The following is a 55,977-nucleotide window of genomic DNA, read 5'->3' on the forward strand; positions in this document are numbered from 1 at the left end:
GATCAATGTGATGCTGAGTCATGATGGCTCTCCAGACTATCTGTTCAAGGTGGCTTCACCAAGTGCGATAACCTGGACATGACAGTAACGAGACAGGCACCGAGAGTCAGGCCCTTCTTGGGTCACATGCATCGACGAGGTGAGCCCTCGCCGTCAGGTGCTCCCGGATCACCGACAGGTCCGTGGAAAGACACACTACCCGGGTCGATCAGAATGAGGGTCAGGAGACCCGAGAACCCTTACGGCACCAGGTCCTTTCAGTATAGGTCGATCGCTATGTGAGTCAGGTCAACCCAGGAACACCTGGCATCTCTCAGTATTACTATCACTATGGTGGATCAACCCTTGTCTGTGTTTTCGTGCCCACAGAGCTTGTTCCAGAGCGTCCAGCACCAGTGCTGTTTTCATCGACGTCGCTACACGCCAACCTACGATACAACGTGCATAAATATTGACAACGAACGCAACGTAAACGAAGCCAGACCAGGTAGCGAGTAGAGTAAGAAGCAGGGCGTAGTCGTACTATTTCCTTGCTTCTCCTCTCCGAACCGTACGTGCACCTTTCAGCGCATACGGCTCTCCATTCAAGCGTGGCTAAAAGCCATGTTCAGCCCACAGACGCGGATGAATCGGTTCGTGTTCCTCAACCTTTCCGTACTCAGCCTAGAGATGCATCTTGGCGTAACGGCTTCGCCTCACATCTCGTTTCCCACGGGTTACGTCACCCTGCCAGTGCACAGCAGGTCACCGCCGCTTCGGCTCAAGCTCTCTCACAGCAGAGAGCCGCCCTTCGCTGAGAACATCCTGTCTGACACGAAGGTATTCCAGTCATGCTTGTGCCCTTTCAACTGCTTCCCGCAGCCGTCAGGGTCGAGGCACACCATAGGTAAAACCGGCCACCCAAAGCTGATTAGGACGCATGGCCGTAAAGTTACGTTTCACTAAATCAGGTGCTCGTTTCTGGCCTGGATCACTAATGGTCGTGAAGGGGCGTTGGCCTCGCACCACGCCGCGAATTCCCAGGCGGCGCATGAACCGTTCTACGGTGCAACGGGCAACATTAACGCCTTCACGACGGAGTTGCCGCCAGACCTTACGGGCACCGTAAACGCAGAAGTTTTCTTCCCATACTCGCTGGATCTCAGTCGTAAGAAACGCATCCTGCCGATATCGATCTGCCCGCCGTTCGGGATTGGCCTCCAGTGCATTGTGGTGGTAATACGTCGATGGGGCAATTGGCAGCTGGCTACAAATCGACTCGACCCCGAACTGAGCACGATGTTCGTCGATAAATGACACCATCAGTTGGGTTTGCGGTCGAGCTCCGCCTGGGCGAAAAAAGCAGCCGCCTTACGGAGAATTTCATTGGCACGCTTCAATTCGGTGTTTTCACGCTCTAGCTGCTTGAGTCGTTCATGTTCAGCCAGGTTAACCGAGCTGTTTTCCTGCGTGAGTTCTGTGCGTTTGCACCAGTCTCTCAAGGTCTCTGGTGTACAACCGAACTTGCTGGCAATGGAACAGATCGCCGCCCACTTGGACGGGTATTCGCCTTGCTGTTCAATGACTAACCGAACAGCCCGCTCTCGGACTTCCGGGGAATATCGTTTTGGTGAGTTCATAACTCCATCCTCTCAAGATATGGAGTCTCCGGTAAAGACGGGGCGGTTCAATCTAGCACAGGCAATGCATTTCCTTTCTTTACTAGGGGCTATTGAAATTTCTGGACAGGAATTTTTTCAAAATAAAACCAAACCCGCAGAGTAGAGGTTACCAAGCCCCCACCTAACGAGCCTGTAATGCCTCGATTAATGCTCAACAATGAGCGCTGTTCGGAGCAGAAAATTATCCTGCTTAAATAAAGCATTTATCTAAAGCCCGATCGATCCACGAATGACAATAGAAGGAGCTCTTTACCGAATGCTCTTCGGCTGGTCATGGCGTGATTTACCCGAAGTCTTTGGCCACTGGCACACGATCTATAGATGCTTCAATATCTGGTGTTCAGCTTGCAAATTGACGGCTATCTTCAACGCCATGGTGAACGTCCCGATGTCGAATGGTTCTTTATTGATGACATCTATACCAAGGAGCATCAGTACAGCGCAGGCGCTGCTAGTGACGTTACTGAGGCATTGGCAAAAGCCGCGCGGGTAATCCCAGCAAGATTTATTTGGCAGTTGTTGCTTACGGACTCCCAGTTGCCTTCAGGCTCAAGGGAGATTAGTTGTATGACAATAGGGAGCTCCGGCGCGGTTTGCCGAGTTACCTGCCAGCTAGGCGCTAGTGGCTGATAAAGGCTATGGCGGTGGCACTATTCGCCAGCAGGTCTATGTACACAATATGCACCCTGTGCTTTCTCGAAAGCGGGCCGCAAGAAAAGGAAGTTCCAGCTTAGATATAGGGTTATATCGCTATTGGGACTTGGTCGAGAATGAGTTTGCACGAATGAAGCATTCCCAGGCTATCGCGACACGCTACGATAAACTCAAGCGAAATTGCGAGAGCATGCCAGTGGCTTCTTTAGTTGCCGATGTGAAACGACAATAGCTTTAGTGCGCAACAAACTATTCCCTCAATAACTGAGCTGAAAAATAGGTTGGAAGATGTATCCATCAGTGAGATGCTACTCTAGTTTGCCAGCGTCCAGTATCTCCATCCGTGACGGCTAGTGCCTTCGCAGCTGTGCGGGTAGCTTCTGGAAGATTAGTGTTCTGGCTGAGCTCGATTAAGAACTCACGAGCCTGAATGATTGAGCGTGTGCGTTCACATTGCATGGTCATGAAATTTACCCTTTTTGCTCTGTTAAAGCCGCCACAAAAGAAGCTGACGGCTCCGATGAAAACGCTTGGGGCGCATTAGTGCGATGCAGCAGTAGAGAGTTGAGGCTGCCAAAAGAGGTTTTGACCAATCCTACCAAATCCTTTGCTAGATTGATGGCGAAAAGCCCGCTGCTGGTTATCGGCCATCGCGCTTTGTCCATCCGCGTCGCGGATATAGCGGGCCAGAGTCATTGCTGCAGGCTGTCCGTAGCGCGACCCTGGCGAAGCACACGTCCACAAATGGCGAAGTGTCATCGCAATGTCGGGTTCATGAGCATCCAGGTATGCAAGCCCATAGGCACAAGCTTCTAGCGTAAACACATCATGACTACAGAGCTTCCACGCAGCGTTTGGCTTGCCTTTGGAGTCGTAGGTGTATGTCTTGCCAATATCGTGCAACAGCCCTCCCACGAAACATGCTTCCTGCATGAGGCGAGGCATAGTTGGCTCGTTAAGACGCAGCATCGCTACCGAGTGATTGGCAACTTCCAATGAATGTTGCAGCAAACCGCCTGGGTAAGCGTGGTGATAGTTACGGCTACCTGGCGCATTCAGAAATGCTTCAAGTCGCTCTTTACGCTCCAGTACCCGTGACAAAAAAGTACGTAAGTGATGGGACGTTAGCGATTGTGCGGTGCCAATAAGTCCGTCAAATGTCTCCGGTACGGGGCAGTACACACGTGGCAGGGACTGTAGCGTATCCAGTGAAGCCACTTCCTCACGGTGCGCCTTGCGAAATTCATCAAGAACGAATTGGCCTGATAAGCACTTCACACCAGAGGCGGTGACAAAGTCCAGGTGGCCAATGCGCTCGGGTACCGATGTTTTCTCCAAGTTGAGCATCGCAATATGATCTCCCGCACAATCGCTCAAGCGCAGCTTCAAGAAAGGCGTTTTTGCGTCGTCAAAGACCACCACGCGACCCGTAAGCCGGTAAGTCCCCGTGAAGATGCGAGACAGATGTGTCGATGCTTTTTTAAGCCGTTTCATGATGACGCTCCTTCTGTGACTTGGCCGGGGTGGTATTGCCGAGTAAACGCTCAAAGGCTGAGCCATCCATGCGCGTGGCATTAGGGACGTAACGCGAATAGACCTTGAACAGCATTTCGGTGGAGCTGTGGCCCAGCATCCGAGCAACCCACTCTGGGTTTTCGCCCGAGGCCAGAAAAAGTGTCGCAGCGGTGTGGCGCGTTTGATACGGACGCCTTTTAGTTAGCCCAAGAGACATTAACAAGGGATACCACACACGCTTCGTTACGTTATTGTGATCGAGAGGCTGCCCTAGTTGATTGCAGAACACGTATTGGCTCTTTTGCCCGGTCGCGGCGTACTGGGTCTTGAGTGCGTCAAACACCTGCCCGAACATGGGGATTTCCCGTTGCGAGCCATCAGTTTTGGTGTATTCCGTCTCGCCATTAATCAACGTTTCGCGCACTAAAATTTCTCGTTTGGCGAAATCAACGTTTTTCCACTTCAATCCATCCACTTCGCCGGTACGCATGCCGGTAAAAAAACGCACGGTGTAGTAGTTACGATAGTCTGGGCGGACATTATCGATAATGCGTTGGACTTCATGCAGAGAAAACGGCTCGATGTGGGTTTTCTGCAGTTTCAGCGGCTTGATATTCTTGTACGGCGTCTCGAAATCGAAACGCTCGGCCGCCTCATCGAGCACCATACGCAGGATGGTCATATGGCTATTAATTGTCTTGGGCGCAACAACTCCCGTCGCCCCGCGCCCCCTGCGTTTGGCGAGCTTGGCGCGGAATGCAAGGATATCCGCCTTGGTGATATCTCCGGTGGGCTTTTTTCCAAATGCTGGCTTAAGCGAGCTATCAAGGATTGAGCTCACATTGCGTACATGGGAAGCTCGCCACTGGATTTTGCTTTCCTCAAACCACTGTTCCGCAAAAACGTTGAAGAGCGGTGTACCTAAATTGCTAGCATTCTCATGTTCAGAAGAATTAGTGGGCTGGTGAACTTTTAATTTTTGCAAATTGCTGCTGTTTGGGAAGAACTCGGCATAATTGAATTCGCCGAGCAGCATTTTCGCTTCCATGCGCTGTAAAAGGAGCTCCAGTTGCTTACGATTTTTTGCATTATCGTCAAGCAGGGTTTGTTCCCGAAAACGCTGGCCATCATGTCGGAAGTCGATAAAAAGCTTTTTGCTCTCTTTACGGGCTCTAACTTTACCCATGACATACTCCTCCGTTAGCCATAGGAATGGCAATTGCTTGCTGACGAGGAGTCGCTTGAAGCATTTCTTCTTGGATAGCTTCCCAAATATAAAGGATCTTCCTGCGGCCAAAGGGGCGGATGTAATGAGTGCCTTCGATGAGCACGCTGTCTTTGAGTTGCTGGCGGATGGTTCGCGCATCATATTTGATCCGCGATGCGAGTTCTTCCGTTGTCAAAAAAGTGCAGTCCATGAGACTATCTCCTCATGCTGGTGATCATTTGATAATACTTTTAATCGTTAGATTATTAATATATACAATCAAATGATTATTTCAACACCTTTTTGATAATTTTTATAATCATATTGGGTAAAGAGATGATTCGGTATCACTTAAAAGAGCTGGTTGCAGAGAAGGAGTTTGCAGAACGGCGCAGAATTACGATCGGCGAGATAGCGAAAGAAACAGGTATCAATCGAATGACGTTATCGAAAATTATCAATCATCCAGGCCACAGCACAGTGACTGATAATCTCGACAAGCTATGTTACTACTTCGATTGTGAAATCGAGCAGCTGGTCACTCATATCAAGGAAGAAATAAGTGCCCCGACCGACACCTGAACGCGTTGAATAAGATAGGTAGAAAAAATGGCGCAGGTAGCCTGAAGGTCACATTAGTGCTGGAAGATTAAGAAGAGATATAAAGTTTAGGCACAGCGTGGGCACAATTTGGGCACAGAGCGTTTTGAAACGGCAGGCATAAAAAAAGGCAGATCAGTAAGTAACTGATCTGCCTTTTAAAATATTGGTAGCGGGGACCGGATTTGAACCGATGACCTTCGGGTTATGAGCCCGACGAGCTACCAGACTGCTCCACCCCGCATCAACGTGTGGCGTATTCTACAGATATTTTACGGTAAGTCAATAGTGGTATTAACACGTTCGGCTTATAGCAGTGGCGAGCATCCTGCTGCAACATGAAGGGACTGCAGCTATGCTTCAGGTAGCCATAACAAAAAGCTTACGTTGGTGCATTGCAAAAGCGAATTATGCACTAGGGTAATACAAGCGCAGATGCGCTTTTTCACAATGGCTTGCGACGCAATGTGCGTGCTGTTAGATCCAAGCCATTTGTCATATCAGGGAGGTAGTCAATGGCCAATCAAGCCCCCGTCGCCTGGGTAACTGGTGGAACTGGTGGTATCGGTACGGCAATTTGTCGTTCGTTGGCAGAGGCGGGTTATCTGGTCGTCGCGGGTTACCGCAACCCCGATAAGGCCAAAACCTGGCTGGAATCGCAGCATGCTGACGGTTATAACAATATTGAGCTGTCCGGTGTCGACCTTGCTGACCACAATGCCTGCCTGGAAGGTGCCCGCGAAATCCATGACAAATACGGATCCATCAGTGTGCTAGTGAACTGTGCGGGTATTACCCGTGACGGCACCATGAAGAAAATGTCTTACGAGCAGTGGTATGAAGTGCTCGATACCAATCTAAATAGTGTTTTTAACACCTGCCGCAGTGTCATTGAGATGATGCTTGAGAATGGTTACGGCCGGATTATTAATATTTCCTCTATCAATGGTCGTAAAGGCCAGTTTGGCCAAGTGAACTACGCGGCAGCTAAGGCTGGTATGCACGGCTTAACCATGTCGCTTGCGCAGGAAACAGCGACCAAGGGGATTACTGTCAATACCGTATCGCCCGGCTATATTGCTACCGATATGATCATGAATATTCCAGAAAAAGTGCGCGAAGCCATTCGGGAAACAATCCCAGTCAAGCGCTATGGCACGCCAGAAGAGATTGGCCGCTTGGTCACTTTCTTAGCCGATAAGGAGTCTGGATTTATTACCGGTGCTAACATCGATATCAACGGTGGTCAGTTTATGGGTTAGTGGTTCGCCATAGGCTGATAGGCGCAAGCTCCCTTACCAGGGAGAAACGAAAAACGGGAGGCTATCAGCCTCCCGTTGTTATTGAACAATACGCCTAACCATCGCTAAGGCAGTGGAACCCGAGTCAGCCGGCCCAGTAGGTTATCCATTTCTTCCACTTCAGCACCCCACAGCGCGGCAGGTAGCGGCCCCAGCGCCAGCAGTGCGGCTAATATGTCAGTGACTTCCTGATCACGGCTGCGCTCTTGGTTGAAGCCTTCATTTAAGCGCTCTACCTGAATGGCGAGTCGCAGTGGCTCATCGCTTTGCCTGACGCTACCGACGGCCAGCATCGAGAGGTGCACCCTTAATCTTGCAAGGGACTCAGCCAGCTGGGCATGATCATTGTCAGAGAGCGGCACCGCTATGCGGTGACGCTGCTGGTTGCGAGTGTTATGTGCCTCGCTAAAGCAGGCGGGTAGAGCGGCGCTGAGTACTGCTTGCGCATCGACATCGTTTTGGATGCCCTCTCTCAGGTAGTGCTGGTCAGCGGCCAAGTGAGCATTCACTAACGGCATGATAGCGTGCCACTGCTGAACGGTATTGGCGACGGCGAGTCGATTCAAGCGTTCGCGACGCGCCCGCACAATGCCACTCATGCGCCGCTGCATGCCTTCACTACGGCGATTGCGTGGCAGCGGTTCGAGCTGGTTAGCCTGGTTTAGAAAGTTATCCAGTGTGGCTGCTTCGCTGGCCTCAATAGGCTGCCAGCTATCCATTTGGTCGATCAGTGTTTGCATCTCGTCAAGCTGCTGCTGTTGACGTGCCGCTTGCTCACTCTTATGCGCATCGCGCTGGGCAAAAAGCTGATCACACTCATGACGAAAGGTTTTCCATAGGGTCTGTTCTTCGCCTTTGGGTGCACGGCCTAGCGAACGCCACTGATGCTGTAGCTGTTTGGTTAAGTGGATGCGCTGTGCTAACGGTTGGTTGTCATCGCTGCGTAGAGCGGTCACCTGGCCAATCAGCTCGCGTTTTTGTGAGGCGATTGTCTCGGCACGTTGATCAATCAACGTCTGTAGCTGATGGCGAATAGTGCCGAAGCGGCGCCCAACGGCTTCAGAGCGGTCACGGGGCACTGGGCTATAGTGGCGCCATTGTAGGCGTGCTTTGTCGCGAATTTGCCGAAGTACATCCGGATCGGCATCTTCGGCAGGCTGAGCCAAGAGGCTTTCAAGCTGGTTGCATAGCGCTTCACGGGCTTGAAGGTTAGCCTCGCGTTCTTCGCTCAGTTGATCCCGCCAGGGTGAGAGGCGTTCATGAATGCGATCTGATGCGCTGCGAAAACGAGCTGACTGCTCACGGTTGGCCGCCGCATCACCCAGGGATTTCCACTCTTTGACCAATTGAAGGTGGTGACGGTCAAGCGCTTCTTCAGCCATGTGGAGGTCGTTGGCCAGCGCTTCAATGCTGGCACAAAGCTGCTCGCGCTTAGGCCCGGCGACAAACCCTCGCCAATCGCGTAGTTCTGCTAGTCGTGCTGCTAAATGTTTCAAGCGTGTTTTAAGCGGTTGAGCAGCGGCGCTTTCCAGCCCCTCAATGCGCGGTTTAAGGCGCTGGTGAAGGCGGCTGGCGCTTTTGAAAGCTCCGCGCTCTAGGAACTGTTCGAAGGTGTCGAGTTCGCCGCTATAGGCAGCAAGGGTTGCCTGGTCTTCGGTAGGCTGCGAGGGCGTCGCGCTTTCAGCATTAAGGCTCGCTTGGGCGCGGCCGAGCAGCGCGGGCGGCGTTAAAGCCTCGGGCCATTGGCACTCGCTAATCTGTACGGCCAGGGTGGCTTGATCCCCATTCGCCAGCGCTGTTTCCATCGTAGTACTGACCGTGCACCATCGCTGCCAAGCCTCTAAGCACTGGTCATAATGCTGAATCGCCAACGTGTAGCGTTGACGCATGGTGTCGCTGGGCGGGTGCATGTCGGAAAGGGTTTGCCAGCGCTGGCCGAGTAGATGGCGTTGGGCGCGCAGGCTGTCGATATCCTGTACGGTCATCGCTGAGGCGTGGCGCAGCCCGTCAAGCGTCTCTTCTAGGCCTTCAAGCAACTGTTCTCGGGTATTCTCAGCTTCGTCTTGCCGCTCTATGCTCTGTTGGCGAGCCTGCTCTCGGGTTTCATGATCGCGCAGTGTTTTGCGGCAATTGAGCAGCGCTTGGTGGAAACGCTGCTCCTGCTCAATGCTGGGCGGTTGAGTGAGTTGTTCCCACTGCCGCTCAAGATGCCGGAAGCGCCCGCCGTAAAGCGGTTCCCAAGGCGCACTGGCATGTTGCTCGAGTTGGTTAAGCAGCGTTTCGCGCTGCTGCTCTTCAGCTTCCAGCCACTGGGCGTCGCTGCGCAAACGGTTAAGCCGTTCCCGCGCCAAGCGAACAACCTGACGGTCACGGCGCGCCTCTTTTAATAACCGCTTCAGCCCCTCTTCATCCTCAATGCGCTCGGCAGCCTGATGGCGGACGGCGGCCACGCCGTTATGGCAAGCCTGATGAATCAGGTCATTTTGATCCGTAAGCTTGTCCAGAGCCATTAAGCGTAAAGTAAGATTGTCGGCCTGCAAGGCGACCGCGCTGAGTACTCGCGGCTCTTCAATCCGTTCAACCAGCGCTTGACGTTGCTGCAGGTCAGTATGGCCTTCACGCCCGCTTAGTCGTTGGCAAACGGCATTGAACCAAGCTTCATCCTGCTGATAATTTGGATAAGCATCGATAAGCCCCGCGCAATCGTCCAGGGCCAGCAGCGCGGCAAGGCGAATTTGGCTATCGCTATCTTGAGCGAGCGACTGCAGCGCTTGGCGCTGTTCTGTTTGTTGAGGGTCAAGTCGCTGGAGGGCCTGACGGCGTACCTCGGGGTCGGGATGCTGCCACCTAGGAGCGAACAGGCGTCTTAACAGTCCGTGCATGAATCATCCTGCTATATGAGATGCGTAGCATGAAAAAAATCAGTCGTCGGCGACTTTGATAGTTGCAGTCATCGTCGCTGTCGCTTAGCTTGGCATTACTATGATGTGGTGAGCGACTATTTTCTAGACCACAATAGGTGATAGTGCGCTACCTTTATCTTATCTGAACATGACAGGGAGTTCGGCCATGAGCCTTAACGTGGATAGTGCCGCAGTGGCCTTTACCTTCAAAGGCGGCATGCTGCCGATGACCGTCATGGAGCTAAGTAGTGCCGATCCGGAACGAATCCGTCAGCAGTTGGCTGGCAAACTTTCCCAGTCGCCTGCTTTCTTTCAGCATACACCGGTTGTGCTCAGCGTGGAAAAGCTAGATGAACCACACTTAGCCCTTGAGCGTATTTGCGCCGTGTGCCGCGATCACAAGCTACTGCCGGTGGCGGTGCGCGGTGGGCCCGAGCCCGTACGTCAATCTGCGTGGGCGCTGGGCTTGGGCTGGTTTCCTCCCGTTGAAGAGGGCCGCGGTCGTATACTGGAGAGTGTCAGCAGCACGCCCGTGCATGAGGTTACCCCTGAAGAGATAGCCAGCGAAGCCGAAATGCCAGCACTGGCTACGCGGCTTTACCGTGGCACCGTTCGTTCGGGGCAGCAGGTAAGTGCTTCTGAAGGTGATTTGGTGGTAATTGGGGCGGTAAATGCCGGGGCGGAGGTCTTGGCCGCAGGCAGTATTCATGTTTATGGCGCCCTGCGTGGACGTGCGTTAGCGGGCATCCATGGTAATACTCATGCGGGTATTTACTGCCGTGAATTGGAAGCCGAGCTGCTGTCAGTGGCGGGTAATTATAAACGTTCTGAAGATATTGATCCGCAGCTTTCAGGTCGACCCGCGGAAGTTCACTTTACAAAAGAGCAGCTTGAAATTAAGCCGCTAGGCTAAGGTTTTTGTATGAGGGTGCGTTGGTGCTTCACGCCTAGCGACGCCGAAGACGCTATCCGTTACAGTATGGCATGTTGATGACATTGACGTTCTCGTTATGCGCAGAGCGCTGTTGAACTCGCGCTCGCGACGAACGACTTCAAGAAGGAAGTGACTCTTGGCTAAAATAATTGTAGTGACCTCTGGTAAAGGAGGGGTCGGCAAAACCACCAGCGCGGCGGCAATTGCCACAGGTCTTGCACTGCGCGGTAAAAAAACGGTAGTGATTGATTTTGATGTGGGCCTGCGCAACCTTGATCTCATCATGGGTTGCGAGCGCCGTGTGGTGTACGATTTAGTTAACGTGATTCAAGGCGAAGCAGGGCTCAATCAAGCGCTGATTCGTGATAAGCGTGTTGAGAATTTGTTTATTTTACCCGCTTCACAAACCCGCGATAAAGATGCGTTGACCCAGGAAGGCGTCGCCGAAATTCTGGAAAAATTGAAAGAAGATTTCGATTTCATTCTCTGCGATTCGCCCGCTGGTATTGAGCGCGGTGCGCAGTTGGCCATGTATTTTGCTGACGAAGCGATTGTGGTCACTAATCCTGAAGTATCCTCAGTACGCGATTCAGACCGTATTTTAGGGCTGCTGGCCTCGAAGACACGTCGCGCCGAGCAGGGTGAAGACCCCATCAAAGAGCACCTGCTGGTCACTCGCTACAATCCCGAGCGAGTGACATCTGGCGACATGCTAACGCTTGACGACATTCGCGAAATTTTAGCGATTAATCTGCTGGGTTTGATTCCCGAGTCAGAAGCCGTTCTGCGCGCGTCGAACCAGGGTGTGCCAGTGACCCACGATATCGCGAGCGACGCAGGTCAAGCCTATAGCGACACGGTATCGCGCCTGCTTGGCGAGGATATGCCGCTGCGTTTCCATGAAACGCAACGCAAAAGCCTGCTGAGCCGCATGTTCGGGGGAGGTCGTCGATGAAACTGCTGGAGTTCTTGAAGCGTGAGCGCAGGAAATCCGCCTCGGTAGCCAAAGAACGTTTGCAAATTATTGTGGCTCATCAGCGTGGTCAACGTGGTCAGCCTGACTATATGCCGATGCTTGAGCGCGAACTGCTAGAGGTGATTCGTCGTTATGTGAAAGTGGACGATGATGCTATTCAAATTTCGCTAGATAGCGAAGATAACTGCTCTGTGCTGGAGCTTAACGTTACGCTTCCAAAGAGCTGAGCACTTAACTAAGTGCCAGCACTGAAGACGAGGCGAAAGGGGCGGTGGGTGTGCTAGGCTTGGGCTTTTCATTGCCCAGCGGAGTGTTTGTTCATGGCATCACCTAATGCTGCCCCTGCCAGCTTTCTTTGGCATGACTATGAAACCTTCGGGGCTGACCCACGTCGTGATCGCCCCGCTCAGTTTGCCGCGCTGCGTACCGACGCCGAGCTAAACGAGATTGGCGAGCCGATTGAGCTGTATTGCAAGCCTGCCGATGATTATCTACCCCATCCTGCTGCCTGCCTGATTACCGGGATCACCCCGCAAAAAGCCCAGCGCCATGGCCTCCCCGAAGCAGAGTTTGCGGGCGAGATTCAACGCCATATGAGCGAGCCGGGCACGTGTGTCGTGGGCTATAACAGCTTGCGATTTGATGATGAAGTTTCCCGCCATCTGTTTTACCGCACGCTACTCGACCCTTATGCCCGTGAGTGGCAAAACGGCAACTCCCGCTGGGATTTAATTGATATTGTGCGTGCCTTTTATGCGCTTCGCCCGGCGGGTATTGAGTGGCCGCTGCGTGATGATGGCGCGCCAAGCTTTAAACTTGAACACTTAACCGCCGCTAATGGCATTGCCCATGAGGGCGCTCACGATGCGGTCGCTGATGTGCGCGCCACTATCGCGCTGGCTCGCTTGTTAAAAGCGCGCAATGCGAAGCTGTTCGACTATCTGCTTGGCCTGCGCGGAAAGCGCGCGGTGGCTAAGCAGCTCGACTTGCCCAACGCCAAACCGCTGCTGCATATCTCCCGCCGTTACCCCGCCAGTCGTGGCTGTAGTGCGTTAGTGATGCCCCTGGCCGAGCACCCGACTAACCCAAACGGGGTGATCGTTTACGATTTAAGCGTGGATCCCAGCGATATGCTGAGCATGAGCGCAGAGCAGATTCGTGAACGCGTGTTTGTCAGTCAGCAGGATTTGACCGAAGGCGAGGCGCGCATTCCGCTGAAAGTGATTCATATCAATCGCTGCCCGGTGGTGTTCCCCGCAAGCGCCCTAAAAGACGTCGATGGGCCGAAGCAGGGTGAATATGGCACTATCGTTAAGCGCTTAGGCTTGGATGTAGCGGCCTGTCGGCAGCATTGGAAAACCCTGCGTGATACCAGTGGTGTTGCCGCCAAAGTGGCTGAGGTATTTAGTGCAGGCTATGAAGATGAGCCGCAAGACCCTGATCTAATGCTCTATTCTGGCAGTTTCTTCTCTGCCGCGGACCGTCAGCAGATGGAGCGTGTGCGGGAGATGGAGCCGTGGGATCTGGTAGGGCAGCGCTTTGCGTTTCAAGATTCGCGCTTGGAGGAGATGCTGTTCCGTTTTCGTGCGCGCAGTTATCCCGATACATTGGAAGGCGAAGAGCGTGAGCAGTGGGAGGCGTATCGCTGGATGCGCATCAATGATCCTGCACTGGCGGGCTTTACGTTAAAGGCGTTTGCGCGGGAAATTGCTCAATACAATCAGCAAACCCTCACGGACCGCGAGCGCCAGATTCTGGAAGAGCTAGTGATGTTCGTTGAGGCCATGATGCCGGCCCAGGCGTTTGACGCCTGAGCCAGCACCCGTGGACTAACAGTGGATTTATTCAGTGCGCTCTTTGGTCATTGGCGAGCGCGCTTCGCGGTATGCGCTGACATCGCTGGGTTCGTCGCCTGGATTGAAGCGTATATCGAGAGTGTGTTTGCGAAGCGCTGGCCACAGCGCCTCTATATCCTCCAGGCTAACGTCCATCACCAGCTCGGCCAGTTGGTCGCGGCGATCAAAACGCACCTCATCCGATGCTGTTGCCTGCCAGTAGCGGTTGGCCATGCCTGCTAAGCTGGTATCGCGCTGGCGCAGCTGGTCGTGAACGGCTTGGCGATAAGAGGCTAATTCATCCTCGCTAAGTTGCTCAAGTCGCTGGCTAGCCTCGTCTAGAAATGCATCCATCCGCTCGGCAATGGTGCCGCTCTCTACGTCGGGTGATTGCACCATGAGCGCAATGCCTGGCGCTTCCAGCAGCGGCGAATAACCAGCGTTAACGATGTAGCCGAGCTGTTGCTCCGTGCGCAGCTGTTGGTAGAAGGGCGTTTCTAACCAGCGGGCGATAACCATGCTGGTGGCCTGCTCCTCTGGTGTCTGGTCGCGACCCTGCAGGTAACGCAGTACCAAAGACTCATCCCGCGAGCTGTGAGGGTGCAGCACGCTATGCTCTTCGCTCACGGCAAGCGGGGTTAGGTTGGCAATGTCGTTGCGGGTGAGCCGCGGCTGGAGCTGATCACGCATCAGCTTCGCCTGCTCTTGTGCCAGTTCGGCGCCCAGATTACCCACCGCCATGGCATCGACGTAGAGGTCATCTAAAAACCGCTCTCGGAAATCTTCTAAATGGCTGCGTTCAAAGCGCTCACTGGCAGTGAGTAAATCAGCGTTGGACCACTGTGGCGTTAGCAGAGCTTCACCGAGGGTGCGGCTGGCCTGGCCATACAGCGACGCCTGAGGGGCATTGCGCCACTCACGTTGCAACTGGTACCGAACGCGTTCAAAGGCGCCGTCGGTTATGTTTGCGGTTTTAAGCTGCTCGATCGCTTGTTCGATCAACGGGGTCTGGCCATCCCGCCACCCCGAGAATGAGAGCGTCATGCCGCGGGCGTGGGGGTAGGCACTAAACGACTGACCTGCCAGCCACGCGGGGTAGAGGGATTCGTTCAGGCTGTCGTTCAGCCAACTGGCAAGCAGCCGCGTGAGCACCGCTTCTTCAGCGGAGTAACTTGCGCTTGGGTTCTGTAAGCTGACGCGCCACTCAACGCTTGGAGTATTGAAACGGTCATTCTGCATATGCCAAGCGCTAAACGACGGCGTATCGACTAACAGGCTGGGGCGCTCATCTTGACCCTCTATGAGCGTTAAGTCACTGGCAATAAAGGGGTTAGGGCCAGGGAGGTCTAAACCGCCAAGTGCCTGACCCGGTTGAGCGGGTGCTTGCTCTTTCCATTGGGTATTGAACCAAGGTGAGACGGTATCGCTTTCAATATCCGGCGCCGAGTAGAAGCGCAGCATATTATCTGGCGTTAGGGCATCCAGATAAGCCTGCTGGCGCTCTGCATCTGGCCCATCCATGCGGTAAGCCGCGTACTGCACGTCTTCTACCGGGTAGCGCGAAAGGCTCATTGAAAGCCGGGTCGCTTCCTGAGAGGGCGCGCCATGCTGCTGGAAGCGGAAAGCTTGCTCGTTAAGGCTTGCTTGCTCGTCATAGCGCCAGTCGCTCAGGCCGTCGTTACGTAACTGCTCAATAGCGGCAAACAGGGTGGCTTCGATATCGTCTAAACGCTCGGCGCCCGCCGGTGTCAGGCTGATGGAAACAGTAAATAAGGCATCGTTACCGTCGCCACGTCCAACGCCTGCGGAAAGGCCATCGGCGAGTCCTGCTTCACGCAGCACGGCGAGTAGGCTGCCATCGCCTTCGTCGCCGAGTAGGTGAGCGATGAGTTGCGTCGGTTTGCTGCGATAGTCATCGGTTGGGTCGGGTACTGGATAGTAGAAGCGTAATTGGCGGCGATCCTGCAGCGATTGGCGTTCGATATACCGCGGCAGGGTGTCGGCATCGATCAGGGGAGCGTCAATGGTAGGAACGCTTAGGTCATTGTCGGGAATCTCGGCAAAGCGCTCGACGACCAACTCTTCTAACTGATCCAGCGGTTGCGGCGCCACAATCGCTAAGTTCATCACATTAGCGTCGTAATGCTGATGGTAGAAATCAATCACCCGCTCGCGCAGCGTCGCTTCGCCTTCAGGCGGGCTGGCCAAGGTCTCTCTGCTACCTACGGCAAACCCCGTGGTCGGATTGTCAGGGTTGAGCAGTTGATTGAGCACATCGCTTTCGCGTCGTGATTCATCACGAATGCGCGCCATATATTCAGAGTGGACGATGTTGCGCTCACTCTCTAGGTGATCGGCGTTAAACAGCGGTGAAAGGAAAAATTCGCTAAAGCGATCAAGTGCACCGGGCAGTGCCGATGGCTCAATATCAAAGAAGTAGTTGGTGTCCTGCTGGGCAGTGAAAGCGTTATGGGAGCCCGCATTATTTGAAATGTAACGCTGGTAGCCATCGGATTCCGGATACGGCTCGGTGCCTAAAAACAGCATGTGCTCAAGAAAATGTGCCAATCCCTGAAGATCATCAGGGTCTTGAGCGCTGCCCACGCGCACGTTCATTGATGCTGCGGCCTTGTCTGCCTCCGGGTCGCTGACGAGTAGGACATTAAGGCCATTCTCAAGCGTCAAAACGCGATAGTCGCGGCTATCAAAAGGACTAACGATGGGCGTAGTAACATCGGCAATGGCATCATCGTTAGCGGCGAAGGCGAGTGGCGTTATGCCAAGACTCGCGATAACACCAAGCAACGCGAACTGGGGAAGATGATGCCAGCGCATTTTACGAGTGGGTCGCAACATTACAGCTCCTGAGACACAGCCCAACGCAGCATCGACCCAGTAGGGTGGGCACAAGCCGATGACTGATAGGCGGGATTATTGACATGTTTAGATACCGGGAAAGCGCCTAACAGTTCCAAAGGAGCGGGCGATAGCAGCGAATTAAGCGTTTCGGTATCGGTATCTGGGTGCAGCCAAGCGGATAGTGCATGGCTGGGGATGACAACCGGTAGGCGGTCAGTTAGCGGCGATAATAAAACATTAGCGGGCACGGTAATCAGTGCGGCGGAATCGGTGAACGCCGTTAATGTCGTATGGTAGCGACACCATAAAGCACCCAGCAGCAGCGGTGCCCGTGACACCTGGGTCACTAGGTAGGGCTGTTTGCTACGTGGCTGAGTTTTCCATACGTAAAAACCGCTGACCGGTATAACGCAGCGGCGAGCGCTAAACGCATCGCGAAACATTGCCCGTGACTCAAGGGTTTCGGCCCGGGCGCAGTGCGGCGCATGATCCAACACCTCCAGCCAGGGCGGCGTAAGACCCCAAAAGAGCGAAGAGAGCCGGTACTGGCCCTGTTCAAAGCGAATCGCCGAAATTGGCCGCCGAGGCGCCAAGTTGGGCGATTCGATCATGGTCTCAGAGGTGTCGAGTGTCGGCAATAAACGGGTCAGTGGTAAGTTTTGCACATGCAGTCGACCCGTCATACCTATCTCCTTAAGCAAAATCGTCGTGGAAGTGTACCTGGATAGCGGGGGACTTCGCGCAATAAAGCACGAAATGTAGTGTTTTAGTGTCGAAAACAGTGTTCGATGTAAGGTATCCTATATCACCCCTTGCTCCCGCTAAAGTGCAGTGAGGCATTCCTCCTTGTTTGCCGTTGACCTTAAGAGATCGCCATGGCCCGTCCTAGACAGCATGCGCCCGATGCCCTCCATTCACAGGTCATGCACGCTTGTGATGAGTGGTTGGCTAAGCAGCCAGTCCATGGTCTTTCACTACGTGCCCTAGCCAGGGAAGTTGGCTGCGCCCCCAGTACGCTGCTCAAACTGTATGGCAGCTTCAATAATTTATTGCAGCACGTCAATGTAGAAACGCTGGCACGCTTGCAGCACACCATTACTAGCCTGGTAGATGATGATCCAGAGCCTTGGTTACGTTCGTTGGCCCGCGCCTACTGGCTTTTCGCCGAGCAGGACTGCTACCGCTGGCAGCTGCTTTTCGATTATCCGCTGGCAAAAGAGGGTGAACTTGACCAGCGTCAAAGCGATTTGATTGAAGCGCTGTTCACCCAAGTGGAAGCATCGCTGAAATCGTATCAGCCCGCTCTGGATGATCTCGAGGCACGTCGTTTGGGACGCACCCTCTGGGGGAGTGTTCACGGACTGGTTCAGCTTGGCCTTAATGAGCGGCTGGGCTACTGGCAGGGGCAGCAGTTAAAAGTGGATGAGTTGCTGGATCAACTGATGAGCACCATTCTTGCTGGCCTACGCCATCGTGAGGCAGCAACGTGACGGGGTGGGTCAATGTGGCTCGCCAAGTGCTACGCTGGCTGATATTTATTTCAATGCGCCTTTGTTATCGGCTCCAAGTACAAGGTCGCCAGCATATCCCCAAGCAGGGTGCGGCACTGGTGGTGTGTAATCACGTAAGCTTCATGGATGCCCTGGTGCTTGGCGGCGCCAGTCCGCGTCCGCTGCGCTTTGTTATGGATCAGCCGATTTTTGACTCCCCTTGGTTGAAGTGGTGGTTCCAGTTGGTCGGCGCTATTCCGATTGAGTCCGAACGGCGCAGCCCAGGCGCTATTAGGCGCGCCTTGGATGACGTGAGTGAAGCGCTGCGCCAGGGGCAGGTCGTGATGGTCTTTCCTGAGGGAAGATTGACCCCTGATGGCGAGATTCATGCCTTCCGGCGCGGCTTGGAGACGATTCTAGCTAGAGACGACGTGCCTGTGATTCCTGCCGGGCTGGCTGGCTTGTGGGGGTCGTGGACATCTCATCATGGTGGCAAGGCGCTGAAGAAATGCCCCAAGCGTTTTCGGGCACGGGTTAGTCTGCACTTTGGGCCACCGCTCAACCGCTTGGATGCCGATGATATGGCGCTACGCCGGTTTCTAGAAGCGCGAGTTAGGGCGCTAAAAGCGGCAGCTGATCAGGATCTTGCCAGCCGCCGTTAAACGCTTTTCAATGTATGATCTTCTATCGACCTACCTGTTGTTGTTCAAGCGCTTAGCGCTCTACCCGCATCGTCGCCTAGCGGCGTGGCAGGCGAATTTTTTGCCAGCAGCGTGCCGAGGTAATGAGGTTGTCTCGGATCTCTAGAATCTCCATGCGCATATTGCCGATCTGCAGGCACGCAGGGCCCTCTGGGAAGGCTTCTAGGTGTTCAAGAATTAAACCATTGAGCGTTTTAGGACCATCGGTAGGCAACTGCCAGCCCAGCATCTTATTAATCTCGCGAATATTGGCAGTGCCTTCAATCACGTGGCTGCCGTCATCCTGCCGGTGAATCTCTTCATCTTCAGAGACATCGGTGGTGAACTCGCCAACAATCTCTTCCAGAATATCTTCCAGCGTCACTAAGCCTTCAACATCCCCATACTCATCTACCACTATACCGATGCGCCGTTTCTGCTTTTGAAAATTGAGCAGCTGGGTATGTAACGGAGTGGATTCGGGAATAAAGTAGGGCTCGCGTGCCTCTTGAACAATCGATGCCTTGGTCACTTCATCGCGGGACAGAAAGCGAGCCGCGTTGCGCAAATGCAGCATACCGATAATATTGTTGATATCGCCTTTATAAACCGGCAGCCGGGTATGCTGGCTGGTGCGAATCTGGGTCAAAATATCTTCGAGAGAGTCATCCAGGTCAATACCTAGCACCTCGTGACGCGGCACCATGATGTCGTTCACGGTAACGTTTTCAAGGTCGAGTATCGACAGCAGCATCGCCCGGTGCCGGTAAGGGATCAGCGTGCCCGCTTCGTGAACCACCGTGCGTAGCTCATCACGGGTCAGGCTATCGCCACCACTGTCGACGCTTTTAACACCAATCAGCCGGAGTAAGCCGTTAGACACGACGTTGACCAGCCAAACTAACGGGTAAAGCAGTTTTAGTAGCGGCTCTAAGGCGTAAGACGTGGGATAGGCAATCCGCTCAGGCTTAATAGCCGCGTAAGTCTTGGGGGTGACTTCCGCAAAAATCAGAATGGTAATAGTCAGCAATGCGGTGGAGATGGCAGGCCCTGATACATCGCCAAAAAAGTGAATCGCAATAATCGTAGCAATCGACGCTGCCAAGTTATTGACGAAGTTATTGCCGATCAGAATGACGCCAATTAGGCGGTCAGGGCGTGTGAGCAGGCGCATGACCCGTTTGGCTCTGCGGTCACCGCTATTAGCCTGATGGCTCAAGCGGTAGCGGTTAATCGACATCATGCCGGTTTCAGAGCTGGAGAAGAAAGCAGAAAGCACTATCAGTAAGGCTAGCAGGCCGAACAGTAACCCCAGGGGGAAGTCGTCGCTCAAGTCGAAAAGTCCTTTGTGGCGTATTAGGCTCGATTTGTAGAAGGTCGCGAGTTGTGTGTCAAGACAACCAAAGGCGTGGTGGCGCCCCGTTATCGGTTGAGTAGCTATCGATTGAGTACAACCTCAAGTACAAACTTGCTGCCAAAATAGGCCAGCACGAGTAGTCCGCAGCCGCCCAGTGTCCAGCGGACGGCACGCATGCCACGCCAGCCAAAGCGGTAACGGCCAATCAGTAGTGTTGTAAAGATGATCCAAGCCAGCAGTGATAGTACTGTTTTATGCGCCAAATGCTGGGCAAAGAAGTTGTCTAGAAAAATAAGGCCGCTCGCAATGGAGAGCGTCAGTAGAATGATGCCCGCCCAAACCAGCTCAAAAAGCACGCGCTCCATGGTCGTAAGCGGGGGCAGCGACTGCACAATGCCGCGTATATGATGGTGACGCAGCGCCTGATTCTGTAGACCGACCAGCACGGCTTGTGCAGCGGCAATAGCCAATACGGCAAATGCCAGTGCAGAACTCACCGCGTGCAATAAAATGCCGGGTGTTAAACCTGTATGGCCACCCTGATTGGGCAGCCATGTGGCGGCGATAAGGGCTATGCCTGCCAGCGGAAACAGCGCAATCCCCGCGTTTAGCACCGGTTTAAACAGGCTGGCCACCAGCAAGACATTGACCGCCACCGCCATCAGTAGCGTGGCGCTGGTGGTAAAGCCTGGCAGCAGGCCGGGGGATTGGCCTACTAATTTAATCACCACGGGAATATGCAGCAGTAAACCCAACACGGCGAGCAAGCGAACCATGCCTTGGCGGGGCGGTACGCGCCGAAAAAGCGTCATACCTTGCCAAATAGCAGCGGCGACATAAAAAACAAAAGCAATCGTGGCGAAAGGGAGCGCCTGCATGATGCTATCCGTGCGCCTTGCAGCGCGTTGCTGTGAATAAATAAACGAATTAAGTGTGATTACGACGAGAATCTATCCAACTACTATAACTAATCCAAGCGACGTCGCCCAGCGGGGCAAACGCATGAAAATAGCTAAAGACTCGGAGTAAGTATGCATGAATGCCAGGGAAAGCTGTAAGCAAGGGTCTTTCGCCATGGCCGGAAAAATGTTCCCGACAATTCCGGCATTTCCGCCATCCATGGCGGTCAGATGGCGACTTGCGCTGGTCGTTTGCAATAGGATCGCTGGCACTCGCCCATGGAGACTCAAAGCATGTGCGCGTATAATCTTTTTACTAATTAGTCCAGGGCGTGCGCGCCGACGGCAGTGACGGAGGCAGAGAGGCCCCATGTTCCAGAATCTAAGTGAGCGTCTTTCCCAGACGTTAAAGTCGATTAAAGGTCAGGCTCGCCTGACCGACGACAATATCAAAGACACCCTGCGCGAAGTACGCCGCGCGCTGCTTGAGGCCGATGTAGCACTGCCGGTCATCAAGGAGTTTATCGAGCGCGTTCGCGAGCGGGCGGTCGGTCAGGAAGTGTCCAAAAGCCTGTCGCCAGGCCAGCAGTTCGTCAAAATCGTCCAGCAAGAGCTGGAAGCGATCATGGGCGAAGCCAACGACGGCTTTGTGCTTAAAGGCTCACCGGCCGTTGTGTTGATGGCCGGTCTGCAGGGTGCCGGTAAAACCACCTCTGTGGCCAAGCTGGCCCGCTACCTGCGTGAACGCGAGAAGAAAAAAGTCTTGGTGGTGTCTGCGGACGTTTATCGCCCGGCGGCCATCGATCAGCTTGAAACCCTGGCTAAAGAAGTCGAGGTGGACTTCTTCCCCTCGCGCTCTGACCAACAGCCGGTAGCGATTGCCGAAGCGGCTATCAAACACGCCAAGATTCAGTTTCACGATGTAGTGCTGATCGATACCGCCGGCCGTTTGGCGATTGATGAAGCCATGATGGCGGAGATCCAGGCGCTGCATAAAGCGGTTTCCCCTCAGGAAACGCTGTTCGTGGTTGACGCCATGACCGGCCAGGATGCCGCCAATACCGCCAAGGCGTTCAGCGAAGCGCTGCCGCTAACCGGTGTGATCCTGACCAAAGCGGATGGCGATGCCCGCGGCGGTGCCGCGCTGTCTGTACGCCACATTACCGGCAAGCCAATCAAGTTTATGGGTGTCGGCGAGAAAGTTGACGCCCTGGAACCCTTCCACCCAGACCGGGTTGCCTCGCGCATCCTGGGTATGGGCGACATGCTGTCGCTGATTGAAGAAGCTGAACGCACGGTAGACAAATCCAAAGCCGAGCAGTTGGCCAAAAAGGTCAAGAAAGGCGATGGCTTTGACCTGGAAGATTTTCGTGACCAGCTTCAGCAGCTCAAGAAAATGGGTGGCATGGGCGGCTTGCTAGGTAAGCTACCCGGCATGGGGCAGATGGCCGAAATGGCCCAGGGCCCAGGGCCTGAGAAGGAGCTGGGCAAGCTCGAAGCACTGATCAACTCCATGACACCCAAAGAGCGCCGCAAGCCTGACATTATCAACGGCTCACGCAAACGCCGTATTGCCGCTGGTGCTGGCCTGCAGGTTCCTGATCTTAATCGTCTGCTCAAGCAGCATAAGCAGATGCAGAAAATGATGAAAAAGGCAGGCCAAAAAGGCGGCATGCAGAAAATGATGCGCGGCATGTCAGGCATGATGGGCGGTGGTGGCCCGGGCGGACCAGGAGGCATGGGCGGCCCTGGGGGGATGGGCGGTATGGGTGGCCCAGGCGGCTTGCCCCGGCGCTAAGCCATCAATAGTAACGTGCGGATGCGCTTGGTGAGGTTGACGGCCTATTAGTTTTCTGGCTGTCAGGCTTTCCAAGCCGAGCGCATTTGCGTAGAATGCGGCCTCTTCATGCGTGGGTGTTGCCTAAAATACGGTAAAACGTAGCGGTAGCAGCCTCAGTGAAGGCCTTTAATGGTGCTAACAAAAGGTCATTCAAGCCGCTTTTATGTGGTTGTGTGGCAATTTAGCGCCAAGAAAACAGCACGAAGAGTGTTCCGATAGCGGTTAGCGCTATAAACACACTCTCGTAACCTCAACCGAAGGATAGTTATCGTATGGTTACCATTCGTTTGGCCCGTGGTGGCGCCAAGAAGCGTCCCTTTTACCACCTGACTGTTACTGACTCTCGTAACGCCCGCGACGGTCGTTTCATTGAGCGTATCGGCTTCTTCAACCCGGTTGCCCGTGGTCAGGAAGAGCGTCTGCGCGTTGACCTAGATCGCGTTGTTCACTGGCAGAGCCAAGGCGCCCAGTTGTCTGGTCGTGTTGCTGAGCTGGTTAAAGAAGCACGCAAACAGGCGTAAGCCTGCTTTTGAGTCTCGTTGTCTGAGACTTGTTGTGTGAGAAAGTATGAGTGCTGGGTTAGCTGAGGTCGTCGATGACGCGTTTTGAAATAAGCCAAACTGACGACACGCATGTGGTGCTAGGCAAGCTGACTAGCCCTTATGGGGTGAAAGGTTGGCTCAAGGTTTACTCCTACACTAGCCCGATGGAAAGCATTCTCGAGTACCCGGAATGGTGGGTGCGCCAAGGTGAAACCCTTACGCGTATTAGCATCGTCCAGGGACGTCGGCAGGGCAAAGGCGTTGTGGTGCAACTCGAAGGGGTCGATGACCGTAGTGCGGCTGAAGCATTGGCCCAGACGGATATCCTGATGCCCAAGGAAGCACTGCCTAAGCTTTCTGACGGCGAGTACTATTGGCATGAGCTTGAAGGCATGGTGGTCTTCACTCAGGCCGGCGAACGGTTAGGACGGGTAAGCTACCTGTTTGAAACCGGCGCCAACGATGTCATGGTGGTTCGCGGTGATTCAGACGCAATCGACAAGCGCGAGCGGCTGCTGCCATTTTTGCCAGACAACGTCATTATCGAAATTAACTCCCAAGAGGGCCGAATGGTCGTCAACTGGGATCCTGACTTTTGAATAAGCCAGGTAGTGATGGACGTGCTGACTCAGTAGAGTTGGATAATGGCAATGAAACAGTCGCGCCTGCGTTGGAAAATGCGCCAGCAATGTGGATCGGTGTCGTGTCGTTGTTTCCTGAAATGTTTGACGCACTCACGCAACAAGGGGTGGTCGGCAGAGCGGTTGAGAAGCAGCGGATTGCACTTGAGTTTTGGAACCCGCGGGATTACGCCACTGATCGCCACCGTAGCGTAGATGACCGTCCTTATGGCGGTGGTCCAGGTATGTTGATGAAAGTCGATACCCTGCGCTCAGCGATCTTTGCAGCCCGTGAGCGGGCGCAACAAGCTACCGGCCTAGTGCCGACTGTGATCTATCTCTCGCCTCAAGGGCGCAAGTTGGATCAGCAGGGCGTTCAAGCACTGGCTTCCGCTGGGCCTTTAGTGGTCGTGGCAGGGCGCTATGAAGGCATTGATGAACGCGTGGTTGAAAGTGATATCGATGAAGAGTGGTCAATTGGCGACTATGTGTTGAGCGGCGGTGAGCTGCCAGCGATGGTGCTGATTGATGCAGCGGCAAGGCTGATACCTGGCGTGCTGGGCCATCAGGATTCCGCTGTCGAAGACTCGTTTAATGACGGTCTGTTAGACTGCCCGCACTATACCCGTCCGGAAGTTATTGACGGGCGCCAAGTGCCCGAGGTGCTGCTAAGCGGTAACCATGCAGCTATCAAGCGTTGGCGATTAAAGCAGTCACTAGGCCGGACATGGCAACGCCGTCCAGACCTGTTGGAAGGGCGAACGTTAGATGCCGAACAGCACAAGCTGTTAAATGAGTTTATCGAGGAACACGCTCTGTCCACTTTGTCAGCGGAGTAAGCTGCCAAATAAGTAGGCTAGAGCGGCGGTGCAGGGCGAGAAAGCGCACCTGTGTCACCCATAACGACTCCCGCGTAGCTCGTTTCGAGCGCCGGGATCACGGCTTCCGCCACCCATGATAGAGCGGTCAAGCCAACACGTTATTCAGGAGTATGATGATGAGCAGCAAAAGCAAAGTGATCCAGGCGATCGAATCTGAGCAGATGGGCAAGGAAATTCCTGCTTTTTCCCCAGGTGACACCATTGTCGTTCAGGTAAAAGTAAAAGAAGGCACCCGCGAGCGTCTGCAGGCGTTTGAAGGTGTGGTCATCGGTAAGCGTAACCGTGGCCTGAACTCCGCATTCACCGTGCGTAAAATCTCTCACGGCGTTGGCGTTGAGCGTACCTTCCAGACCTACAGCCCGCTGGTTGACTCGATCGAAGTCAAGCGCCGTGGTGATGTGCGTCAAGCCAAGCTTTACTACCTGCGCGAGCGCAGCGGTCGTTCAGCTCGTATCAAGGAAAAGCTGGCTTAAACGCCGCTGCTCCTCGGGCGTTCTCGCCGTTCTTGATAGGTAATTTCTTGAATAGGCGTTGCGCCCAGATACCAGAACCCCGTCACCGCTTTGCGGGGCGGGGTTTTTTATAAGCTAATGCTGAGACTGCTGACGTATGAGCGTTATTGATGCCTTTTTGGACGCCCTTTGGCTTGAGCAAGGTGCCAGCGATCATACGTTAGCCGCTTATCGGCGCGATTTAACTGCGTGGCAGAGTCACTTGGAGGGCCATGGCGAAGCGCTGCTGGCACCGCCGCCGGAGCGGCTTGCCGAGTGGCTGGCCAGCCGCCGAGAGCAGGGCTACCAACTGCGCAGCAATGCCCGGCTGTTGTCGACGCTGCGCAGTTTCTATCGTTGGGGGCGTTTGAATAACCAGGTCGAGAGTGACCCGCTAACCGATATCAAGCTGCCGCGGGTGATCCCCGGGTTGCCCAATACCTTGGAAGAGGACGAGGTGGAGCGCCTGCTGATGGCGCCGGATACGGATACTCCTCTAGGCGTGCGAGATCGCGCCATGCTGGAGCTGCTTTACGCCTGTGGCCTACGGGTGTCAGAACTGGTGGGGCTGACCGGCGATGCAGTGAACCTTCGCCAAAACGTGGTGAGAGTGCGCGGTAAAGGCGACAAAGACCGCTTGGTGCCTATGGGTGAAGAGGCGGCGGATTGGATTGCGCACTACATGGAGACCGCGCGATTGGCCTTGATGAGCGACCCAACACGTCCAGCGCTATTTCCAGGCCGGGGTGACAAAGCCATGACCCGGCAGACGTTTTGGCACCGTATTAAAGTGCATGCCATCACTGCAGGTATTACCCGGCCTCTGTCGCCACACACGCTGCGTCATGCATTTGCCACCCATTTATTGAATCATGGGGCCAATTTACGAGTCGTACAGTTGCTGCTGGGTCATAGTGATCTGTCGACGACCCAAATTTATACTCATGTGGCTCAAGCACGTTTGGAAAGCTTACATGCAGAACATCACCCACGAGGTTGAATTGATGATGCGTCAACGCCGTTTTTTAGCACTGCCGTTACTAACACCTTTCTCAATGCTGACACTGCTGGTGGCAGGTAGTCTGCTACCAGCAGTTGCCTTCGCCGATGCCGATCAGCTAGCCGAATCTCTCAGCGTCAATGGCCAGAAGATGCCCGTAGAGGCGGTAACAGAGACGCCTATGGATGGCGTTTATCACGTGCGGTTGGAGGGCGGAGAATCTTTCTACTCCAATGCTGACGGCAGTCACTTCCTGGTCGGCGACCTGTATGAAAATGCACCCAACGGGTTGGTCAACTTAACCGAGCAAGAGCAGAACCAAGAACGTGCCGATGCGCTGGCGGCAGTGCCTGAAAGTGAGTTAGTGGTCTTTCGTGGTGCCGAGGAGCCTAAGGCCACCATCACGGTGTTTACCGACCCTAGCTGCCCATACTGCGCGCGTTTACACGATACTATTCCTGAGCTGAACGAGCGTGGCATTGAAGTTCATTACATGGCGTTTCCACGAGCGGGCATGGGGAGTGCCGCTGCCACAACGTTGCAACAGGTGTGGTGCTCGGACAATCGCAGCGAAGCGATGACCCAGGCCAAAGAGGGCCAAACGATTTCAAGCTCGGCAAATTGCGACAACCCAGTGGCAGGTCAGTATGATCTGGGCAAAGCCTTGGGTGTGCAGGGGACTCCGGCGATTATTTTGCCCGATGGGCAGTTAGTCCCTGGATTTGTGCCACCCGAGCGCCTCACCGCCATGTTAGGCTTGGATGACGAGGAGTAGTGCCGCATAGATTAGACGGCATACAACGCTGAGATACTGTCTTAACGCGCGTGGTTAAGAGCTTATAAAACCGCTTTTAAGACTAAATTTAAGACCAGCACCGTCAGGTGCACGACACGAAAGGGGAAGTATTTTGAAACCGGTAAGAGTAGGTATTTGTGGTTTAGGCACTGTCGGTGGCGGCACCTTTAACGTATTGACCCGCAACGCTGACGATATTGCGCGTCGTGCTGGCCGCCCTATTGTGATTGAGCAGGTGGCTCATCGCAGTATTCATCCTGACTGCGATATTACCGGCATCAATGCTACCTCTGATGTGTTTGAAGTCGCCACCAACCCCAATGTAGATGTCCTGGTGGAGCTGATTGGCGGTTACGACATTGCTCGCGAACTGGTGCTGACGGCGATCGCCAACGGCAAGCACGTGGTCACCGCCAACAAAGCGCTGATTGCCGTGCACGGTAATGAAATCTTCAAGGCTGCTCACGAAAAAGGCGTCATTGTCGCTTTTGAAGCAGCCGTAGCGGGCGGCATTCCCGTTATTAAATCGCTGCGTGAAGGCCTGGGTGCCAACCGTATCGAATGGGTGGCGGGCATTATCAACGGCACCGGCAACTACATTCTTACCCATATGCGCGACGAAGGCCGTGCCTTCGAAGACGTGCTCGCAGAAGCCCAGGCGCTGGGCTACGCCGAATCTGACCCCACGTTTGATGTGGAAGGCATCGACGCCGCGCACAAGCTGACTATTTTGGCCTCAATTGCCTACGGCGTGCCGCTACAGTTTGAAAAAGCCTTCACCGAAGGCATTTCGCGCATCACCGCAGAAGATGTCGAGCAGGCCGATAACCTCGGCTACGTGATCAAGCACCTGGGTATTTCCAAGCGTACCGATCAAGGCTTAGAGCTGCGCGTTCACCCCACGCTGATTCCTAAAGAGCGTCTACTGGCCAATGTGCACGGCGTGAAAAACGCCATTGCGATCATGGGTGACGCCGTTGGGCCGACGCTTTACTACGGTGCCGGTGCGGGCGCAGAGCCGACTGCTTCAGCGGTGGTAGCGGATTTGCTGGATGTCGCGCGGGATATCTCCACTGATCACCACTATCGAGTGCCTTACCTGGCGTTTAGTGGCATTGACGAAGATGTCAGTCAGCTACCCATCATGCCGATGGAAGACATCATCACGGCCTACTATCTGCGCTTGCTAGCAGTAGATCGCCCCGGCGTGCTGGCGCGGGTGGCCACTATTCTGGCCGAGCAGGGGATCTCGATTGAAGCGCTGATCCAGAAAGAGGCTACTGAGGGCGAATTGGTGCCGATTATTTTGCTCACTCACCGCACCAAAGAGAAGCAGATGAACGAAGCCATCCGTGAAATTGAGTCCATGGCCGATATCGCCGGGCCGCTAACGCGTATTCGTGTGGAAAGCCTGGACGAAGGGGAGTAAGCCAAGATGCGCTATATCAGCACGCGTGGGCAGGCGCCCGCGCTCTCCTTTGAAGAGGTGGTGCTCACCGGCATGGCCAGCGACGGCGGCCTGTATGTGCCGGAGACGCTGCCGCAGTTTTCCCGTGAAGAGCTCGCCGACATGGCTGGGCTCTCCTACGCGGACATCGCTTTTCGAGTGATGAAGCCGTTCGTGAACGGTGAAATCGATGACGCTACCTTCCACAGCATCGTGACCGAAGCCTACGCCACGTTTAATCATGACGCGGTCGTGCCGCTTAAGCAGCTAGATGCCAATCACTTCCTGCTTGAGCAGTTTCATGGCCCGACGCTGGCGTTCAAAGATGTGGCGCTACAACTGCTCGGTCGTTTGCTGGATCACTTCCTGAAAAAGCGTGGCGAGCGCGCGGTGATCATGGGTGCGACCTCGGGTGATACCGGCTCCGCGGCGATTGAGGGCTGCCGCCACTGCGACAACCTGGATATCTTTATTTTGCACCCGCACAACCGGGTCTCAGAAGTTCAGCGTCGTCAAATGACCTCGGTACTGGCCAATAACGTCTTTAACATTGCCATTGAGGGCAATTTTGACGACGCCCAGGCGATGGTCAAGGCCAGCTTTGCCGATCAAACGTTCCTGAACGGCACGCGCCTGGTCGCAGTGAATTCGATCAACTGGGCGCGCATCATGGCTCAGATCGTTTACTACATCGCTTCAGGCGTTGCGCTAGGTGCACCGCATCGTGAAGTGAGCTTCTGCGTGCCGTCTGCCAACTTTGGCAACGTGTTTGCGGGCTATATGGCCTACAAAATGGGCCTGCCGGTGAAGCAGTTCATCATCGCCACCAACGCCAACGATATTCTGCATCGCACGCTGGCGGCCAACGACTTCTCCAAAAAAGAGCTGGCGGCGACGCTGGCGCCTTCCATGGATATCGTGGTGTCGTCCAATTTTGAGCGTCTGCTGTTTGACGCTTACGACCGCGACGGTATGGCCGTGGCAGCATTGCTTGAGCGCTTCCAGCAGGAGCCCTCGGCTCTGGCCGATGCGCCGCTTGCCAAGCTGCGCGAGAAGTTCTCAAGCTATAGCGTAGACGATGCAACGATTCTGGAAGTCATCCGTGATGCCCATAAGCGCACCGGTGAGATGCTCGATCCGCATACGGCGACCGGTTATATTGCCGCTGAGCGCGCCCGGGCAGACAAGTCCACGCCGATAATAACCTTGGCCACTGCTCACCCAGCCAAATTTGCCGAAGCCGTGGTGAAAGCCGGGTTCTTAGGCGTGCCACTGCCGCCGCATATGGAAGACCTGCTAGAGCGCGAAGAGCGTTACACCGTGCTGCCAGCAGAGCTTGCCGCTGTACAGCAGTATGTCGCGGAAAACCGGCGTTGAAGTCCCGTTCGTTGAGACCCCGATGACCTCAGTGACCGATTCGCCCCATAACACGCTGTCCTCTAGTACAAGCAGGCCGCGTTTAGAGCCTCGTCCGGTGGATGAGGCGCTCTATGCCCGTGCCCAGGCTGAGGGGTTAAGCGAGCTGCAGGCGCGCCTGTTGGCTTCGCGTTTGCGGGGCTACAGTGGAGAGTTGGCGCCATTAATCTCACCCAGCCTGCGCTATCTGGTTCACCCGGAGAAACTCGCTGATGGACGCCGCGCCGCCGAACGTATCGCCCAGGCCGTTGCCGAGGGCGAAGCGATTGGTATTCTTACCGATTACGACGTGGACGGCATTACCTCCCATGTGGTGATTCGGCGCACCCTGGTGGAACTTTTTGGAGTGCCGGAAGGCAAGCTGCACAGCCTGATTGGTCACCGAATTAACGATGGCTACGGCATCAGCCTACCGCTGGTTGAGCGCACGCTGGCGCAAAAGCCGTTTCCCACTCTGGTGATTACCGCCGACTGTGGGAGTAGTGATGAGCCACGCATAGCGCGTCTCAAAGCAGCCGGTATCGATGTGGTGGTCAGCGACCACCATGCGCTGCCGATAGAAGGGCCGCCTACCTCCGCCTATGCCTGCGTTAATCCCACTCGCTCTGACTGTGATTACCCTGACAAAACCATCGCGGGCTGTATGGTGGCGTGGCTGTTGATGTCACTGGCTCGCGGTGTGCTGATTGAGTGGGGAGCGTTGTCGGAATCGACGCCTAAGCTATCGCCTTGGCTTTCATACGTAGCGCTGGGCACGGTAGCGGATTGTGTCTCTTTGGGGGGCAGCCCTGCCAACCGCGCGGTGGTTAATCACGGTTTAACGCTGATAAATCGTATGGATGCCGCCTGCTGGCGCGCGATGGCTACCCGCTTAGGTGCCGACAGTGTGCCGTTTAACGCCGAGACGTTAGCTTTTCAGATGGGGCCGCGTATTAACGCCCGCTCGCGGCTGGACGACCCCTACGCGGCGCTGCACTTTATGTTGGCCGAGAACGATGGCATCGCCAATCGCCAGCTCGACGTGTTGGATCAGGATAATCAGTCCCGCAAAGCCATTGAGGCCGATATGGCCGCCGAGGCGCGCACTCTGGCGGTAAGTGCGTTAACCGCCGATGAGCCCGCCGTGGTGGTGCTGCTTGAAGACGGACACCCTGGCGTACAGGGTATCGTTGCCTCGCGATTAGTGCAGGCTTACGGGCGCCCGGCGCTAGTGCTAACACAAGCCTCGGCACCGGGCATGCTCACCGGTTCTGGCCGCTCGATTGACGGACTGCACCTGCGAGATGCCCTACAGCGCACCTTTGAGCTTGCTCCCCAGGCGCTGCCACGCTTTGGCGGCCATAGTGGAGCGGCTGGGGTGGGCGTGCCACAGGATCAGCTTGAGGCGTTTAAAGCCGCTTTCCTACAAGCGGTCGGCGAGCAGTTGGGCGGAAGAGCGCTCTACCCGCGACTGTGGACAGACGGTGAGCTTTCGACGGCGCAGCTTTCGCTGACTACCTTGCAGGAGATCGAAACCCTTGGCCCCTACGGGCGTGAATTTGACCCGCCGCTGTTTGAGGGACGTTTTATTGTCGAAGCACTGCGGCCGGTGGGTGCCGATGGCGCGCACCTGATGTTGGAACTCTCCACTGGCCCAGTTACCTGTAAGGCGATTTGGTTTCGTGCCTTAACGCCAGGTGAACTGCCTGGGTTTAATGTGGGCGATACGCTGCACTGTGCCTATAAGCTCAACCGCAACCGCTGGCGTGGCCGAGAAACGTTGCAATTAATGGTCGAGCACGCCAGCCCTGTCTAAACAAAGCACTGAATAACGTCAATAACTCAAAGGACGCCCCATGCGCGTGGAAGATTTACCCAAGGATCAACATCGCCCCTACGAAGATGTCATGGCGATGCTGCTTGGCACGTTCTTTGTCGCGCTGGGGGTGACCTTTTACACCCATGCGGTGCTGCTGACCGGCAGTACGGCAGGCTTGGCGCTGCTGCTCAGCTATATGACCAGCAGTGTGACCGGCTGGGGCTTTGGGGTGTACTTTTTTGCCATTAACCTGCCGTTTTACTACTTGGCAGTTAAGCGCATGGGCTGGAGTTTTACCTTGCGCACCTTCGCCGCTATCGGTTTGGTCTCGCTATTTTCGGAACTGACCCAGGGCTGGGTGCAGTTTGCCAATGTGCCCTCGCTTTATGCCGCCTTGATGGGCGGCGCGCTGATGGGCATCGGTATGCTGATGCTGTTTCGCCACCGCACGAGTCTGGGCGGTATCAATATCCTCGCGCTCTACTTGCAGGATAAACACGGCTTTCGTGCAGGTTACGTTCAACTGGCGATTGATGGCGTTATCCTGCTGATTGCGCTGACCCAACTACCGCTGGATCGCGTAGGCTATTCGGTGCTAGGAGCGCTGACGCTCAACCTGATTATCGCCCTGAACCATAAGCCAGGGCGCTATATTGGAGTGAGCTAAAGGCGTCAGCTAAGCCAGAACCACCACACGATAGCGGCGATAAGCCCAAGCCCCGCCAGGTTGATCAATAGACTCATGCGACGTCCTCCTGGCTGGGTGACTTCCACAGCCGCAAACGGTTGGCGTTACTCACCACGGTGATGGAAGAGAGTGACATGGCAGCACCCGCAATCATCGGTGAGAGCAGCGTGCCGGTTATTGGGTAGAGCACGCCCGCTGCGATGGGAATACACAGCAGGTTGTAGCCAAAGGCGCCCACCAGATTCTGTTTGATATTGCGCAGCGTGGCGCGGCTGATCTCTATCGCAGACGCCACCCCGTGCAGCGAGCCGCGCATTAGCGTGATGCCCGCGCTCTCAATCGCCACATCGGTGCCTTGGCCAATCGCAAAACCCACATTTGCTCGGGCCAACGCCGGGGCATCATTGATGCCATCGCCCACCATCCCAACGATTTCTCCCGCCTGCTGGCGGCGCTCGATCTCGGCGTGCTTGTCCTCGGGTAGCAGGCCTGCGCGGTACTCATCAATACCCACTTCCTGAGCAATGGCCTTGGCAGTGTGCTCGTTATCGCCTGTCAGCATCACAATGGTTAAGCCGTCTTTCTGCAGGCGCTTGATGGCGGCCACGGTGTCGTGGCGAAGCGGGTCACTGATGCCGAATAGAGCGGCTAATTTGCCGTCCACCGCTAGATACACCAGCGTGCGGGCTTGCTCCTCCAGCGCTCGTGCCTGCTCTTCGCCTGCCGCAAGATCTACCCCTGCCTCACCTAACATACGCGCATTGCCCAGTAATAGTGCTTTGCCGTCGAGCGTTTGGGCTTTCACCCCACCACCGGTAACGCTGTCGAAATTATGGATCTCGGCAGGTTCAACGTTGTGTTCATCCGCGTAGGCCATTAGCGCTGTGGCAAGCGGGTGTTCGGAGCCGCGCTCCAGTGAATGCACTAAGCCAAGAGCGGTCGAGTGCTCCACACCAAACATCTGTGCATCGGTAACGCTGGGCTTGCCCTGGGTGAGCGTGCCAGTCTTATCGACGACTAGCGTGGTCAGCTTGCTGGCGGTTTGCAGCGCCTCGCCGTTGCGTACCAGCACCCCGTGCTCTGCCGCTTTACCGACGCCGATCATGGTCGAGATTGGCGTGGCCAGGCCCAGCGCGCAGGGGCAGGCAATGATCAGCACGGTGGTCGCCGTGACTAGCATGTGAATGACTTGAGGTGCAGGGCCGAAGTTGAACCACGTCAGGGCGGTGAGTACCGCAATGATCATCACTGAAGGGACGAACACACTTGAAACCTGGTCGGCGAGCTCGCCAATCGGTGGGCGTGAGTTCTGGGCGCTCGCCACCTGTTCGGTAATTTGGCCCAGTCGGGTATCGGCGCCTACTCGCGTTGCTCGATATACCAGCCCGCCACGGCCATTCACCGTGCCCGCGCTGACGTCATCTCCCTCGCGCTTCGCTACCGGTACAGGCTCGCCGGTGAGCATCGACTCGTCGATATGGCTTTCGCCTTCGGTCACCTGACCATCCACAGGCAGTCGTTCGCCAGGCCGCACTCGGACGTGATCACCCGTTTGCACGGCATCGATCTCAATCTCCTGCTCGTGGCCGTCGCGAATAACCCTCGCTGTTCGGCTCTGTAGGTCAAGCAGGCGCTTTAAGGCATTGCTGGTGCGCCCTCGGGCGCGTAGCTCCATGGCATTGCCGAGCAGAATCAGCCCGATCACCATGGCGGAGGCTTCAAAATAGATGCCTTGAGCGACTTCCGGTAACCACGGTGCGAACAGCACCACCGCCATGGAGTAGAGCCAGGCAGTGCCGGTGCCTATGGCGACTAATGTATCCATATTGGCTTGGCGATGCTTAAACTGCTTCCAGGCGTTGACGAAAAAGTGCCGCCCAGGGAAGGCCATAATGCCCAGGGTTAATAGACCAATCACCAGCCAATAGAGACGCCCTAACCCCATCGGGTGAGGGTGGAAAAACAGCATGCTGAGCATCAGTGGAATCGCTAGTGCCAACGAGATGGCGCTGCCGCGCAGCCGTTTTTGGTATGTCTTGGCATCCTGCTCTGCCCGGGTGCACTCGGCTTCCCGCATATCCACAATCGGCTCGGCACCGTAGCCCGCTGACTCAACGGCGGCGATCAATGCTTGAGTCTCGGCACTGCCAAACACCTGGGCGGAGTGGCTGCCAAAGTTGACGCTGGCAGTGTCTACACCCTCGGTACGCTCAAGCGCTTTTTGAACACTTTTGACACAGCTGGCGCAGGTCATCCCGCTAATCGCCAAGCGCTGCTTTTTGCCCTGGCCATGCCCTTGAGAATGGGGAGGATGACTTGTCGCCTTTTCAGCTTCAGCGGGTAGCGCTTTATCTGGCTGCGTATCAGCAGCGTTTGGGGCTGTTGGCGGAAAGCCCGCCTCGGTCAAGGATTGATCAAGCTCCGCGTCGGTTAACGTCGAAACAACCTCAAGTCGTTTTTCGCTAGGCGTGCCGATCACGTCAGCTTCAGGGTCGCTACTTTGAATTGCCTCGCGCATACGCTTGACGCAACCCTGGCAGTTCATACCGGGTATAGTTCGCGTGGTGGCGCCATGGGCAGTGCTTACGCTTGAGGCGGCTTCGGTAGAGGAGTCGCTCATGGGGCCTCCTGGGTAGATGTTGAGTCTGGGAAGCTTTCAATCAAGCGGCATACGCTATGCCCATCGGGTGTGCCATCAGGCATGTGCTGCCAACTGGTCAAGGCATGCTCCATACGCTCAGCCAGGGCTTCTAGCTCAGCAATACGTGCGCGTATTTGTGGCAAACGGCTAGCGAGTAGGTCGCGCACTAATGGGCACGGTGAGTCGCCTTGGTCGGCGTGAGCCAAGATGTCGCGAATTTCGGCCACGCTAAACCCTAGCTTGCGCGCCCGCTGGATAAAGCGCAGCCGCTCTAAGTCAGTATCGGAAAAGAGCTGATAGCCGTTATCCGGGTGGCGCTGGGGGGCAAGCAGCTGTTCACGAGCATAATGGCGCACGGTCTCAGCGGTGACACCGCCTCGTTTGGCAAGCTCGTTAACTTTCATCGTCTTTTCTCCCGCCTAGCAAAATTGTGTCTATTTCAGTGTAGAACCTATGGGTAACCCATAGGTCAAGGGTGCCTTTGACAATCGGCCGAAATGACTAAAACACTGATTTAAAACGAGCGTGCGACTAATGTATAAGCGAAAAACAAAATAAAACGCTCGTTTGCTCTTGAACCTTTGGCTCAGTTGCGAGAAAACAGTCATGTAAAAATAAAGAGAGTGGATCGTTGGTATCCACGGGATCATCGGGAAGAGAGGCCCACTATGAATAATAAATTTAATAAGCTCACCCTGGCTGCTGCCATCACAGCCGCCTTCGCCAGCCAAGCCCATGCGGGCGGGTACCAAATTAATGAGCAGAGCGTTAGTGGGCAGGGGTATGGCCATGCAGGTCGTAGCTCTAACGTGCATGATGCCACTATCGTATATGGCAACCCGGCGGGTATGTCGTTTTTGGATCGGGCCCAGGTGACTGTGGGTGGAACCTTTCTCAGCGTCAATACCGATATCAGTAACGTCAGCGCTTCTCAATCCAGTCCGGCATTTCTGCAAGCCACGGGTGGCTTGACTGATACGCTGCCTGTTTCAGGAACCAACGATGGCGATATGGTACCAGGCACCCTGGTACCTTTTGCCTTTTACGCGCAGCCGGTTAATGAGCAGTTAGCCTTCGGTTTTGGTGTATATGCGCCTTTCGGCTCAAAAACCGATTATGAAGACGGTTTCCAAGGGCGTAACCAAGGAAACTATACCGAAGTCAAGGTTATGACCGCCCAGCCAACCGTCTCCTACCGCTTTAACGAGCAGTGGGGCGTGGGTGTTGGTGTCACGTATAACCGCGTAGAAGGGGAGCTGCGTCGACAAGTGCCCGTGGCTACTCCGTTAGGACTTTCAGAAGTCGACTCACGCGTTGAAGGTGATGACGAGGCGTGGGGCTATAACCTGGGGGTGATCTATCAGCCAGTACCGGAAACCACGCTCGGCTTGACGTACCGCTCGAAAGTGGATTTCAACCTGGAGGGCAGCTTCTCTGCAAGCTCGCCTGTGCTAGACCAACTGGGCATCGGCACCGTAACGGATACTGCTGCGCTGGATTTGACCACGCCTGAAACGGTTAACTTTTCGCTGACTCAGCAAATGAGCGACAACCTTAAGCTGATGTTTGGTGCTTCCTGGGCGCGCTGGAGCGAATTTGACCAGATTCTGGTCACCGGTACCGAGCGTGGCGAGATCACTAATGAGCAGCAGAATTACTCTAACGCTTGGGCCTTCTCCACTGGCGGCGAATATCAATTGACCCCTCAACTTGCTTTGCGCGCCGGAGTTGCGCTTGACTTTACCCCAACGCAGGATGAAACACGTAGTGTTCGGATTCCGTCTGATGATCGGCGCATCTTCTCAATTGGTGCTGGCTGGAGTCCTACACCTGACCTGACCCTGGATGTGGCGTACTCCTATTTGACCGAGCGTGGCACTCAGGTAGACCAGTCCAAAACGGACAGTTTCACGGTAGCCGGTCAGCGCACGCCGCCCATCACTTCGAACTACTCAGCCGACTACAAAAACGAAGCCCACGGTATTGGTGCCCAGCTCACCTATCGTTTTTAAGGTATGGCGAGAGAGCTACTCTACCCAAACCCGGCGCCCGCCGGGTTTTTTATTGCCTTGTAGCAGGCCATTGGATGCGGGGCGTGCCGGCTTTCGTTACACTATGCGCTTTTCTGATCGATACACCTCTGTACGACCAGATACAGACCAAGCTAGGGCGATCCCATGTTGGAAACCAACCCGATTCACAACCAGATTAAGGACCTGTCTGAGCGGACAGACGTTCTTAGGGGGTATCTTTGACTATGCCGAGAAGAAAGATCGGCTAGAAGAAGTTACCCGCGAACTGGAAGATCCTAATGTCTGGAATGATCCGGACTACGCGCAGAAGTTAGGTAAAGAGCGCGCCTCCCTCGAAGCCATTGTGGCCACCATTGATGACCTTGAACAGGGCCTGGGCGATAGCCGGGACCTGTTAGAGCTGGCGGAAATGGAAGAGGACGAAGGCACCGTCGATGAAGTGCGCAAAGAGCTGGACAGCATGCAGGCGGCGCTTGAGAAGCTTGAGTTTCGGCGCATGTTTTCCGGTGATATGGACCCCAATAATGCCTACCTGGATATTCAGTCCGGCTCTGGGGGCACTGAGGCGCAGGACTGGGCCAATATACTGCTGCGTATGTACCTACGCTGGGCGGAGAGCCATGGCTTCAAAGCCGATATCACTGAAATCTCCGCGGGCGAAGTGGCGGGCATTAAGTCGGCCACCGTACATATCCAGGGCGACTACGCCTTCGGCTGGCTACGTACCGAAACTGGCGTGCATCGCTTAGTACGGAAAAGCCCATTCGACTCAGGCGGCCGCCGACACACGTCTTTTGCATCGGTATTCCTGTCGCCGGAAATTGACGACAGCTTTGAGGTCGAGATTAACCCCTCGGACTTGCGCGTCGATACTTACCGCTCCAGTGGCGCGGGTGGCCAGCACGTTAACACCACCGACTCAGCGGTGCGGATTACCCACGAGCCGACCGGCATTGTGGTGGCCTGCCAGGGTCAACGTAGCCAGCATGCTAACCGCGATTTCGCGATGAAGCAGTTGAAAGCACGGCTATGGGAGCACGAGATGCAAAAGCGTAATGCCGCCAAGCAGGAGGCCGAAGACTCCAAGGCGGATATCGGCTGGGGCAGCCAGATTCGTTCTTACGTGCTTGACGATCAGCGCATCAAAGATTTGCGCACCAGCGTGCAGTCCAGCAACTGCGATAAAGTGCTCGACGGGGACATTGATCAATTTATCGTCGCCAGCTTGAAGCAAGGTTTGTAATTTTTAGCGATTGAACACGAATAGGGTGCCCCATGGCTAACCAAGACGCGTCTCCTGCAGAGAACGAGAACCACCTGATCGCTGAGCGACGAGCTAAGCTTACCGCTCGCCGCGAACGTGCCGCTGAGCAGGGAAAGAGTGCATTCCCCAATGATTTTCGCCGCGACAGCTTAACCGTTGAGCTGCAGAACGCCTTCGGTGAAAAAGACAAGGCCGAGTTGGAAGCGCTGGATCACCACGCCTCCGTAGCTGGACGTGTTATGCGTCAGCGTGGGCCCTTTATCGTTATTCAGGATGTGGCCGGACAAATCCAGCTCTACGTGGACAAGAAAGGCCTGCCCGCTGACGTACTTGAAGACGTTAAAAGTTGGGATATCGGTGATATCGTCGCCGCCCACGGGCCGGTGCATAAATCCGGCAAAGGCGACCTGTACGTAATGATGAAGGAGGCGCAACTGCTCACCAAGAGCCTGCGCCCGCTGCCGGATAAATTTCACGGGCTGACCGATATGGAAGCCCGCTATCGCCAGCGCTATGTGGATCTGATCATGAATCCACAGTCGCGCAAGGTGTTTGAAACCCGTGCCGCGGTGATTAGCTCCATGCGCCGCTTCTTTGAAGCCCGTGGCTTTATGGAAGTGGAAACGCCGATGCTCCAGCCGATTCCCGGCGGCGCCGCGGCGCGTCCCTTCATCACCCACCACAATGCGCTGGATATCGATATGTACCTGCGCATTGCGCCGGAGCTTTACCTCAAGCGCTTGGTGGTGGGCGGCTTTGAAAAAGTGTTTGAGATTAACCGCAACTTCCGTAATGAAGGGTTATCCACGCGCCATAACCCAGAATTCACCATGGTGGAGTTCTACTGGGCCTACGCGGATTACCGCGACCTGCTGGATATGACCGAAGCAATGCTGCGTACGGCCGCTGAAGAAGTACTTGGCAGCGCGGTGATTGAGTACCAGGGTGCCAGCTATGATTTCGGTCAGCCATTCGTTCGCTTAACCTTGCGCCAGGCGATTCTTGATCATGGCGACGGCATTTCCGACAGCGATTTGGATTCGTTGGAAGCGGCGCGGGCCACCGCTGAAAAACTGGGTATCAAAGTCAAAGAGAGTTGGGGATTGGGCAAGGTACAAACCGAGATATTTGAAGAGGTGGCCGAGCACAAGCTCGACCAGCCGACCTTTATCACCGAGTACCCTGCAGAGGTCAGCCCCCTGGCACGGCGTAATGACGCTAACCCGTTCGTTACGGATCGGTTTGAGTTCTTTGTGGGTGGTCGTGAAATCGCTAATGGTTTCTCGGAGCTCAACGACGCTGAAGACCAGGCAGAGCGCTTCCGCGCCCAGTCAGCAGAGAAAGATGCGGGTGATTTGGAAGCGATGTATTACGACGCTGATTATATCCGTGCGCTGGAGTATGGCATGCCGCCTACCGCTGGTGAAGGTATCGGCATCGATCGGCTTGTAATGCTGTTCACGGATAGCCCATCCATTCGAGATGTGCTGCTGTTCCCGGCAATGCGCCCTGAAGTGGACTAAACCCTTACGATAGCGGATGAAAAGTTGGTAAGGGCGCGTTATAGCGCCCATAATGATCAACGTTTCGACGGCGAGGAGAATCCCATGAAACTGCTTAACCGCTCCGCACTGAGCGTCAGGCCGACCCAGCCCTTTGTGGACTGGATCAATGCGCTCGAACCCACCATGGGAGACGACGACCTGACCCTGGACGACGTCGAGCGTGAAAGTACCATTTATCTGATTCCTGAAATGGATACCCCAGAAGCACTGGAAACTTTTGTACGTGAACGCTGTGTGGAAATTCTCGAAACTGAGCTGCGCGCTTGGGAAGAGGATGAACGGCAGTGGCCGGGCAAACTTGACTGGGCTCTGTTTCAAGAGTTTGTGCGCGTTGAACACAGCTACCTCGCCATTGACTTAGACGACGAAACGCCGCTGGAAATCTCAGAAGTGGATGACGCGCTGCTGCTCGACAGTGAGCAAGACTAGCTATTAGCGTGCTAATATAAGGCTCTGCCTGGAGCTTGCTAGCTGACTTTTCAAGTAGCGCAAGTGTATAGATAAACCGGCTTAGGCCGGTTTTCTGCTTTTAGCTGTTTCGCTTAGGAACGCCACCCATGCGACTGTTTGAAACCCGTCCGGGAGACGATGGTTTACCCGGCCCTGAACGCGCCCTTGCTGTGTTGGCGCTGGTGACCGGTACCTTGATGGCGGTGGTTGACACCACCATGATCAATCTAGCGCTCCCCACCATTGCTGCCGATTTGAATGTCTCGGCATCCCGAGCGGTATGGATCACCAACCTTTTTCAGGTCGTTTGCGCGGCTTTTTTGCTCGTGTTTGCGGGTATTAGTGAGTTGATCACGCGTCGCAGACTCTACCTATTCGGGCTCGCGACGTTTGTCGCCGCCGCGCTAGGTGCCGCGCTATCGCGCAACCTGGAAACGCTGCTGGTATTTCGTGCTTTCCAAGGGCTAGGCGCTGCAGCCACGCTATCTATCGGCCCATCGCTCTATCGCGCCATTTTCCCCTCGCGCCTATTGGGCAGCGCCCTTGGCTTAAGCGCGTTGGTGGTGGCTGGAGGCTACGCAGCGGGGCCTACTTTGAGTGGCGTCATTTTGTCCTTTGCCGATTGGCCCTGGCTGTTTGCCTTAAACGTGCCGCTGGGTCTCTGCTCGCTGTGGTTGGCCAAGCGGGCGCTGCCTCGGGAAGAGCCGCGTAAAGGCAGTTTTGACGTAGCAGGCGCGCTGCTCTCGATTGTTATGCTGGCCAGTTTCTTCATTGCCATGGATGCTGTCAGCCACGCCGCGCCGATATGGCAAAGCGGCGGCTGGGCTCTGTTGGCGGTATTGGCCTGTGTTGGGTTTATTGCTCGTCAGCGACGTGCGCCATACCCACTCCTACCACTGAGCGTGTTTGCCGAGCTGCGCTTTACGCTGGCGGTGTCTGCCTCCGGGCTTGCCTTTATAGGTCAGGGCCTTACTTTTGTGGCACTGTCGTTTTTCTATCAGGAGCAGATGGGGTTTTCGCCGCTGGAAACGGCTTGGCTATTCACTCCCTGGCCGCTCGCCATTATGCTGGTAGGGCCTGTGGCGGGGCGCTTAGCCGACCGGGTTAACCCCAGTATTCTCTCGAGTAGCGGGCTTGGTCTGTTGATCCTTGGCTTGATTGCGCTAGCGCTCGTGGATGAGTCTACCGGTGTGGCGGGCAGTTTGTGGCGTACCGCATTATGCGGTATTGGCTTTGGCCTATTCCAGCCACCCAACAATCGCGAAATGATGGGTAGTCTACCGCCGGAGCGCAGTTCCAACGTTTCTGGGGTCATGAGTACAACGCGCACAGTGGGGCAGTCGTTTGGGGTGGCCCTGGTCGGTGCTGCGCTGGCGCTGGGTTGGCCTGTTCAAGTAACGCTTTGGCTCGGGGCGACCACCACGCTGCTGGCACTGTTGGCAAGTGTTGCACGTATGCCGCTGGCAAGACGCGCTTTACTCGCTCGCCGGGCATCGTCTGCTGGACAGTAAGCGCGTACAATAAAATGGTTTGTGATCTCAAGGAGAACCCCATGACGCTGCAGACACAGATTGAGCAGAAGTTAGCGGCACTCGCGCCCGATGTGCTGCAGGTTGAAAACGAAAGCCACATGCATAACGTGCCCGCCAACTCGGAAACTCACTTCAAAGTGACCCTGGTCAGCGACACTTTTGACGGCCTGATGCCGGTGAAGCGCCATCAAAAGATTTATGCGTTGTTGGCCGATGAGCTCTCGGGCCCAGTGCATGCCTTGGCAATGCATCTTTACACCCCTGATGAATGGCAGGCGCGCGGCGGTGAACGCCCCAACTCACCCAACTGCCGTGGCGGCGGAAAGTGACACAAGAAGTTATTCGGCGTCACTACCTGGAGGCCATGGGCATTACCGCTTGGGCCTCACGCTACCAATTGCCCAATGCCCTGCCCACAGAAGTCTGCGAGTGGGAGGAGTCGATGCCTGCTCCAACGCCGCCCCGGGAGCGGCTGCAGGCACTGTTGGATGACGCTCCCGCGCCAAGGCGCGCTATGCCCAACCCCCAGGCGCCCAAATCTCAAGCGCCCGAACCCAGTGGGTCAGGTGATGGCATTGCTTCACCTTCGGCGGTGCGGGCACTTCTGGGGCAAGAGGATAAACCGGCGATTGCTCCTGCTGATACGTCGGCCTCCACGGTAGAAGCGTTGCCTACCAAGTCGGCTAAACCGCTTCAGTTCGCTCTTTCCTGTCTATGCCTTAACGGCCGCTGGCTGGTGGTGCAAGCCGGTGAAATAAGTGCACAGGAGCGTCAGCTACTGGCCAATTTGCTTCAGGCAGCGGGTATTCAGCAGGACGCGCTACCTGAAGTAACGCACTTTACTTGGCCGCAAATGACCAATGCTTTTGCGGTTGAGGATCCGTTAGATGAAGCTCGTGAAGGCGTGGCGGCCTTTATTGCAGGTAGGGTTAGTCGGCAGGGGTGGCGGTTAGAGCGGCTACTTTGGTGGGGCGAACTGGGCACTGAACAAGCGCCGCTGGATCGTATAATGAACGTGACCGAAGGCCACTGTCATACGCTTTCACTGCCCGTGTGGCAGGGCCCAGCGCTTGCGTCACTGCTCGACGGTACCAGTAACAAGCGTGACCTATGGCCCGCGCTGCAAGCGCTTAGCCAGCAGTGGGCGGCCAATAGTTCGACAGGCGATCAGCCAGACGGCGCCAGGCAGTCAGCTGATGATCACTGAACTGACCGTTGAGCACTTAGCGTTGCTGACAGCGCTAGAGCGTCAGGCGCAAAGCGGTACCACCGATTCACAAATGCTTGAAGCGCTGGGCAGTCGAGACAGCTGTGTATTGGGCCGATGGCAGCGTGAGCAGTTGCAAGGGTATGCCATTGTGGCGCGATTGCCGTTTGAAGCGGAACTGCATGCCATAGGGGTTTTACCAGAGTGGCGCCGTAGTGGCGTGGGGTTTGCGCTGATGGAGGCGGTACTCGCAACAGCTCAAGGCTGGTCAAGTGAACGCCTACTGCTTGAAGTGCGGGTGGGAAACCTTAGCGCTATTCAGCTCTATCAGCGCTGTGGGCTTAGCGAAGATGGACGCCGCAAAGGCTACTATCCGGCTCAAGACCCTTCTTTCGCTCAGGGCTGTTCATCAGCTCAAGGTTCTTCATTTGCTCAGGGCTCTTCATTTGCTCAGGGCTGCCCAGCGGCGCAGGGCGCCACTGGGCGAGAAGATGCGCTGCTGATGTCCCTGGTGCTTTAGGCGGCAGCGTATATGGCGGGTTAGTTCGGGGTGTTAGATGTTTCCAGACTCTCAAATTTACTTAGCAGGCCATTGAGGCGACGCTCCCACTCTTCACGCTCCTCTTTAAGCTTGGCGTTTTCACCGCGCAGCTCTTCATTTTCCAGTTTCATCATTTCCAGTGCATCAACGGTATCGGTGACTTTCTGTTCAAGCTGGTTAAATAGTTCCAGACTCATGTGTAGCTCCATAGCATAAAATGTTAAGCGAAAATAAGCTCAAAAAAACAAGCGCAAAGCTTGCCAGTAGGGACGAATGAGGCGAGCGTAACGCCACCGCCGCGTGGCGGCAAGCGCTGTTTACAACGGCTGGCGTTGATAGAGCCGAGCGCTGGTTTCCCCAGCCTGAGTTTCACGCTGTAACTGCCAGTTAGAGGGAACGCTCGGCACCAAAGATGTTTCGGTTTCGAGGTAGATCATTGCCCCTTCGCTAAGCCAGCCGCCGCTCTCCAGCGCTGAGCAGCAAGGCGCGGCCAACTGCTGATGAAAGGGGGGATCGAGAAATACCAGCGTATAGGGCTTTGTAGGACGTGCCAGATAAGCCTGGACATCATTAACATGCAGCGCACTTGAGGTAATATTAAGTGACGCGAGGTTGGTTGTAAGCTGCGCGGCCACCTTTGGGTCGCGCTCAACAAAATCGACCCACGCCGCGCCACGGGACACAGCTTCAATGCCGAGCGCGCCAGTGCCTGCGAATAGGTCTAGCACCCGTTGGCCGTAAAGCTGTTGTCCCAGCCAGTTGAATAACGTTTCGCGCACCCGGTCTGGCGTCGGGCGCAGGCCCGGGCTGTCTAGCACAGGCAACTGGCGGCGGCGAAACTCACCACCAATAATGCGCAATTTACCCGCTGGCTTACCCAGTGCTTTGCCAGTCCGCTTTGCAGGTGCGCGGCGGGAGACGGATGATCGAGGGGGGCGTTGTCGTGTCATGAGGCGGATTGTAGCGGGCTGCTTATCCAAAGTCTCTGCCGCCGGTGGTAGGATGGGCCTAATGTTCACTTTTTATGTCGGATAACACTCATGTTTGGTTTTTTTAAGCGTAAGAACAAGCACGACCCAGAGCAGGCGCCGCAAAAAGAAGAGCCTCAGCTTGAAAAGGAGGCGCAGGATGATGCCAGGGTTGGCGAGCCGAACCCTGAGGCGCGTCAAATGCCAACTGAGCGCCCACCGTCTGACACTCTAGAGACAGACAAAGTAGAGACTGAAAAGCCCGAAAATGCCCCATCAGAAATTGAAAACCTAGCGGATTCGCCGCACACGCCTGATGCTTTATTAGAGCCGTCGCCAGAACCCGTTCCAGAACCAGCCACCGAACCTGAGCCCGCGCCTGAGTCAGAACCGATTCCCGAATCTGAGCCCGTTATTGAGCTTGAGCCGATAACTGAACCCGAGCCTGTTCGTGAAACGGCGCAGCGACCCGCATTGCAAGACAAGCCTGTCGCCAAAAAAAGTGAACAGCCGGGCGAGCAGAAGGGCTGGTTTGCGCGTATTAAATCGGGCCTGGGCAAAACCCGCGCAAACCTCACCGACGGCATCGCCGATCTGTTTTTAGGTAAAAAACAGATCGATGATGAGCTGCTGGAAGATCTTGAAACGCAGCTGTTACTGGCGGATGTGGGGATTGAGGCGACCAGCGAGATTATTGAGCGGTTAGAAGCGCGTGTTTCGCGTAAAGAGCTAAACAACCCTGAGGCGCTCTACCGAGGCCTTCAGGAAGAGTTGACCGCGATGCTGGCGCCGGTCGCCAAGCCGCTGGTGCTCGAAAAACAGGGCAGCGGTCCGTTTGTGATTTTAGTAGTGGGCGTTAATGGTGTGGGTAAGACTACCACCATTGGTAAGCTCACCCAACGCTTTCAGCGGGAAGGTAAAAGCGTCATGTTGGCGGCCGGTGACACCTTCCGTGCCGCTGCAGTAGAGCAGCTTAAAGTGTGGGGCGAACGCAACCGTGTACCGGTGATTGCACAGCACACAGGCGCAGACAGCGCTTCGGTTATTTACGACGCGGTGGCGGCTGCCAAAGCCCGTGGCGTTGATGTTTTAATTGCTGATACTGCTGGGAGGCTGCATAACAAAAGCCACCTGATGGAAGAGTTGAAAAAAGTCCACCGAGTGATGCAGAAGCTTGACGATACAGCGCCCCATGAAGTGATGCTGGTGCTGGATGCGGGCACCGGGCAAAACGCTATTTCCCAAGCCAGCACGTTTAACGATGCCGTGCCGGTTAGCGGGATTACGCTAACTAAGTTGGATGGCACCGCCAAAGGCGGCATTATTTTCGCGTTGGCCAAACAGCTGGAAACGCCGATTCGCTTTATTGGCGTGGGGGAGGGAATCGACGACCTGCGCCCCTTCGAGGCCAGTGATTTTGTCCACGCGCTGTTTGACCGCCAAGGGGACGATGCCAGCGCATGATCGCCTTTGAGCATGTGGGAAAACGCTACGGCGGCCGTTTTGAAGCGCTGGCGCATCTTAACTTTCGTGTTGCCCGAGGTGAGATGGTGTTCCTTACCGGCCACTCCGGGGCGGGGAAGAGTTCACTGCTACGTTTAATTATGCGTCTTGAAAAGCCCAGCCGGGGAAGAGTCGTGGTGGCAGGGCATGATATTGCCCAGCTGCACGCTAGTCAGGTGCCGTTTTATCGTCGCCAAATTGGCGTGGTCTTCCAGGATCACCAACTGCTCTTTGATCGCAGCATTTTTCACAATGTCTCTCTGCCTCTGGAGATTCAAGGGGTCGAGCCCCGTGAAGCCGCCCGGCGAGTGCGCGCCGCTTTAGATAAAGTTGGGCTGTTACATCGTGAAAAGGCGTTGCCTATAGAGCTTTCCGGCGGTGAGCAGCAGCGGGTAGGCATCGCCCGGGCGGTGGTCAATAAGCCCTCACTGCTGCTTGCAGACGAGCCGACAGGTAACCTGGATCCGCAGCTCTCGGCGGATATTATGGCGCTGTTTGAAGATTTTAATCGGATTGGTACGACAGTCATGATCGCCAGTCACGACTTGGCGCTAATCGCCCGGTTGCGCCACCGTATTTTACGATTAAGCGATGGCCGTCTAGTGGCTGATGAGGGCGCGGTATGAGGCCATCTGCCACCCCCAAGCGCCCAAAGGGCGCAGCCCTTAAAGCGCCCCGCAGTACCGCCAAGCCCTCTGCTGACCGAGCCCCGCAGCGGGGCGCTAGGTCGCAGCAAACGCGCTTTTCCAGCCGCCTACGCGCCTGGGGCCGCCACCACCGCAGCATGGCGTGGGATAGCTTTTATCGCCTGGTACGCTATCCCTTAGGGAACCTGCTGACCATGTTAGCCATCGCTATTGCACTGGTGTTGCCTGCCGCGCTGTGGTTAACCCTGGACAGTGCGCGCTTGCTGGATGCGGAGCTGGATGAGAGTGCCACCCTCACGGTCTACTTAGCGCTAAGCGCTGATGATGCCCAGGCTCAGCGTATTGAAGAGGCGGTTAACGCTGAGCCGAGCGTACTTGGCACGCAGTTGATCAGCGCCGAGCAGGGCATGGCGGAGTTTCAACAGTCGCTGGGGCTTGATGATGCGCTAGCGGGTCTGGAAAGCAATCCGCTCCCCATCAGTATTGTAGTGCGCCCAGAAAGCATTGAGCCTGCCGCCATGCAGCAGTTAGCCAGCACACTCGAAGCCCTTTCTGGTGTCGATGAAGTTCGCGTTGATTTGGCTTGGGTCGAACGATTAAGAAACTTGGCTGAACTAGGTAGGCGCGTTGCGCTGGCGTTAGGAGCGCTGTTTGGTCTGGGGGTTTTACTGGTGGTGGGTAATACCATTCGCCTGTCGGTGGAGAGCCGCCGTCGGGAAATGGAAGTGGTAATGCTGATTGGTGCCACCCACGCATTTGTTAGGCGGCCTTTTCTTTATAGCGGCGCATGGTACGGTGTCGGCGGTGGTTTGCTAGCGCTTGGCCTGCTAGGTGTGGGTAACCATTGGCTTTCGCTACCGGTGGCGGCGCTGGCGGCGAGCTACGGCGCCAGCTTCTCATTGCCCCAGCTCGATGTGACAGGCTCTACAATTCTGCTATCTTGCAGTACACTATTAGGCTGGTTGGGCGCTTGGTTGGCGGTGACACGTCACCTCTCAAGTATTCGCCCAAAATGATGTGGTAAAAAGGTCAGCCGTTTATGCTTGAGTTCATTTATGAACGCGGTCGCTGCCAAATCACTACCGATACGGCGGGCCAAGGCAAAGCTGGGTGAACCTTCTTCTCGCGATACTGTCTCTAAGACACAATCTTTATAGATAACGTCTTTGTAATAGAGTCATGGTAAATAGGTGTTATTGATAACGTGCTACGTCAACCACGATGGGTTACAGGGGAGACCACCTGCACATGAGCACTAGTCTTATACCGGTGGGTCAGCTATCACCCGGCGGCGATCTGGGCGGCTATATCCGCGCAGTCAATGGAATTTCGGTTTTAAGTGCCGATGAAGAGCGTGAACTCGCCTATCGTCTTTATGATGACGGTGACCTAGAAGCTGCTCGGCGTTTAGTTATGTCACATTTGCGCTTTGTGGTTCACATTGCGCGCAGCTATTCCGGCTATGGTTTACCCCAAGCCGACCTGATTCAAGAAGGTAATGTGGGGCTAATGAAGGCCGTTAAACGCTTTGATCCTAATCAAGGCGTCCGTTTGGTCTCTTTTGCCGTACATTGGATTAAAGCGGAAATTCACGAGTTTGTGCTGCGCAACTGGCGAATCGTTAAAATTGCCACGACCAAGGCGCAGCGGAAATTGTTTTTCAATCTGCGTAGCGCGAAAAAGCGCCTAGCCTGGTTGAACAACGACGAAGTGGCTGCCATCGCTAAAGATCTTGATGTTAAGCCTGAGATCGTGCGCGATATGGAAGGCCGCTTGTCGTCATACGATGCAGGCTATGACGCCCCGGCAGGCGATGATGAAGAGAGCACCTATCAAGCACCGGTGCACTTTTTAGACGATGCTGCTTCCGATCCAGCTACGCAGTTGGAAGATAGCAACTTCGAGGAAGACTCAACGCGTCGTTTGCAGCTTGCTCTCGAAGGGTTGGATGAGCGCTCGCGGGATATTTTACAGCGCCGCTGGTTGGCAGATAGCAAAGAGACGCTGCATGATCTGGCTGATGTTTACGGCGTCAGCGCTGAGCGTATCCGCCAGCTTGAAAAGAATGCGATGAAAAAGCTACGTCAGAAAATGGGCGAAGAGATGGTTGCTTAAGACCCCATTGAATGCCTGACTTTTTGGCTTTGCAGCATAAAAAAACCGGCCCCTTTAAAGAGGGCCGGTTTTTTGTGTCATCCGTGTTTTAGCCTAAGCGGGCTGCACCGCAGCACGCAGTAATTGGGCTGAAAGCAGTGACCACTGATCTTCCCAGTGCTCGGTCGGCAGGCGCTTAAAGTCGCTACGCACATACTGAGAAATTCGCCCCTCTGCCTGGGCCGCGAGCAAATTGGCGGCAGCAGAGGCGGGAATTGTGGGCCGCAAGCCTTCGCGAAGCTCGGCTTCACGAAGAATTTGCTTGAGTTGCATCTCCAGGCGTTCAAATAACTGATTGACCCGCTGGCGCAGCCGCGCGGTTTCGCCGGTGAGTACGTCACCGCCCATTACTCGTGCCAGGCCAGGATTTTTTTCGGCAAAACCCAGTAGTAGCGACAAGATGGTGCCGCAACGGGTAGTGGCGTCAGGTACGTCGTCTAAAATACGCGTAATGCGCTCAAAGATGCTCTCTTCAATAAAGTCGATCAGCCCTTCGAACATGCGCGCCTTGCTGGGGAAATGGCGGTACAGCGCCGCTTCCGACACGCCAACCTGACGAGCGAGGGCGGCAGTAGTAATCCGCTTGCCGCTGTCTTCCTCAAGCATTAGCGCCAGGGCTTGCAGGATTTGCTCGCGGCGGCGAGGTTTACGATCTTCGCTCATAACGTTAGCCCTCCGTCGCGGTTAATTCGCGTCCTTGATTTGAGTACCTACACCAGCATTGGTGAAAATTTCCAGCAATACCGCGTGTGGGACACGTCCATCAATGATGTGCGAACTGTTCACGCCACCTTTCACTGCGTCTAATGCACAGCGAATCTTAGGCAGCATGCCGCCATAAATCGTGCCGTCGGCAATCAGTTCGTCCACCTGGGAGGTGCTTAAGCCAGTGAGTACCTCGCCGTTGGCATTCATTAAGCCAGCGACATTGGTTAGCAGCATCAGCTTTTCAGCGTTCAGCGCTTCGGCAATCTTGCCCGCTACCAGGTCAGCATTGATGTTGTAGCTGTGGCCTGCGGCGTCGACGCCAATGGGAGCAATCACGGGAATAAAGTCGCGAGCAGCAAGCATTTCAATCAGTTCGGTTGAAATCGACTCTACTTCGCCGACATGACCAATATCGATAATTTCCGGAGCGGTCATCTCGGGGCTTTGGTGCTCCACCTTGAGCTGGCGGGCACGAATTTGTGAACCATCCTTGCCGGTCAAGCCAATTGCTTTGCCACCGCTTTGATTGATCAGATTGACGATGCTTTTGTTGACTAGGCCACCCAAGACCATCTCGACGACGTCCATGGTTTGCGAGTCAGTGACCCGCATACCGTTGACGAAGCGCGACTCGATATTGAGCTTTTTGAGCAAGTCACCGATCTGCGGTCCGCCACCATGCACCACTACTGGGTTGATGCCGACTTCCTTCATTAACACGATATCGCGGGCAAAGGAGTCAATCAGGGTGCTTTCGGTCATCGCATTGCCGCCGTACTTGACCACCACGGTCTTGCCTGAAAACTGCTGAATATAGGGGAGGGCTTCGGAAAGCACCTCCACAACGACCTGGGGGTCGCGACTGGCTGAACTCATGAGGTTGTCCCTTGCGAACGTTTATTATGCTGCTAACGTTTATGCTGATTGAGTGGTGAGGGTCGCGCTTTCTATGCGCGCGCGATCCCTCGGCGCCTAACTGTTTCAAGAGCTATTTGAAGAGCTATTTCAAGAGCTATCTAATTAATGGGCAGCTCAATATCTGGCGCGACGCGCTGTAGCGCGTTATTAAAAACCGATCTAATGCGAGCCAAGGCGGCATCGTCTTTACCTTCAAAGCGCATCACCAGGGCTGGGGTGGTATTGGAAGCGCGACATAAACCCCAGCCATCTGGGTAATCTACGCGGATGCCGTCCAGCGTGGTTTTGATACCTTCGCCGAAGTCGCCCTCGCGAGCAAGCTTATCCACTAGAGAAAATTTGTTAGCGTCGGTAACTGCGATATTAATTTCTGGGGTGCTAACGTCTTGAGGAAAGTGGGCAAAAAAGGTGTCGGCGTCCTCATGCTGGTTGGCGAGAATCTCTACCAGTCGAGCGGCAGCGTAAAGGCCATCGTCAAAACCATACCAGCGCTCTTTGAAAAAAATGTGCCCGCTCATCTCGCCACCTAGTTGAGCACCCGTCTCCTTCATCCGTGCCTTGATGAGTGAGTGGCCGGTACGCCACATCTCAGGTTCACCGCCTGCCTCGCTAATCACCTTGACTAGATTACCGGTGCACTTGATATCAAAAATGACCTTGGCGCCGGGCTGTCGCGCGAGCATATCGGTGGCAAATACCATCAGCAGGTGGTCGGGATAAATCAGCTTGCCCGAGGGTGTTACGACGCCTAAACGGTCGCCATCTCCGTCGAAGGCCAGGCCAATATCAGCGCCGGTTTCTTGCACCTTGCGCATCAGGTCCTGCATGTTTTCCGGTTTGCCGGGATCAGGGTGGTGATTGGGGAAGTGACCATCAATCTCGGCGAATAGCGGCGTCGTTTCAATACCCAGGCGCGTTAATAGCTGTGGGCCAAGCTCCCCGGCTACCCCATTGCCGCAGTCAACCACGGCTTTGATCGGCCGGTTGATCTTAACGTCACTTAAAATACGCGCTAAATAGGTTTCGCGAATATCCTGCTGGGTGATGTTGCCCGCACCGCTCTCCAACTTTCCGGACTGAATACGCTCAAACAGGGCGGTGATGGCATCACCTGAGAGCGTTTCGCCGCCCAGCACGATTTTAAAGCCGTTATAGTCAGGCGGATTATGGCTACCGGTGACCATCACGCCTGACTGAGTGCCATCCAGTATATGAGTGGCAAAGTAGAGTACCGGCGTGGGCACCATGCCGATGTCGATGACGTCGCATCCTGCGGCAGTCAGGCCGCGCATCAGCGCTGTTTGCAGCCGAGCGCCGGAAAGGCGACCGTCTCGAGCAACCACCACGCTGGACTCACCACGCGCGGCAGCTTCCGAGCCCACGGCACGACCAATCAGTTCAACCGTTTCTACTGTGAGCGTGTCGTCCACAATGCCGCGTATATCATAGGCGCGGAAAATCGAAGCGGGTACGGTCTGTGCGTTCATAAAGCTTCCCGTTATAAAAACATGCCTACAGAGCGTTACTGGCTACCGGTGCTGCCAAAGCCGCCGCTACCACGCGTAGAGTCTTCAAAGGCGTCCACAAGCGTGAGTTCGGCTTGCACCACGGGTACCAGTACGTACTGAGCTAGCCGGTCAAAAGGCGCCAGCGTAAACGTGCTCTGTCCGCGGTTCCATACCGAAATCATCAGTTCGCCCTGGTAATCCGAGTCGATTAAACCCACCAAATTGCCTAGCACGATGCCGTGTTTGTGTCCTAAGCCGGAGCGGGGAAGAATCATGCCCGCCAAGCTCGGGTCTTCAATATAGATGGCAATCCCGGTACGCACGAGCTGACATTCGCCGGGAGCCAGCGTCAATGGCTCGTCCAGCAGTGCGCGCAAATCCATGCCTGCAGAGCCCGTTGTTGCGTAAGCGGGTAGGTAGTCGTGCAAACGCTCATCCAATACTTTGCACTGTAGGCGGGGGCGGGCACTCATAGGAACTCTCCAGAAGTGATGTCAGGTATTTTTTTGAGCCGCTTTCGTAGATAGCAGCGCTAATGCTTGGCTGAGAATGGTCGCGGCCAGTTGAGTCTTCGGCTGGGGTGGCTCTGCGCGGCTCTCTATGCCGTCTACGGTGCGCCATAGTAACCAGGCCGCATTCTGATCGCTGCCGAATCCCAGGCCCGCCTGAGAAACATCGTTAGCCACAATCATGTCTAGCCCTTTGCGCTGTAGTTTATCTCGGGCGTAGCGCTCAACCTCTTGGGTTTCGGCGGCAAAACCCACGACAAGAGGGCGCTGCTCCACGGGCAGCGCGGCGACACTGGCGATAATGTCGGGATTTTTAACTAGGGTCAGGGTGAGCGTATCGCTATCGTCCTGCTTTTTAAGCTTGTGCTCGGCGGGGGCTGCCGCACGATAGTCGGCGACCGCCGCGCAGCCAATAAAAACCCCTGCCAGGGGCGCTAGCCGCTGCGCCTCTGCGTACATCTGCTCGGCGGACTCAACGTCAATTCGTGTGACGCCTTGGGGCGTGGGTAGGTTAACCGGCCCGCTGATCAGCGTCACCCGCGCCCCTTGTGCCACTGCCGCCGCGGCGAGAGCAAAGCCCATCTTCCCTGAGCTGTGATTGGAAAGGTAGCGCACCGGGTCTAGCGGTTCCCGCGTAGGCCCAGCAGTGATGACCACGTGAGGAGCGCTGGCCGAGGCATCGGGATACTGGACGAAAGGCGCTGAAAACAGGGCCGTCACGACACTGAATATCTCTTCAGGCTCGCTCATGCGACCAGGCCCTACATCACCACAGGCTTGATCACCTGCGTCGGGGCCTATCTGCTGCCAACCATCTTGCTGAAGCTGCTCTACGTTGCGCTGGGTAGCGGGGTGGCGCCACATTGCCTGGTTCATTGCTGGGGCAATCAGTTTAGGCGCTTCTGACGCTAAGCAGAGCGTGGTGAGCAAGTCGTCAGCCATGCCATGCACTAATCGAGCGATTAAGTCGGCGGTAGCGGGAGCAATCAGCACCACATCCGCCCAGCGGGCCAGCTCAATATGGCCCATGCCTGCTTCGGCGTCGGGGTCGAGTAAGGAGGTGCGCACAGGCTCACCCGAGAGCGCCTGCAGCGTCAGTGGGGTAATAAAGGCTTGAGCCCCACTGGTCATTACGACGCGCACCTCGCAGCCTGCTTGCTTGAGCAGGCGCACAATCAACGCGCTTTTATAGGCCGCGATGCCTGCGCTAACACCGAGTAGCACCCGCTTGCCAGCGAGCGTCGGGGTATGGGTTGCGTTAACAACAGAAGCCATGTCAGTGATCCACATCAGCGTTCGTGAGGAGGCTTACCATACCACTGGCATCACCAATTTGGCATATTGGGGGTAAACAAGGTTAAGCTAGGTTTAATGAGGCTGAGCAACACAGGAAGCTGCGATGGGAATCAATCACTGGCCAGAGGGTGAGCGGCCCCGGGAAAAGTTATTAAATGCGGGTGCTCAGGCGCTATCAGATGCCGAGTTACTGGCGATTTTTTTGCGCGTCGGGGTACAAGGACGTTCCGCGGTCGATTTGGCGCGTGATTTACTCAGCAGTTTCGGTGGCTTGCGCCAACTGCTCGAAGCCGATCAAGCGAGCTTCTGTGCTGCGCGAGGTTTAGGCAGCGCTAAATACGCCCAGCTTCAGGCCACCCTTGAGCTATCGCGTCGCCATTTGGCTAGTCAACTGGCGCGTGGTAATGCACTAACATCGCCTGCCTTGGTGCGTCACTATCTGAGTTCACAACTACGCCATTTAGGGCATGAAGAGTTTGCGGTGCTTTTTTTGGATACCCAGCACCGAATTATTCGCTATGAATCGTTGTTTCGCGGTACCCTAGATAGCGCATCTGTATACCCCCGCGAAGTTGCCAAGCGCGCATTAGAACTTAGCGCTGGCGCTGTTATCCTGGCTCATAACCACCCTTCTGGTGTGGCAGAGCCAAGCGACGCTGATCGACGTATCACTGAACGTTTAAAAGATGCACTCGCACTTTTTGAAGTGCGCGTGCTGGATCATTTCGTGGTGGGAGATGGAGAAGTGGTCTCTTTTGCCGAGCGTGGTTGGCTATAAGCAGAATAGGCGCGTAGTACATCGCGCGAAATTGTCTAAGAAAAATGAGCAGAAAGGCGCTTTTTTCACCTTTTTAGCTGGTTTTTCTTGCTGCTAGTCGGGCGCTCTGGTATAAAGTGCCTCCTTTAAACTTGGGTTGAATAACGGATTTGGATAAAGCTTGGCGGTTAACGGCGTCGACACCTTCCCTTCCGGTCCGCCCGACAGTTTTGAACACTCAGGCTATTTTATCCTGGTCAAGTATATGCTGGCCAAGCAGTTGGAGGCTCTAATGTCCAAAGTATGTCAGGTTACCGGCAAGCGTCCGGTAACTGGAAATAACGTTTCACACTCAATGCGTAAGACACGTCGTCGTTTCTTGCCAAACCTGCACACCCATCGTTTTTGGGTTGAGTCTGAAAACCGCTTCGTCAAGCTGCGCGTTTCCACTAAAGGAATGCGTATTATTGATAAAAACGGTATCGACGCAGTGTTGGTTGGTATTCGTAAGCGCGGCGACGCTATCTAAGCCAGCTTTTTGGCCAAGCGTTTCGGACCAAGTATTTTGGAAGGATTAAACCATGCGCGATAAAATCAAGCTGGTGTCTAGTGCCGGTACAGGTCACTTCTACACCACTGATAAGAACAAGCGGAATACTCCGGATAAGTTCGAATTCAAGAAGTTCGACCCGGTTGTCCGTAAGCACGTTATCTACAAGGAAGCCAAGATCAAGTAATCGCGTAAGCGATTATGATCGGCTTTCTCTGCAGGCGAGCGCCTGTTCAAAAACCCGGCCTCAAGCCGGGTTTTTGCATGCATGTCTTTTACATATCGCATCTCGCTAAACCACCTTCATTTGGCTGTCACTACAAGCCGGTACGATGACTAACTATGCCCGAACTGCCCGAAGTTGAAACGACCCGACGCGGGATTGCTCCTTATATTGAGGGTCAGGAAGTTACCGAAGTGTTGGTGCGTCAGCCGCGGCTGCGTGTGCCTGTGCCGGATGATTTGGCCGAGCGTTTGGTGGGCGCGCGCATTGGCGTATTGAAGCGACGTGCTAAATACCTGCAAATACCGATTCAGCAAGTAGCAAAGCCCGATGCTGGGGGCGGCACCTTGTTATGGCACTTGGGCATGTCGGGTAGCCTACGTATTGCCAGGGTGGGTGATCTGCCTAAAAAACATGATCATGTCGATGTGGTCACGGCCAGTGGCTATGTGTTGCGCTATCACGACCCCCGTCGTTTTGGCTTTGTGGATTGGCAGGCCGATGACGAAGCGCGGGATAAGCGTCTGGCGCACTTGGGTCCTGAACCGCTATCTGATGCGTTTAATGGCAAATGGCTCTACACGCTTTCGCGCAATAAGCGCGTGGCGGTAAA

Annotated in this window: 54 protein-coding genes, 1 tRNA gene, 3 pseudogenes and 1 other annotated feature (2 of these 59 running past the window's edge); of the genes and pseudogenes, 36 read left to right on the forward strand and 22 right to left on the reverse strand. The window is 55.2% G+C overall.

Features of this window, described 5'->3' with window-relative positions; genetic code table 11:
• From MLE19_RS04430 to MLE19_RS04440, 3 genes and pseudogenes are all read right to left on the reverse strand, one after another.
• On the reverse strand, positions 1-22 hold the 5' portion of the coding sequence (locus MLE19_RS04430) for an IS110 family transposase (protein WP_240716874.1). 1,058 nt of this gene lie to the left of the window's left edge; only the first 22 of its 1,080 coding nucleotides appear in the window; the start codon lies at positions 20-22; its stop codon lies off the left edge, out of view.
• Between the two features lie 290 nt (positions 23-312).
• A pseudogene (locus MLE19_RS04435) lies at positions 313-501 on the reverse strand (DDE-type integrase/transposase/recombinase); the annotation flags it as partial.
• A 381-nt stretch (positions 502-882) separates the two neighbouring features.
• Positions 883-1,619, reverse strand: a pseudogene (locus MLE19_RS04440) (IS3 family transposase); the annotation flags it as partial.
• Positions 1,228-1,344 (reverse strand) — a sequence feature (AL1L pseudoknot). (Overlaps the previous pseudogene by 117 nt.)
• Before the next feature lie 177 nt (positions 1,620-1,796).
• On the opposite strand from MLE19_RS04440, the pseudogene MLE19_RS04445 reads away from it, so the two are divergent.
• Positions 1,797-2,547 (forward strand): annotated as a pseudogene (locus tag MLE19_RS04445) (IS5 family transposase).
• Positions 2,548-2,612: 65 nt separating this feature from the next.
• Here the strand turns inward: MLE19_RS04445 and MLE19_RS23215 are convergent.
• From MLE19_RS23215 to MLE19_RS04460, 4 genes are all read right to left on the reverse strand, one after another.
• Positions 2,613-2,780 carry a BPSL0761 family protein gene (locus MLE19_RS23215; RefSeq protein WP_425356797.1) on the reverse strand — a complete coding sequence of 56 codons (168 nt, stop codon included), beginning with the start codon at positions 2,778-2,780 and terminating at the stop codon, positions 2,613-2,615.
• A 75-nt stretch (positions 2,781-2,855) separates the two neighbouring features.
• Positions 2,856-3,809 carry a TraI domain-containing protein gene (locus MLE19_RS04450; RefSeq protein WP_240716875.1) on the reverse strand — a complete coding sequence of 318 codons (954 nt, stop codon included), beginning with the start codon at positions 3,807-3,809 and terminating at the stop codon, positions 2,856-2,858.
• Complete coding sequence (locus MLE19_RS04455) at positions 3,796-5,016, reverse strand: site-specific integrase (RefSeq protein ID WP_240716876.1); 1,221 nt, start codon at positions 5,014-5,016, stop codon at positions 3,796-3,798. The genes MLE19_RS04450 and MLE19_RS04455 overlap by 14 nt, the downstream gene beginning before the upstream one ends.
• Positions 5,009-5,248 carry a hypothetical protein gene (locus tag MLE19_RS04460; RefSeq protein WP_039860360.1) on the reverse strand — a complete coding sequence of 80 codons (240 nt, stop codon included), beginning with the start codon at positions 5,246-5,248 and terminating at the stop codon, positions 5,009-5,011. The genes MLE19_RS04455 and MLE19_RS04460 overlap by 8 nt, the downstream gene beginning before the upstream one ends.
• 125 nt (positions 5,249-5,373) lie before the next feature.
• Here MLE19_RS04460 and MLE19_RS04465 point away from each other — a divergent pair, with 125 nt between their 5' ends.
• Positions 5,374-5,619, forward strand: a complete 246-nt coding sequence (locus tag MLE19_RS04465; protein WP_240716877.1) for a helix-turn-helix domain-containing protein — start codon at positions 5,374-5,376, stop codon at positions 5,617-5,619.
• 185 nt (positions 5,620-5,804) lie between these two features.
• Here MLE19_RS04465 and MLE19_RS04470 read toward each other — a convergent pair.
• Positions 5,805-5,881 (reverse strand) — tRNA-Met (locus tag MLE19_RS04470).
• A gap of 271 nt (positions 5,882-6,152) precedes the next feature.
• On the opposite strand from MLE19_RS04470, the gene phbB reads away from it, so the two are divergent.
• On the forward strand, positions 6,153-6,899 hold the full coding sequence (gene phbB, locus MLE19_RS04475; RefSeq protein ID WP_240716878.1) for an acetoacetyl-CoA reductase: 747 nt from the start codon (positions 6,153-6,155) through the stop codon (positions 6,897-6,899).
• A gap of 104 nt (positions 6,900-7,003) precedes the next feature.
• Here the strand turns inward: phbB and MLE19_RS04480 are convergent, their stop codons facing one another.
• Positions 7,004-9,820, reverse strand: a complete 2,817-nt coding sequence (locus MLE19_RS04480; RefSeq protein WP_240716879.1) for a DUF349 domain-containing protein — start codon at positions 9,818-9,820, stop codon at positions 7,004-7,006.
• 187 nt (positions 9,821-10,007) lie between these two features.
• On the opposite strand from MLE19_RS04480, the gene minC reads away from it, so the two are divergent.
• The 4 genes from minC (at position 10,008) to sbcB (ending at position 13,565) form a co-directional block, all read left to right on the forward strand.
• Positions 10,008-10,754, forward strand: a complete 747-nt coding sequence (gene minC, locus MLE19_RS04485; RefSeq protein WP_240716880.1) for a septum site-determining protein MinC — start codon at positions 10,008-10,010, stop codon at positions 10,752-10,754.
• A gap of 157 nt (positions 10,755-10,911) precedes the next feature.
• Positions 10,912-11,730 carry a septum site-determining protein MinD gene (gene minD / locus MLE19_RS04490; protein ID WP_240716881.1) on the forward strand — a complete coding sequence of 273 codons (819 nt, stop codon included), beginning with the start codon at positions 10,912-10,914 and terminating at the stop codon, positions 11,728-11,730.
• Entirely contained in the window at positions 11,727-11,978 is a 252-nt protein-coding gene (gene minE / locus MLE19_RS04495) for a cell division topological specificity factor MinE (protein WP_240716882.1), read from the forward strand. The genes minD and minE overlap by 4 nt, the downstream gene beginning before the upstream one ends.
• A gap of 93 nt (positions 11,979-12,071) precedes the next feature.
• The gene (sbcB, locus tag MLE19_RS04500; RefSeq protein WP_240716883.1) at positions 12,072-13,565 is read left to right on the forward strand and encodes an exodeoxyribonuclease I; all 1,494 of its coding nucleotides are present in this window, start codon (positions 12,072-12,074) and stop codon (positions 13,563-13,565) included.
• Positions 13,566-13,592: 27 nt separating this feature from the next.
• On the opposite strand, the gene MLE19_RS04505 is transcribed toward sbcB, so the two are convergent.
• Both MLE19_RS04505 and MLE19_RS04510 read right to left on the reverse strand, forming a co-directional pair.
• Complete coding sequence (locus MLE19_RS04505; protein ID WP_240716884.1) at positions 13,593-16,442, reverse strand: insulinase family protein; 2,850 nt, start codon at positions 16,440-16,442, stop codon at positions 13,593-13,595.
• Positions 16,442-17,128, reverse strand: coding sequence for an SOS response-associated peptidase (locus tag MLE19_RS04510; protein WP_240716885.1), 687 nt, complete (start codon positions 17,126-17,128; stop codon positions 16,442-16,444). The genes MLE19_RS04505 and MLE19_RS04510 overlap by 1 nt, the downstream gene beginning before the upstream one ends.
• A 192-nt stretch (positions 17,129-17,320) precedes the next feature.
• On the opposite strand from MLE19_RS04510, the gene MLE19_RS04515 reads away from it, so the two are divergent.
• Both MLE19_RS04515 and MLE19_RS04520 read left to right on the forward strand, forming a co-directional pair.
• Positions 17,321-17,935: a TetR/AcrR family transcriptional regulator gene (locus tag MLE19_RS04515; RefSeq protein WP_240716886.1), complete on the forward strand. Its 615-nt coding sequence runs from the start codon at positions 17,321-17,323 to the stop codon at positions 17,933-17,935.
• Entirely contained in the window at positions 17,932-18,597 is a 666-nt protein-coding gene (locus MLE19_RS04520) for a 1-acyl-sn-glycerol-3-phosphate acyltransferase (RefSeq protein ID WP_240716887.1), read from the forward strand. The genes MLE19_RS04515 and MLE19_RS04520 overlap by 4 nt, the downstream gene beginning before the upstream one ends.
• Positions 18,598-18,673: 76 nt before the next feature.
• Here the strand turns inward: MLE19_RS04520 and MLE19_RS04525 are convergent, their stop codons facing one another.
• Both MLE19_RS04525 and MLE19_RS04530 read right to left on the reverse strand, forming a co-directional pair.
• On the reverse strand, positions 18,674-19,948 hold the full coding sequence (locus tag MLE19_RS04525; RefSeq protein ID WP_240716888.1) for an HlyC/CorC family transporter: 1,275 nt from the start codon (positions 19,946-19,948) through the stop codon (positions 18,674-18,676).
• Between the two features lie 104 nt (positions 19,949-20,052).
• Entirely contained in the window at positions 20,053-20,850 is a 798-nt protein-coding gene (locus tag MLE19_RS04530) for a cytochrome C assembly family protein (RefSeq protein ID WP_240716889.1), read from the reverse strand.
• Between the two features lie 391 nt (positions 20,851-21,241).
• Here MLE19_RS04530 and ffh point away from each other — a divergent pair, with 391 nt between their 5' ends.
• The 11 genes from ffh to MLE19_RS04585 all read left to right on the forward strand — a co-directional run bounded on the left by ffh (position 21,242) and on the right by MLE19_RS04585 (position 32,369).
• Positions 21,242-22,669, forward strand: a complete 1,428-nt coding sequence (gene ffh, locus MLE19_RS04535) for a signal recognition particle protein (protein WP_240716890.1) — start codon at positions 21,242-21,244, stop codon at positions 22,667-22,669.
• Between the two features lie 314 nt (positions 22,670-22,983).
• Positions 22,984-23,232 carry a 30S ribosomal protein S16 gene (rpsP, locus tag MLE19_RS04540; RefSeq protein WP_007111767.1) on the forward strand — a complete coding sequence of 83 codons (249 nt, stop codon included), beginning with the start codon at positions 22,984-22,986 and terminating at the stop codon, positions 23,230-23,232.
• A 74-nt stretch (positions 23,233-23,306) separates the two neighbouring features.
• Positions 23,307-23,852 (forward strand): ribosome maturation factor RimM, encoded by a 546-nt coding sequence (gene rimM / locus MLE19_RS04545; RefSeq protein WP_240716891.1) that lies wholly within the window; start codon positions 23,307-23,309, stop codon positions 23,850-23,852.
• Positions 23,853-23,941: 89 nt separating this feature from the next.
• Positions 23,942-24,712, forward strand: a complete 771-nt coding sequence (trmD, locus tag MLE19_RS04550) for a tRNA (guanosine(37)-N1)-methyltransferase TrmD (protein ID WP_240717194.1) — start codon at positions 23,942-23,944, stop codon at positions 24,710-24,712.
• Between the two features lie 158 nt (positions 24,713-24,870).
• A complete protein-coding gene (gene rplS / locus MLE19_RS04555; RefSeq protein WP_035576506.1) occupies positions 24,871-25,227 on the forward strand; it encodes a 50S ribosomal protein L19 in 357 nt (118 codons plus the stop codon).
• A gap of 136 nt (positions 25,228-25,363) precedes the next feature.
• Positions 25,364-26,245, forward strand: a complete 882-nt coding sequence (gene xerD / locus MLE19_RS04560; RefSeq protein ID WP_240716892.1) for a site-specific tyrosine recombinase XerD — start codon at positions 25,364-25,366, stop codon at positions 26,243-26,245.
• A complete protein-coding gene (locus MLE19_RS04565; protein WP_240716893.1) occupies positions 26,220-27,020 on the forward strand; it encodes a DsbC family protein in 801 nt (266 codons plus the stop codon). The genes xerD and MLE19_RS04565 overlap by 26 nt, the downstream gene beginning before the upstream one ends.
• Positions 27,021-27,153: 133 nt before the next feature.
• Positions 27,154-28,470, forward strand: coding sequence for a homoserine dehydrogenase (locus MLE19_RS04570; RefSeq protein ID WP_179915372.1), 1,317 nt, complete (start codon positions 27,154-27,156; stop codon positions 28,468-28,470).
• 6 nt (positions 28,471-28,476) lie between these two features.
• On the forward strand, positions 28,477-29,865 hold the full coding sequence (gene thrC / locus MLE19_RS04575) for a threonine synthase (protein WP_240716894.1): 1,389 nt from the start codon (positions 28,477-28,479) through the stop codon (positions 29,863-29,865).
• A 22-nt stretch (positions 29,866-29,887) separates the two neighbouring features.
• Entirely contained in the window at positions 29,888-31,699 is a 1,812-nt protein-coding gene (locus MLE19_RS04580) for a single-stranded-DNA-specific exonuclease RecJ (RefSeq protein WP_240717195.1), read from the forward strand.
• A gap of 40 nt (positions 31,700-31,739) precedes the next feature.
• Positions 31,740-32,369, forward strand: coding sequence for a YitT family protein (locus MLE19_RS04585; protein WP_240716895.1), 630 nt, complete (start codon positions 31,740-31,742; stop codon positions 32,367-32,369).
• A 73-nt stretch (positions 32,370-32,442) separates the two neighbouring features.
• Here MLE19_RS04585 and MLE19_RS04590 read toward each other — a convergent pair whose 3' ends face one another.
• Together MLE19_RS04590 and MLE19_RS04595 are read right to left on the reverse strand one after the other, a co-directional pair.
• On the reverse strand, positions 32,443-35,010 hold the full coding sequence (locus MLE19_RS04590) for a heavy metal translocating P-type ATPase (protein ID WP_240716896.1): 2,568 nt from the start codon (positions 35,008-35,010) through the stop codon (positions 32,443-32,445).
• Positions 35,007-35,435 carry a MerR family transcriptional regulator gene (locus MLE19_RS04595; RefSeq protein WP_240716897.1) on the reverse strand — a complete coding sequence of 143 codons (429 nt, stop codon included), beginning with the start codon at positions 35,433-35,435 and terminating at the stop codon, positions 35,007-35,009. The genes MLE19_RS04590 and MLE19_RS04595 overlap by 4 nt, the downstream gene beginning before the upstream one ends.
• 264 nt (positions 35,436-35,699) lie before the next feature.
• Between MLE19_RS04595 and MLE19_RS04600 the strand changes: the two genes are divergently transcribed.
• The 8 genes from MLE19_RS04600 to MLE19_RS04635 all read left to right on the forward strand — a co-directional run bounded on the left by MLE19_RS04600 (position 35,700) and on the right by MLE19_RS04635 (position 43,602).
• Positions 35,700-37,043: an OmpP1/FadL family transporter gene (locus MLE19_RS04600; RefSeq protein WP_240716898.1), complete on the forward strand. Its 1,344-nt coding sequence runs from the start codon at positions 35,700-35,702 to the stop codon at positions 37,041-37,043.
• Positions 37,044-37,208: 165 nt separating this feature from the next.
• A protein-coding gene (prfB, locus tag MLE19_RS04605; protein ID WP_340163100.1) for a peptide chain release factor 2 occupies positions 37,209-38,307 on the forward strand; the annotation gives its coding sequence in 2 pieces (ribosomal slippage) (positions 37,209-37,283 and positions 37,285-38,307; 1,098 coding nt in all).
• A gap of 32 nt (positions 38,308-38,339) precedes the next feature.
• Positions 38,340-39,851 (forward strand): lysine--tRNA ligase, encoded by a 1,512-nt coding sequence (lysS, locus tag MLE19_RS04610; protein WP_240716899.1) that lies wholly within the window; start codon positions 38,340-38,342, stop codon positions 39,849-39,851.
• A gap of 84 nt (positions 39,852-39,935) precedes the next feature.
• The gene (locus tag MLE19_RS04615; RefSeq protein ID WP_240716900.1) at positions 39,936-40,322 is read left to right on the forward strand and encodes a hypothetical protein; all 387 of its coding nucleotides are present in this window, start codon (positions 39,936-39,938) and stop codon (positions 40,320-40,322) included.
• Positions 40,323-40,450: 128 nt separating this feature from the next.
• Positions 40,451-41,854 (forward strand): MFS transporter, encoded by a 1,404-nt coding sequence (locus MLE19_RS04620; RefSeq protein WP_240716901.1) that lies wholly within the window; start codon positions 40,451-40,453, stop codon positions 41,852-41,854.
• Positions 41,855-41,895: 41 nt separating this feature from the next.
• Positions 41,896-42,204: a BolA family protein gene (locus MLE19_RS04625; RefSeq protein WP_240716902.1), complete on the forward strand. Its 309-nt coding sequence runs from the start codon at positions 41,896-41,898 to the stop codon at positions 42,202-42,204.
• A complete protein-coding gene (locus tag MLE19_RS04630; protein WP_240716903.1) occupies positions 42,201-43,082 on the forward strand; it encodes a hypothetical protein in 882 nt (293 codons plus the stop codon). The genes MLE19_RS04625 and MLE19_RS04630 overlap by 4 nt, the downstream gene beginning before the upstream one ends.
• Complete coding sequence (locus MLE19_RS04635; protein WP_240716904.1) at positions 43,072-43,602, forward strand: GNAT family N-acetyltransferase; 531 nt, start codon at positions 43,072-43,074, stop codon at positions 43,600-43,602. The genes MLE19_RS04630 and MLE19_RS04635 overlap by 11 nt, the downstream gene beginning before the upstream one ends.
• A 20-nt stretch (positions 43,603-43,622) precedes the next feature.
• Here the strand turns inward: MLE19_RS04635 and zapB are convergent, their stop codons facing one another.
• Both zapB and rsmD read right to left on the reverse strand, forming a co-directional pair.
• Positions 43,623-43,820: a cell division protein ZapB gene (gene zapB, locus MLE19_RS04640; RefSeq protein WP_240716905.1), complete on the reverse strand. Its 198-nt coding sequence runs from the start codon at positions 43,818-43,820 to the stop codon at positions 43,623-43,625.
• A gap of 120 nt (positions 43,821-43,940) precedes the next feature.
• Entirely contained in the window at positions 43,941-44,573 is a 633-nt protein-coding gene (gene rsmD / locus MLE19_RS04645) for a 16S rRNA (guanine(966)-N(2))-methyltransferase RsmD (RefSeq protein WP_240716906.1), read from the reverse strand.
• Between the two features lie 90 nt (positions 44,574-44,663).
• Here rsmD and ftsY point away from each other — a divergent pair, with 90 nt between their 5' ends.
• The 4 genes from ftsY (at position 44,664) to rpoH (ending at position 48,856) form a co-directional block, all read left to right on the forward strand.
• Complete coding sequence (gene ftsY, locus MLE19_RS04650; protein ID WP_240716907.1) at positions 44,664-46,055, forward strand: signal recognition particle-docking protein FtsY; 1,392 nt, start codon at positions 44,664-44,666, stop codon at positions 46,053-46,055.
• Entirely contained in the window at positions 46,052-46,720 is a 669-nt protein-coding gene (gene ftsE, locus MLE19_RS04655) for a cell division ATP-binding protein FtsE (protein WP_240716908.1), read from the forward strand. The genes ftsY and ftsE overlap by 4 nt, the downstream gene beginning before the upstream one ends.
• Positions 46,717-47,757, forward strand: coding sequence for a permease-like cell division protein FtsX (gene ftsX / locus MLE19_RS04660; RefSeq protein WP_240716909.1), 1,041 nt, complete (start codon positions 46,717-46,719; stop codon positions 47,755-47,757). The genes ftsE and ftsX overlap by 4 nt, the downstream gene beginning before the upstream one ends.
• A 232-nt stretch (positions 47,758-47,989) precedes the next feature.
• A complete protein-coding gene (gene rpoH, locus MLE19_RS04665; protein ID WP_240716910.1) occupies positions 47,990-48,856 on the forward strand; it encodes an RNA polymerase sigma factor RpoH in 867 nt (288 codons plus the stop codon).
• Positions 48,857-48,949: 93 nt separating this feature from the next.
• Here rpoH and slmA read toward each other — a convergent pair whose 3' ends face one another.
• The 5 genes from slmA to coaBC form a co-directional block, all read right to left on the reverse strand.
• On the reverse strand, positions 48,950-49,558 hold the full coding sequence (slmA, locus tag MLE19_RS04670) for a nucleoid occlusion factor SlmA (RefSeq protein ID WP_240716911.1): 609 nt from the start codon (positions 49,556-49,558) through the stop codon (positions 48,950-48,952).
• Positions 49,559-49,579: 21 nt separating this feature from the next.
• A complete protein-coding gene (argB, locus tag MLE19_RS04675) occupies positions 49,580-50,479 on the reverse strand; it encodes an acetylglutamate kinase (RefSeq protein WP_240716912.1) in 900 nt (299 codons plus the stop codon).
• A 140-nt stretch (positions 50,480-50,619) separates the two neighbouring features.
• Positions 50,620-52,008: a phosphomannomutase/phosphoglucomutase gene (locus tag MLE19_RS04680; RefSeq protein WP_240716913.1), complete on the reverse strand. Its 1,389-nt coding sequence runs from the start codon at positions 52,006-52,008 to the stop codon at positions 50,620-50,622.
• A 35-nt stretch (positions 52,009-52,043) separates the two neighbouring features.
• A complete protein-coding gene (dut, locus tag MLE19_RS04685; protein WP_240716914.1) occupies positions 52,044-52,502 on the reverse strand; it encodes a dUTP diphosphatase in 459 nt (152 codons plus the stop codon).
• Positions 52,503-52,523: 21 nt separating this feature from the next.
• Positions 52,524-53,813 carry a bifunctional phosphopantothenoylcysteine decarboxylase/phosphopantothenate--cysteine ligase CoaBC gene (coaBC, locus tag MLE19_RS04690; protein WP_240716915.1) on the reverse strand — a complete coding sequence of 430 codons (1,290 nt, stop codon included), beginning with the start codon at positions 53,811-53,813 and terminating at the stop codon, positions 52,524-52,526.
• A gap of 124 nt (positions 53,814-53,937) precedes the next feature.
• On the opposite strand from coaBC, the gene radC reads away from it, so the two are divergent.
• The 4 genes from radC to mutM all read left to right on the forward strand — a co-directional run.
• Positions 53,938-54,612: a RadC family protein gene (gene radC, locus MLE19_RS04695; RefSeq protein WP_240716916.1), complete on the forward strand. Its 675-nt coding sequence runs from the start codon at positions 53,938-53,940 to the stop codon at positions 54,610-54,612.
• 271 nt (positions 54,613-54,883) lie between these two features.
• On the forward strand, positions 54,884-55,120 hold the full coding sequence (rpmB, locus tag MLE19_RS04700; RefSeq protein ID WP_096282194.1) for a 50S ribosomal protein L28: 237 nt from the start codon (positions 54,884-54,886) through the stop codon (positions 55,118-55,120).
• Between the two features lie 52 nt (positions 55,121-55,172).
• Entirely contained in the window at positions 55,173-55,328 is a 156-nt protein-coding gene (rpmG, locus tag MLE19_RS04705) for a 50S ribosomal protein L33 (protein ID WP_007111734.1), read from the forward strand.
• A 155-nt stretch (positions 55,329-55,483) separates the two neighbouring features.
• A protein-coding gene (gene mutM, locus MLE19_RS04710; RefSeq protein WP_240716917.1) for a bifunctional DNA-formamidopyrimidine glycosylase/DNA-(apurinic or apyrimidinic site) lyase crosses the window boundary here: on the forward strand, positions 55,484-55,977 show its 5' portion. Its footprint extends 346 nt past the window's final position; only the first 494 of its 840 coding nucleotides appear in the window; the start codon lies at positions 55,484-55,486; its stop codon lies off the right edge, out of view.

Source organism: Vreelandella neptunia, assembly GCF_022489065.1.
GTDB lineage: Bacteria > Pseudomonadota > Gammaproteobacteria > Pseudomonadales > Halomonadaceae > Vreelandella > Vreelandella neptunia_A.

Bases quoted from the DNA above. Each gene is read 5' to 3' on its own strand.
- MLE19_RS23215 (WP_425356797.1), bottom strand. From the start codon at position 2,780: ATGACCATGCAATGTGAACGCACACGCTCAATCATTCAGGCTCGTGAG.
- MLE19_RS04450 (WP_240716875.1), bottom strand. From the start codon at position 3,809: ATGAAACGGCTTAAAAAAGCATCGACACATCTGTCTCGCATCTTCACG.
- MLE19_RS04455 (WP_240716876.1), bottom strand. From the start codon at position 5,016: ATGGGTAAAGTTAGAGCCCGTAAAGAGAGCAAAAAGCTTTTTATCGAC.
- MLE19_RS04460 (WP_039860360.1), bottom strand. From the start codon at position 5,248: ATGGACTGCACTTTTTTGACAACGGAAGAACTCGCATCGCGGATCAAA.
- MLE19_RS04465 (WP_240716877.1), top strand. From the start codon at position 5,374: ATGATTCGGTATCACTTAAAAGAGCTGGTTGCAGAGAAGGAGTTTGCA.
- phbB (WP_240716878.1), top strand. From the start codon at position 6,153: ATGGCCAATCAAGCCCCCGTCGCCTGGGTAACTGGTGGAACTGGTGGT.
- MLE19_RS04480 (WP_240716879.1), bottom strand. From the start codon at position 9,820: ATGCACGGACTGTTAAGACGCCTGTTCGCTCCTAGGTGGCAGCATCCC.
- minC (WP_240716880.1), top strand. From the start codon at position 10,008: ATGAGCCTTAACGTGGATAGTGCCGCAGTGGCCTTTACCTTCAAAGGC.
- minE (WP_240716882.1), top strand. From the start codon at position 11,727: ATGAAACTGCTGGAGTTCTTGAAGCGTGAGCGCAGGAAATCCGCCTCG.
- sbcB (WP_240716883.1), top strand. From the start codon at position 12,072: ATGGCATCACCTAATGCTGCCCCTGCCAGCTTTCTTTGGCATGACTAT.
- MLE19_RS04505 (WP_240716884.1), bottom strand. From the start codon at position 16,442: ATGTTGCGACCCACTCGTAAAATGCGCTGGCATCATCTTCCCCAGTTC.
- MLE19_RS04510 (WP_240716885.1), bottom strand. From the start codon at position 17,128: ATGACGGGTCGACTGCATGTGCAAAACTTACCACTGACCCGTTTATTG.
- MLE19_RS04515 (WP_240716886.1), top strand. From the start codon at position 17,321: ATGGCCCGTCCTAGACAGCATGCGCCCGATGCCCTCCATTCACAGGTC.
- MLE19_RS04530 (WP_240716889.1), bottom strand. From the start codon at position 20,850: ATGCAGGCGCTCCCTTTCGCCACGATTGCTTTTGTTTTTTATGTCGCC.
- ffh (WP_240716890.1), top strand. From the start codon at position 21,242: ATGTTCCAGAATCTAAGTGAGCGTCTTTCCCAGACGTTAAAGTCGATT.
- rpsP (WP_007111767.1), top strand. From the start codon at position 22,984: ATGGTTACCATTCGTTTGGCCCGTGGTGGCGCCAAGAAGCGTCCCTTT.
- rimM (WP_240716891.1), top strand. From the start codon at position 23,307: ATGACGCGTTTTGAAATAAGCCAAACTGACGACACGCATGTGGTGCTA.
- trmD (WP_240717194.1), top strand. From the start codon at position 23,942: ATGTGGATCGGTGTCGTGTCGTTGTTTCCTGAAATGTTTGACGCACTC.
- rplS (WP_035576506.1), top strand. From the start codon at position 24,871: ATGAGCAGCAAAAGCAAAGTGATCCAGGCGATCGAATCTGAGCAGATG.
- xerD (WP_240716892.1), top strand. From the start codon at position 25,364: ATGAGCGTTATTGATGCCTTTTTGGACGCCCTTTGGCTTGAGCAAGGT.
- MLE19_RS04565 (WP_240716893.1), top strand. From the start codon at position 26,220: ATGCAGAACATCACCCACGAGGTTGAATTGATGATGCGTCAACGCCGT.
- thrC (WP_240716894.1), top strand. From the start codon at position 28,477: ATGCGCTATATCAGCACGCGTGGGCAGGCGCCCGCGCTCTCCTTTGAA.
- MLE19_RS04580 (WP_240717195.1), top strand. From the start codon at position 29,888: ATGACCTCAGTGACCGATTCGCCCCATAACACGCTGTCCTCTAGTACA.
- MLE19_RS04585 (WP_240716895.1), top strand. From the start codon at position 31,740: ATGCGCGTGGAAGATTTACCCAAGGATCAACATCGCCCCTACGAAGAT.
- MLE19_RS04590 (WP_240716896.1), bottom strand. From the start codon at position 35,010: ATGAGCGACTCCTCTACCGAAGCCGCCTCAAGCGTAAGCACTGCCCAT.
- MLE19_RS04595 (WP_240716897.1), bottom strand. From the start codon at position 35,435: ATGAAAGTTAACGAGCTTGCCAAACGAGGCGGTGTCACCGCTGAGACC.
- MLE19_RS04600 (WP_240716898.1), top strand. From the start codon at position 35,700: ATGAATAATAAATTTAATAAGCTCACCCTGGCTGCTGCCATCACAGCC.
- lysS (WP_240716899.1), top strand. From the start codon at position 38,340: ATGGCTAACCAAGACGCGTCTCCTGCAGAGAACGAGAACCACCTGATC.
- MLE19_RS04615 (WP_240716900.1), top strand. From the start codon at position 39,936: ATGAAACTGCTTAACCGCTCCGCACTGAGCGTCAGGCCGACCCAGCCC.
- MLE19_RS04620 (WP_240716901.1), top strand. From the start codon at position 40,451: ATGCGACTGTTTGAAACCCGTCCGGGAGACGATGGTTTACCCGGCCCT.
- MLE19_RS04625 (WP_240716902.1), top strand. From the start codon at position 41,896: ATGACGCTGCAGACACAGATTGAGCAGAAGTTAGCGGCACTCGCGCCC.
- MLE19_RS04635 (WP_240716904.1), top strand. From the start codon at position 43,072: ATGATCACTGAACTGACCGTTGAGCACTTAGCGTTGCTGACAGCGCTA.
- zapB (WP_240716905.1), bottom strand. From the start codon at position 43,820: ATGAGTCTGGAACTATTTAACCAGCTTGAACAGAAAGTCACCGATACC.
- rsmD (WP_240716906.1), bottom strand. From the start codon at position 44,573: ATGACACGACAACGCCCCCCTCGATCATCCGTCTCCCGCCGCGCACCT.
- ftsY (WP_240716907.1), top strand. From the start codon at position 44,664: ATGTTTGGTTTTTTTAAGCGTAAGAACAAGCACGACCCAGAGCAGGCG.
- ftsE (WP_240716908.1), top strand. From the start codon at position 46,052: ATGATCGCCTTTGAGCATGTGGGAAAACGCTACGGCGGCCGTTTTGAA.
- ftsX (WP_240716909.1), top strand. From the start codon at position 46,717: ATGAGGCCATCTGCCACCCCCAAGCGCCCAAAGGGCGCAGCCCTTAAA.
- rpoH (WP_240716910.1), top strand. From the start codon at position 47,990: ATGAGCACTAGTCTTATACCGGTGGGTCAGCTATCACCCGGCGGCGAT.
- slmA (WP_240716911.1), bottom strand. From the start codon at position 49,558: ATGAGCGAAGATCGTAAACCTCGCCGCCGCGAGCAAATCCTGCAAGCC.
- argB (WP_240716912.1), bottom strand. From the start codon at position 50,479: ATGAGTTCAGCCAGTCGCGACCCCCAGGTCGTTGTGGAGGTGCTTTCC.
- MLE19_RS04680 (WP_240716913.1), bottom strand. From the start codon at position 52,008: ATGAACGCACAGACCGTACCCGCTTCGATTTTCCGCGCCTATGATATA.
- dut (WP_240716914.1), bottom strand. From the start codon at position 52,502: ATGAGTGCCCGCCCCCGCCTACAGTGCAAAGTATTGGATGAGCGTTTG.
- coaBC (WP_240716915.1), bottom strand. From the start codon at position 53,813: ATGGCTTCTGTTGTTAACGCAACCCATACCCCGACGCTCGCTGGCAAG.
- radC (WP_240716916.1), top strand. From the start codon at position 53,938: ATGGGAATCAATCACTGGCCAGAGGGTGAGCGGCCCCGGGAAAAGTTA.
- rpmB (WP_096282194.1), top strand. From the start codon at position 54,884: ATGTCCAAAGTATGTCAGGTTACCGGCAAGCGTCCGGTAACTGGAAAT.
- rpmG (WP_007111734.1), top strand. From the start codon at position 55,173: ATGCGCGATAAAATCAAGCTGGTGTCTAGTGCCGGTACAGGTCACTTC.